Below are 57671 nucleotides of genomic sequence, written 5' to 3'. Positions count from 1 at the left end.
GAAATTTTGTGATTATTGCATCGCTAATTGGTCTGACATGGTCTGATAGTCAATCAGATCCACATGCTCTGCGACTCTATGGTTGCGCATATCAAGTTTAAGGCTAGTCACGCCAGGGATAGCGACATCAATGATTTTGCCGGGCTTACCAAATTGCTCCCCTGGCCCCTTAAAGTGATAGTTACCAATCATCACCACTAATGAGCCCGCGTTATACATATGCTCGATATTAAAATCATATTCGAGCACTCCCTCATGGGCGCGCTCGAAAAAGTCGATAATAAAACGACCACCCGTGTATTTACGATTGGCAGTTTTATCGAAGAAAATACTATCGCGGTTATAGAATTTGCCGAGTGTTTTATAGTCGTGTTCAGTGAGCGCGTTCATATATTTGATGGCTAACTGTTGTTCCGCAGGCATTTCCCCTGAGTTTGCATGTACAGACACAGGAAACAGCGCCGGAATAAACATAAGGCAGACTAAAAGACACAATATTCGCAAACTATTCCCTCTTGGTTTTGAGATCAAAGGCGGGTAACGACAAATGCCATTTGATGGCGCATAGGCGGATCATTAATGCACTGGTCATGGCTAAAAACAGTGCCGTTTTTTCGCCCATACCCAAGGCTAAGCTTACGGTATAACCAATACCGCCGATAATAGAGGCCGTGGCATAGATTTCTGTGCGCAATACCATAGGGATTTGTCGGCACAGTAAGTCTCGAATAATGCCTCCTCCTACGCCCGTGATCAAGCCCATCACGACGGCAATCATGCCACTTAGCCCCATATTGAGGGCTTTTTCTGCACCAATCACAGTGAACAGGGCTAAACCTAAGGCATCAGCTACGGGGAGCGTATACTCCGGCATCTTGCGTGGTCGGCGTACTAACAGCAAACAAGCTAGGACAGTGGCGAGTATGACTATGATGTAGTTCGGGTCGCGGATCCAAAACACGGGTGTGGCGCCAATCAGCGCATCACGGATACTGCCACCACCTACAGCTGTGACCGATGCGAGCACTATCACCCCAAAGGGGTCCATGCGATGACGTCCTGCTGCTAAGGCGCCGGAAAGGGCAAATACTGCTGTGCCACATAAATCGAAGAAGTAAATCCAATGGTTCATTTACTCATCTCTTTGATATGGATATTCAGCGCATCCACAGAAATACGAATTTCAATGACAGATAAAATCAGTGAATAAAGTAGGAGTAACAAGCTGGCACCAAAGATGATGGAGCCAGTCTTGTTAAAACCGATATAAATAAAAATCATACAGAGCACACACAGGGCAAAACTCGATACACCAGCTTCCTGCATGCGGCGAATAATCCTGATCCGCTGACTTAAGTTTTTAATCTGATCCTGATGCACGGGTTTGTCGCCGTTACTTAACTGACGGATCAATGCTGCCAGTGCAAAGAATCGGTTGGTATAAGCAAGTAATAGCAAAGAAATTGCCGGAAATAACAACGCAGGAGTTGTTAATGAGACATGCATGTTTTCGAACAAGATAGTCAGCCTTTAACCTAATGTTAAGATGAGAGGCATCATATCACAGGGTTTGTAGCCAGCGTAAACCCGCCCAAAGGAAGGGAAGAAGCGTGATAAAACTAAACCAAATTGCGCAGGCGCGTGAGGTGAGTTTTACTGCGGGGGTAATACTCTCATGGTGCGGCTGTGGGCCATAGACTATCTTTGCTACATCAATGCGTTGCCCCGAAAACTTCTGCGGTCCGCCTAATTCAATCCGTAAAATATTCGCCACTAAGGACACACTCATCACATAACCCCGTAGGGCGGGATGATTTTTAGAGGTGCGAAACAGCAATGCCAAGGCTTTAGGGCCACCCTGAATCGCAATAGACAGGCTCCATAACCAAGCGGGTATTGCCAGTAGTACCGTTGAGATAATATTCACAGTACTGCAAAAATGCTGATATTTAGGTTGTATAGGTGGCCAGCTGAGCTCGAGTTGTTTAATCATTCTGACCGCCAGCACCATAGGCGCACCCGCGATCGCAAAGAAGAAGATAGTCGAAGCCGTACCGTAAATTGGCGCTGTAGCCAATTTTTCAATCGTCGCTTTGGTTAAGCCCACTTCCGATAGGTTATCCGTATCACGGACAACCCACGGCTGTAATAGCTTTTTTGCGCTGGCATTATCCTCGCGGTTTAATGCTTTAGCGATTTCGTCGGCCACTTGGCTAAAGCCCGCATCACTCAAACACAGATACAGCACTAAAAACTCAAAAAACCATGGGAAGGCTGCGAGCTCGAGCAAAAAAGTAATAATCGCCCAGAAGGGGAATACCAGTAACAACATGGCTAAAAAGCCAGCGGTTGCCTGTTGGCTGGGCGCGCGCCCGGGGCGATTGACTTTGGCTGCGAGTTGTTTGGCTAAGTGACTAAACCAAATCAGTGGCTGCATTTCTCTGGGTAATGGCGCTAAACGCGCCAGTAATAAAGCTAAGAAAAGTACCAAGAAGCATTCAAACAAAGCGCCATCAATTTCGACAAGTTGTTGATAAAAAGAGCTTTTCATCAGGTACTTTCCACAAATATGCTTTTGTTTATTACTGTACTGAGTTTGTATCTAATTGCTCAAGTAGCAACATCACCATCAGCGCTGAATGGTAGCCCGCTTTCACAATATAGGAATCAAAATCGACGGGCGAGTCGTTGTTGGCGTTGTCAGAGAGCGAGCGAATCACCACAAATGGCACGCCAAATTGGTGGCACACTTGAGCAATTGCCGCGCCTTCCATCTCACAGGCCGCCATGGTTGGGAAGTGCTCCAACATGGTCTTGGTACGTACTGGATCGCAAATAAAGCTATCGCCAGTACAGATTAAGCCTTCAATCGCTTTCACTTCGCCTAATTGTGCGATGGCCTTATTGGCGGCTTCGACTAAGTATGGCGCCGGAATAAATGCAGCAGGTTGCTGCGCCATTTGGCCAATTTCGTAACCAAATGCGGTGACATCCACATCGTGGTGGCGCACTTCGGATGAAATCACGATATCGCCAATCGACAGTGAATCGACAAAACCACCCGCAGAACCTGTGTTGATTACCGCATCGGGGGCGTATTTATCAATCAGCAGCGTGGTGGCAATACTAGCGGCGACTTTACCAATACCAGAGCGCGTCACTACAACGTCTTTGCCCGCTAAGGTGCCAGCGATAAATTCAATACCCGCAATCGTTTGCGAAGAGGCGTTTGTCATAGCCGCAATAAGATGGGCAACTTCTGGCTCCATTGCGCCAATAATACCAATTTTCATGGGAGACCCTTTTGATTCAACTGAATGTGTGATGCCACTAAAAGAGTGGGATAACAGAATGGCGGCTAATATACCACAGTTATGCTTTGACGTTATTGTGGGATTGCGATTGCTTGATTGGGATAATGTTAAACGGCGAATGGGTAAAAAAATGCGCACCCTAAGGTGCGCCAAAATTCACAAGCAAATGGTGGACTCGTGGGTACGAGTCCGAGACTCACAGGTACAGCGGTACAACAAAAAACAATTAATCTAAGTAGTTAAGAATACCTTGCGCGGCATCACGTCCTTCGGCAATTGCGGTCACAACCAGATCCGAGCCACGGACCATATCGCCGCCAGCAAATACCTTTGGATTGGTGGTTTGGAATGGGTTATCAGCCTGTTTACTGGCTTTTACTCGGCCCCATTGGTCGAGTTCTATGCCGTAATCGGCAAACCAAGGCGCAGGGCTAGGTTGGAAACCGAAGGCGATAATCACCGCATCGGCGTCGAGTAACTGCTCGCTGCCTTCAATTGCTTCAGCACGTTGACGGCCACTCGCATCGGCTTTACCCATTTGGGTTTCAACGCATTCCACACCCACCACTTTACCGTCCTGGGTTTTAATCGCCACGGGTTGACGATTAAACAGGAAGTTCACTCCCTCTTCACGGGCGTTTTGCACTTCGCGGCGTGAACCTGGCATGTTGGCTTCATCACGGCGATAGGCACAAATCACACTGCTGGCACCTTGGCGCACGGCGGTGCGAACACAGTCCATGGCGGTATCACCACCACCTAAGACCACCACACGTTTACCGGCAAGGTTGAGGTAAGGGGTGTCTGGATTACTGCTGCCCATCAGATGATGAGTATTACCAATCAAGTAGGGCAGGGCTTGGTACACGCCTTGGGCATCTTCGCCCTCAAGGCCTGCTTTCATGGCGGTGTAGGTTCCCATGCCGAGGAAGACGGCATCGTATTCCTCAAGCAGTTGGTTAAAGGCAACGTCCTTACCCACAGTTACGCCTAGCTTGAACTCTATGCCCATGCCTTCTAACACAGTGCGGCGAGTTGCCATCACGGCTTTATCCAGTTTAAAGGCGGGAATACCGTAGGTCAGCAGGCCACCAATCTGGGGATACTTATCAAACACCACAGCCTTAACCCCATTACGGGCAAGAATATCGGCGCAGCCTAAACCTGCAGGGCCTGCGCCGACAATCGCCACTTTTTCTTTACGGGGCGTGACCTTGCTCATATCCGGACGCCAGCCTTGGGCGATGGCGGTATCGGTAATGTATTTCTCCACATTACCAATAGTCACTGCGCCAAAGTCGGCGTTTAGGGTACAAGCCCCTTCACAGAGTCTGTCCTGTGGACAGACGCGGCCGCAGATCTCGGGCAGGGTATTGGTCTCATGGACTAAGTCCGCCGCCTCCATGATTCGGCCCTGTTGCGCCAGTTTCAGCCAGTTGGGAATATAGTTGTGCAGCGGGCATTTCCACTCACAATAAGGGTTACCACAATCGAGACAACGGTCCGCTTGTTCACTCACCTGTGCTTGTGCAAAGGGCTGATAAATCTCAATAAACTGAGTCGAACGCTTTGCCGCAGGGTGTTTAGTTGGATCTTTACGACCCACTTCAATAAATTGAAAATCGTTACTCATCTGCTATTACCCCGCTTTTACTGCCAGTTCCGGGCTCGATTGCTCTAATTTGAGCAGATCTGCAACGGCGATATTTTTCGGTTTCACTAATACAAAGCAATCTAACCAGTTGGCAAAGTCGCTTAAGATCATCTTCGCGTGCTCACTGCCAGTCTCGGCCACATGCTCCTCAATCAAGCCTTTTAAATGTTGCTGATGAATAGGCGATTCGAGCTTTTGGGTGTCTACCAGTTCGCTATTGACGCGGCGATTAAAGCGGCCAAATTGGTCGAAAACATAGGCAAAGCCGCCCGTCATCCCCGCGCCGAAGTTGACCCCGGTTTTACCTAGCACGACCACAATACCGCTGGTCATGTATTCGCAGCCGTTATCGCCTAAGCCTTCAACTACGGCGATGGCGCCCGAGTTACGTACCGCAAAGCGTTCACCCGCTTGGCCCGCGGCGAAGAAGCGTCCGCCAGTCGCACCATACAGACAAGTGTTACCGACAATCGCGCTGCGCTCGCTCTGGAATGGGCTACCCAGCGGTGGATAAATCACAATCTTGCCGCCCGACATGCCTTTACCAACGTAGTCGTTGGCATCACCGCAGAGCTTGAGTTCAAGGCCTGGGCTGTTCCATACCCCAAAGCTTTGGCCGGCACTGCCGTTAAAGCTGAGTTTTATCGGTGCCTTAGTGCCTTTAACACCAAGGGTGGTCGCGATATAGCCCGATAGGCGTGCGCCCACTGAGCGGTCAGTGTTGTTGATACTGTAAGCTGCATCGAAACACTCGCCCTTATCGACTGCACTCTGGCACTCGTTGAGCAAATGTTGGTTGAGTAAGCCTAAATCTGCTGGTGGATTGGTTTCCTGCCAGGTGCGCGAGGTGCTGGCCCTGACCTTCGGCTGATACAGGATCGGCGCTAAATCGAGTCCGCGTTGCTTATCGGTTTGGCCTTCTAAGGTATGTAGCCACTCACTGCGGCCGACTAAGTCTTCGAACTTGCTGACCCCTAGGGTTGCCATCCATTCGCGCACTTCCTCGGCGACAAACTCAAAGTAAGTCATCACTCGCTCTGGTAAGCCGTGGTAGTGGTTATCGCGAAGTTTCTTGTCCTGAGTTGCGACACCGGTAGCGCAGTTGTTCAGGTGGCAAATACGCAGGTACTTACAACCTAAGGCAATCATGGGCACAGTCCCGAAGCCAAAGCTCTCGGCGCCGAGTAAGGCTGCTTTGATGACGTCGGTTCCGGTTTTTAGGCCGCCATCGACCTGCAAGCGGATCTTATGGCGTAGGCCATTTTCCACCAGAGATTGATGCACTTCGGCAAGGCCAAGTTCCCATGGGCTGCCGGCGTATTTCACCGAGGTGATAGGGCTCGCGCCCGTGCCACCATCGTAGCCAGAAATAGTGATCATATCGGCGTAGGCTTTTGCCACTCCAGTGGCGATCGTGCCGACACCTGGCTCAGACACTAACTTCACGGAGATCAGTGCCTTGGTATTGATTTGTTTTAAATCGAAAATCAGCTGGGCTAAGTCTTCGATAGAATAAATATCATGGTGTGGCGGTGGTGAAATTAAGGTTACACCGGGGCGCGCGTGGCGCAGCCCTGCAATTTCTACACTCACCTTATGGCCTGGCAGTTGTCCGCCTTCACCGGGTTTTGCACCCTGGGCAACTTTAATCTGCAACACATCGGCATTGACTAGGTAATGGGCGGTTACGCCAAAACGTGCCGAGGCAATTTGTTTAATCGCCGAGTTACGTTCGGTGTTAAAGCGGCGAGCATCCTCACCACCTTCACCCGAGTTAGAGCGGCCACCTAAACGGTTCATGGCAATGGCTAATGCTTCATGGGCCTCGGGGCTTAAGGCACCGATACTCATGGCCGCACTGTCAAAACGTGGGAACAAGTTACTAGCAGCCTCGACCTTATCCAGTTCAATTGCAGCTTGGTCAGCCTTAATGCCAATCAAATCCCTTAGGGTGGCAACTGGTCGGTTATCGACTAATTCGGCAAACTTCTTATAGGTCGCAAAATTTTTGTCGATTAAGGATGCCTGCAATGTGTTGACCACATCAGGGTTGAAGCAGTGGTACTCACCGCCATCCACGTATTTGAGTAAACCACCCTGTGGCAGTGGCACATGGGCGCGGTAAGCGGCTTTATGCAGCAGCGCTTGATCGTTGGCGATATCCTCAAAGCTTGCACCTTCTATACGGCTCACCACACCTTTAAAGCACAGTTCAATCACATCACTGGCGATACCAATGGCTTCAAACTGCTGGCTACAACGGTAGGAGCCGACGGTGCTGATCCCCATCTTAGACATGATCTTACGTAGACCCTTCTCGATGCCGTAACGGAAGTTGAGCATCAAGGCTGTGGTATCGGTTAAATCATGGCGTTTAGCCAGATCTGAGATTGATTCATACACTAAATAGGGATAAATCGCCGTGGCGCCAAAGCCGAGTAGCACTGCAAAGTGGTGCGGATCTCTAGCTGATGCAGTCTCAACGATGATGTTGGTATCGCAGCGCAGGCTCTTACTCACCAGCATTTGTTGCACCGCGCCCACCGCCATGGCTGCTGGAATCACCTGCGCCGATTTATCAATTGCGCGGTCGGATAAAATCAGCAGCGTAGTGCCACTGCGGGCTAAACGCTCGGCTTCCGAGGTGATGCGGCGGATAGCGTGTTCTAAGCCTTCCTTCGGATCGTAGTTTAAATCGACGATATTAGCGCGATAGTAAGTGCTATCTAATCCGAGTAATTGATTGAAATCACTGAATAATAAGATTGGTGAGTTGAACATCACTCGATAGGCATGGCCAGTAGTTTCGTTGAAGAGGTTTTGTTCGCGGCCAATGCAGGTCGCCAGAGACATCACGTGCTTTTCACGCAATGGATCGATAGGCGGGTTAGTGACTTGAGCGAATTTTTGCCTGAAATAGTCATAGAGCGAGCGTGACTTTTTCGACAATACGGCCATTGGCGTATCATCGCCCATGGAGCCAGTCGCTTCTTCGCCTTGTTTTGCCAGTACCCAAATCACTTGTTCAAGCTCTTCGCGGGTGTAACCAAATTGCTTTTGGTATTGCAGTAGTTGCTCAGGACTTAATTCACTGGCGCCATGTTGCTCTGTCGTTAGCTGCTCGGCAGGAATTAAAGTACGACTGTTTTTCGCCATCCATTCTTTGTAGGGGTGGCGACGCTTAAGATCGTTATCGATTTCGAATGACTGATATAACCGGCCATTTAATGTATCTAACACTAACAGCTCGCCTGGGCCGACACGGCCTTTTTCAATCACTTCATCGGCGGCGTAGTCCCAAATGCCGACTTCTGAGGCAAGGGTTAAGATACGATCTTTGGTGATCACATAACGAGATGGGCGCAGACCGTTACGATCGACCGCGCAAGCGGCGTGGCGACCGTTGGTCATTACGATACCTGCAGGACCATCCCATGGCTCCATATGCATGGAGTTAAAGTCATAGAAGGCTTTTAGCTCGTCATCCATCTCAGGGTTACTTTGCCATGCTGGCGGGATCAGCAAACGCATGGCGCGGTATAAGTCCATCCCGCCAGAGAGCAGCATCTCGAGCATATTGTCGAGGGAGGAGGAGTCAGAACCCGTTTCATTCACAAAGGGTGCCGCCTGCTGTAAGTCAGGCAGCAGCGGCGAATTAAATTTATAGGCACGGGCACGGGCCCATTGGCGGTTACCGGTAATCGTATTGATCTCGCCGTTATGGGCAAGATACCTGAAGGGTTGAGCGAGTGGCCATTTAGGTGACGTATTGGTTGAAAAGCGTTGATGGAATAAACAAATAGAGCTCTTCAAACGGATGTCGGCAAGGTCGGGATAGAATGCGGGCAGGTCGGCTGGCATCATCAAGCCTTTGTAGACGATGACTTGACCTGAAAGACTTGCGACATAAAAGTCTTTATCGTCAGTAATTTGTTGCTCTAAACGGCGGCGAGCCATGTAGAGACGTCGCTCAAGGTCTTTCTCACGCCAACCAATGGGGGCGTTAATCAGCACTTGATAGATTTGCGGTAGGCTCGATTTACCAATCTCACCCAATACCTCAGGATTGATAGGGACTTTACGCCAACCAGCGATACTTAATGTTTCACGCTCCAGTTCGCGTTCGAGGATGAATTTAGCTTGGTCGGCTAATTCCTCATCTTGGCTTAAAAACAACATGCCTACAGCGAATTTGCGGCTCAAGTGCCAGTCATTTTCTGCGGCTACGGCCTCAAAGAATTGCAATGGTAGCTGCATCAATAAACCACAGCCGTCCCCAGTTCGACCATCAGAGGCGATACCGCCACGGTGTTTCATGCGATCAAGGCCATGGATAGCTGTGCGCACGATACGATGACTGGCTTCGCCATCCATTTGTGCAATCAAGCCAAACCCACAATTGTCCCGCTCAAAACTGGGATGATATAAGCTCATACAAAAACCTCCCTTGACCTCAACGAAATTACTACTCGGGAGAAATGTAAAGACTTTCTATAGATATGCACCCGAACCACCCAAATTATCCTGAGATTAACTAAAGGTCAAACCAAAATTTTGCATAAAATATGGGTATTAATTCATGTTTCATACACAAAACACAATTGCTTGACGTTAACGTTAACTGATTAAAGTGTCGTATAACATTATGAATAAAAAGAATTTTAAAAAATGAAAAACTTGTAAGTTACCAAAATGTAACATTGGCGCGGATTGTTTTTGATTTAGAAATAGTGATTTTTATTGCAAATACAGTGTTTGTATAAAAATATGAAATAAGTGAATTGTTATTCTTTTTGGTTGTGAGTGCTATCACAGAATGTAAAGGCCCTGTGAGGGGCGGCTCAGGTTTTTAGCTTGGATATGGTGAATATTATGAGAGTTTGATTTACCGCCAAGAAAAGTGTGGTCGCTTTGTTTATCATGAGTTTTTTCGTCTATCTACACATCATTATTTCTTCTTTCTTGTGATTTTATCTTGGTTATTTTTAATGAAACGACATGAAATATGGCAGGTGAGCTAATGGGGCTCGATGCATACGTAAACACATTTGGTGCTGTTTGTAAGGCTAAATACGGTGAGCGATTACGCAAGCTCACCATAGATGCCAAATTCACTTGTCCTAACCGTGATGGCACGCTTGGACGTGGTGGTTGTACCTTTTGCAACGTGGCGTCCTTTAGTTATCAGCAAACGGAAACGCTCAGCATCAGTGAGCAGCTAGAACAAGGGAAAGCCCGTTATAAAGAGGCGAAACCCAAGCTGAATGCGGATAAGTTTATCGCTTATTTTCAGGCTTATACGAGCACTTATGATGAGTATCAAGTGTTGATGGCTAAATACGATGAGGCGGTCAAAGACAGTGAGATTGTGGGCCTGTGTGTTGGCACTCGTCCTGACTGTGTGCCAGATAATGTGTTAGATTTACTAGCAAGTTACCAGCAAAAAGGCGTTGATGTGTGGTTGGAGCTTGGGCTACAAACCGCCAACGACAAGACGCTACACAAGATTAATCGTGGCCATGATTTTGCCTGTTATTGCGATACCGTTTTGCGGGCGAGAAGCCGCGGTTTAAAGGTGTGTACTCACCTTATCTTAGGTTTACCCGGTGAAACTCGTCTCGATTACATGGCGACCCTTCAGGCCGTGCTGACGCAGGGCGTAGATGGTTTAAAGCTTCATCCATTACATGTGGTTGAGGGTAGTACTATGGCAAAAGCTTGGCGCGCAGGGCGCTTACCTTTGCTCAGTATTGAGGAGTATGCGGCTTGTGTCGGCGAACTGGTTCGGCATACACCGAAAGAGGTGATATTTCATCGGGTGACCGCCTATGCGAAAAAACCGATACTGCTGGCACCCGATTGGTGTGGTTATCGTTGGAATGGCTTAGTGGCGATTGTTGAGGATCTTGCGAGTAAGGGTGGACAAGGGGCGGCATTAGCGCGACCATAATGTCCATATTTGCTGAATGGATTCATTTGGTAATTTTTTATCGCTAATAGTATTTGATATAGTTGATTTTTTGTTAATAAAAACATCTTTTGACCACAAATGCTGCTATAAGTTGCGCTGACAATTTTAGTGGGTATCATGTCATAAATTTGTTTTAAGCATTGGACTACTTAAGGGAGGCCTAGATGGCCACAGTTGAATTAGAGACAATTCTAGATCTCAATACGTTAGAACAGTATTGCAGCGCGATTGGTGCCGGTACTTTGCTAAAGAGCGTGGTGTTATTTGAGCAATTAATGCCTGAATATGTTGGGAATCTAGTAAAGGCTAACGAAGCTGCTGACAAGGACACTTTATGTTCTGAGGCCCACAAATTTAAAGGTGCAGCGGGTTCAGTTGGTTTAAAACGTATTCAGCAAATTGCCCAATTACTGCAGCATGGCGAAGAAGCGCGTTGGGAAGTTGAACATGCAACTTGGGTCGCGCAAATTGTTGAATTTGCGAGTGCCGATCTGCAGCAATTAAAGCAATTCTTACAGGCTAAAGCCTAGTTTGGTTTGCGAGGTGCGGCGTAAAGGTTGCACCTCGATAACTTCTTCCTTCTCGTTTTATCCCCTCTTTTGCTTTTCCCTCCTTTATTCTGAGTCGCCTCAAGCGTTTTACCTTGATTGAAAATCGATTTTGCTCACACTATTGAGTAATTTAGCCGCGTTTTAGTTGATAACTTATGGTAGAGTTGATTAAATTTATTAATTCATAACCGTAGTGGCAATCGATAAAATGAAAAATTTACCTAGCCTTAAGAATCTATATTACTTGGTGAATCTTCATCAAGAGCAGAATTTTAATCGCGCCGCTAAGGTGTGTTTTGTCAGCCAATCGACTCTGTCAAGCGGCATTCAGAATCTTGAAGAACAGCTTGGCCACCAGTTAATTGAACGGGATCACAAGTCTTTTATGTTCACCGCTATTGGTGAGGAAGTGGTGCAACGTTCTCGCAAAATCCTCACGGATGTAGATGATTTAGTTGAATTGGTTAAAAACCAAGGTGAGCCTATGACGGGGGATATCCGCTTAGGTTGTATTCCTACCATTGCTCCATTTTTACTCAGCCGCGTTGTCAAACAGTGCCAACACGCTTATCCCGCGATGAGCCTATTACTCAAAGAGGATACAACAGAGCGCTTACTCGATGCGTTGGGTAAAGGGGAGTTAGATATACTCATTCTTGCTCTACCCGTTGATACCAGTGGCTACCACAGCATGAAGGTAGGTATTGATCCCTTTAAGATGGTTATCCACAAAGATTTAGTGGGGGGAATTCATCAGCCGATCGATTATCAGACATTACCTGATGAGAGTATTTTTCTGTTGCAGAGCGAGCATTGTATTACTGGCCATGCCATTACTGCTTGTCAGTTGGGCGACAGTGCTAAAGTCAATCCTTTTGCTGCCACGAGTCTGCATACCTTAGTACAAATGGTAAATAGCAAACTGGGCACAACGTTCTTACCGCAAATGGCGATTGATGCAGGGATCTTGAATGATACCGATCTGGTGGTCATGACTCCGCCAGGTGAAGCGCCATATCGCGATATCGGTTTAGTATGGCGACAAACAACCAGCCGAATTTTAACTTTCCGTACGCTAGGTTTATTGATCCAAAAATTGTTAGCTAACGAAACCGCATAATCACTGAGTATTTTTGCTTTTGGTGAGTTTTATAAAGGGGAAACACCAAACACTTCAATCGAGTGTTGTTTCCCTTTTAATTTAATCGGGCCCAGATTAGTCAAACGATACTCACTGTTAGGATTATCGAGTCGTCCCGCTAAGGCGCCAGAGATCAACATACGCTGTCCTAAGGGATTACATTGATCCTGCAGTCTCGCTAACGTATTTAGTACATCACTAAAGAAGCTAATTTCTTGTTTTTGAACACCAACAACTGCAGCAACGACTTGCCCACAGTGAGCCGCCGCTTTAAATTTAGGCACAAAACCATAGTGTTCTTCAAAGTAACGTCTCTGCCAATTTAATTGCTGGCTAAATTCAAAATAGATATTCATGCAGCGGTCGTGCACAACACCTTCCTCTAAGGGCCAATGGATTAATACGGCATCACCCATATAGCGGTAGATTTCAGCTTCGTTATTACTCACAGTATCTGAAAGTAAGCTAAAACTATCTTGGATTAGGCGACTAAAGCGATAATCGCCAAGGGATTCAGCGTGAGTTGTTGAGGCGACCATATCTAAGTAAAGAAATAAACGCTGTTCGTATCTTGGCTTATGGTATTTACCTAAACCAATATTGAGTAAAATACGTGGCCCAACTAAAAGCCCCATCTGCTCAACAAAGGCTAAGCTCACTCGTACAACGACTAAATAAACAATTAAGGCTTGGAATGAGGGACTATAGAGAATATGCGCCGTAAGCATTTGTCTAAGGGTCGACATGTGATTTTCAATGGCCCACATATTTAGAAATTGGGTCATATAAGCTAAGGTTGTTGCACCCAATAACAGGAACAATCCTTTAAAAATGACTGAGAAGATATAAGGTAGGCGATTGATAGCGCTAAAATCAGCTATCAGATTGGACATCCAGTGTAAGCTGCCAAAAATAATCCCCATATAGACGGCGAGTGTCGCGAGATCAGCCGAACCTACAGCCCATTGCGGCAGTTCTGGTGATTGGGCATATCGAAAAAACACGAATGCAGCCATGGCTATCGCCCAAGCTAATATCGCAAAAAGAAGTTTTTTCGCTTGTCTACGAGTTCTCACAACGGGTTTTGTATCCGAATACGGCCATATATTTCAGGATGCCGTAGTTTATAGAAAATCATCACTAGAGTGCCAGTGATATTTGTGATCTGGATCAATACAACGCTATATAGCTACAAAAATTTAACCAAACACTTTATTTAATATCATTGCTGTAAAGGCGGTCTTGAGATAAAAACCGCGAGGATTGGTCATTTTGAGGCTGCCATCCTCGGCAATACTTTGAGTCAATGCCTTACTATTAGCGGCTTTAGGGCGTAATTGGAGAACTTCACCGTGCCTAGCGGTGAGATTTTCGACTTTACCAAGAGCAATCAGCTCCATGATTTCTTCCCAATCCTGTTGCAGTAATGCTTGCTCTTGTGGATCGGGCTGCCACAGTATTGGTGTGCCAACTCTGCGTTCACCCACAGGGATATGTCGCTCCCCCTCTACTGGTACCCACAGTACTCGTTGTAACTTGTGACACACTAAGCTGTCTTGCCAAGTTAATCCTTCGATATTGGTCAGCGGTGCAACACACACATAGGTGGTTTCTAGTGGTTTGCCCTGATGATCAATGGGGATAGTTTTTAGCTCTACTCCGAGGTGAAGAAAATCTTGTTCGGGTTTCGAACCTGCTATCGCACCTAATTCCATTTCAATGAGTTGTCCCACCCAACCTTTATCGCGTTTCAGATTGACGGGGACATGAATACCGCGATGGGCAGCAATTTGCGCCAAAGATACGCCGGCCATCATATTAGCGCGTTCGAGCAATTCGCTCAGATTTTGAGGGGGAATAATAGGTTTCATAGGCGAATTTTACTGGAAAATAACTGCTTAGCAACCAAGGTCAAAAAATGAACATTAAAATAAGAATAAACGCATTGCTAACTTTTTGTATTTAACAATATGATTTTTATTGTTTTTATCTGATTTTAGGCAAGTGTCAGTTAAAGTGTTCAAAGTTACTCTCGGCTTTCCCTTGCGTTTCTCACATATTTATCCACAGATATTATGGATAACTCACAATGCGTGTGCCTTTAACTGAATAAAATCTTTGAGTCAATGGTAGTAAGTGGCATTTTTAAATAGGGATGTGGGTAATTTTGGGTGTGCTCTGTGTATAACATTTAAGGATTACTCTAATTAAATAATAGGATTTATTTTAGGTTAAAAAGTGAGCGTTTGTGTATTTGGATAGATATCTTGTAAATTATTAAGGTTTATCCTGATGATTTATAGGTTATTTTTTTAATGTGGTATGCGTTGTGATGTATATTCTATTTGTTGTTTTTTGAACGATATACCTAGTTTACCCTAGTTTCAAACAGAGATATCCACAGAAAATGTGGATATCCCCTTAAATTAATTCGATGAGTTGTTGATAAAGTAGTAAGTTGAAACTATTTATCCAAAGATAAGCTGAAAATAGAGGTTTGCTGAGAGACGGGCTTTGTGAAACAATCGCTTTATTAAAATTTATCCTTATTTGGAGTCCATGTGATTGATAGCGACGGCTTTCGCGCAAATGTGGGCATAATAATTTGTAACAGATATGGCCAAGTCATGTGGGCCAGACGGTTTGGACAACACTCATGGCAGTTTCCTCAGGGCGGTGTAGATGATGGTGAATCGGCCGAAGAGGCTATGTACCGTGAATTGTATGAGGAAGTTGGCTTAAAACCCGAGCATGTCACTATATTAACCTCGACGCGCTCTTGGCTAAGATACCGTTTACCTAAACGCTTAGTGAGACAGGACAGTAAGCCTGTGTGTATTGGCCAAAAGCAAAAGTGGTTTCTGTTACAACTAAAAAGCCAAGATAGTGCGATTAATTTAAGTTCTTCAGGCCACCCTGAGTTTGACGATTGGCGCTGGGTAAGTTATTGGTATCCGGTGCGGCAGGTTGTCTCATTTAAGCGTGATGTTTATCGTAAGGTCATGAAAGAATTTGCGGTAACGGCATTGTCATTCCAAACCCAGGAAATACCGAGGAAGCGGGTAAGACAAAAGACAACGGGCTGATTTTCAAAAGAGGATTGAAAACAGTGTTAAATACGCTCAGGGATATTACCCAAGCTGTGGCTTCTGCCCACAGCTTAGAAACCGCATTAGAAGTCCTAGTTTCATCGACCAAGGCTGCGATGGAAACCCAATGTTGCTCGGTCTATATCCTAGAGCAGCAAGAACTCGTTTTATCCGCAACCGATGGTCTCGAAAAGAGTGCTGTCGGTCGAGTGCGCATGCCTTTAACTCAGGGCTTGGTGGGCTTAGCTGCCGAGCGTGAGGAGGCGGTGAATTTAGCCGATGCACGTTTACATCCGCGCTTTAAGCTCTTTCCCGAGGTTGCAGAAGAAGAATACCGTGCCTTTTTAGCTGTCCCTATTATTTATCAAAAAGCGGTTGTGGGTGTGATTGTGGTGCAGCAAGCTAGTGCACGGCAATTTAGTGAAGGCGAAGAAGCCTTTTTAATGACCTTGGCTGCACAGCTTGCGATGGCGATCCGAGGATTAAAACAAAAGGCGCAGGTCAGTTCACTCCATCAACAGATTTTATTCCAAGGGACATCCGCATCCAGTGGGATCGCTATTGCACACGCGTTAGTGCTCGGTGGGGAGATTTCCCTCGAACAGCCCGATGTGCGCTGCGAGGACATTGTCCTTGAATCCAGCCGTTTAGTCGCGGCAATGGGGCGTTGTAAAGAGGCGATTGGTGCGCTATCTCAGCGTTTCGACCGAGAACAGGATGAGGAGGTCGCCTCAATATTCAATGCCTTACAGTTACTACTTGATGATGCCAGCCTCGGTGGTGAATATACCCGTGAAGTACAGCAGGGCTGGGAGGCTGAATCGGCGGTGAGCCGGGTTTCGTTGCGTTATATTCAGCAGTTTTTGGCGATGGAAGATCCTTATCTCAAGGAGCGGGCCAGTGATATCCGCGATTTGGGGCAAAAGGTGCTAAGGCAATTGATTGAGCCTGAGCGATTAGAGCATGAACCTGATAAACCTGTAATTTTAGTGACGAAAGAAGCCGATGCTACAATGTTGGCTGAATTTCCTCGGCAAAAATTAGCCGGGATTGTGACCGAGCTCGGTGGCGTTAACTCCCATGCGGCGATTTTAGCGCGTGCGCTTGGTGTACCTGCGATTACAGGCGTTGAACAGTTGCTTTCCGCTGATATTGATCAAAAGCTGTTAGTCGTCAATGCCAGCCGTGGGCAGCTTATGGTGTCGCCATCGCCTGCTATTGTTAGCGAATATCGCAGCCTTATCTCAGCGCAAAAAGCGTTGCAGCGCCAATACGCACAGGAGTTAGCGCTGCCTTCTGTGATGCTTGATGGCACGCGAATTAGACTCTATCTCAATGCGGGATTACTCAGTGGTGTCGCCTCGGAAATTGCCGAAGGGGCAGATGGTATTGGGTTATATCGCACTGAAATCCCCTTTATGTTGCAGCAGCGTTTTCCGAGTGAATCCGAGCAGGTAAAGGTTTATCAACAGGTACTCTCAGCGGCTTCGGGTCGCCCTGTCGTGATGAGAACCTTAGACGTTGGCGGCGATAAGCCTTTGCCGTATTTCCCGATTAAAGAAGACAATCCTTTCCTCGGTTGGCGTGGTATTCGACTATCACTGGATCACCCTGAGCTGTTTCTTGTGCAGTTAAGGGCCATGTTACAGGCTGGCGCAGAAGGCAAGCAGTTAAGCATTTTGTTACCCATGGTCAGTAATTTAGATGAAATCGATCAAGCGTTAGCCTACCTAGAGCAGGCTTATGTTGAACTCAAAAATGATGTCAACAGCAATATCGAAATGCCGCGTATTGGCATAATGCTCGAAGTGCCTGCAATGCTATATCAGTTAGATGAAGTGGCAAAGAGAGTGGATTTTGTGTCAGTTGGGAGTAACGATTTAACCCAATATTTACTCGCAGTCGATCGCAATAACCCGAGGGTCAGTTCATTATTTGACAGTTATCATCCGGGGATTTTGCGGGCCTTACATCAGGCAAGAATAGATTGTGAATATCATCATCTTGATATCAGTATCTGTGGTGAGTTGGCTGGCGAGCCCATGGGCGCGATCTTGCTTGTGGCGATGGGATACAACCAATTGAGTATGAACCAAGGCAGTTTAGCGCGAATTAACTATCTGCTGCGCCGAGTCTCTGGTGATGATTTAGCACAGTTACTCGCGCAGGCGTTAAGTCTATCTAACGGTTTCCAAGTGCGTGAGCTGGTTAAAGAATATTTTACTCAGCAAGGATTAGCCACAATTCTTAATTAACTAATCGTGCCTTTTGCTTTAAGCTAAGGCTTCACTTAATCACGCTGTAGGTATTCGTGTGGATAGTTTGTTGTTGGTGTTCTTTATTTGCTTGGCGTTAGGTGCGTTTGTCGGTTTTATGGCAGGATTATTAGGTATCGGCGGCGGCTTGATTGTCGTGCCTGCATTGCTTTATATTTTGCCATCGGTCGGTATTAGCTCTACTCAGCTACCCCATATTGCGATTGCCACTTCGCTAGCCGCCATTATTCTTACCTCTATTTCATCGGCACGTGCCCACCATAAGCGCGGTAATGTGCCTTGGGAATTGTTCAAATCAATGTTACCGGGCCTGATTATAGGCGCGCTGGCTTCAGGTTTTATTGCTGAGCGTATTCCTGCTGATGCTTTACAGAAAGGTTTTGCCATCTTTGTGATTTTAATGACAATTCAAATGGCTTATCCCGTAAAAGCCGAATCAAATCGCCAATTACCTAATTCAGTCGTGCTTTTTGTTGTATCGGCTTTGATTGCGGTTTTGGCCGGTTTGACAGGAATAGGTGGCGGTATACTGATAGTGCCATTTTTGACTTTTTATGGTTTACAGATGCGTCAAGCCGTAGGTTTTTCTGCTGCGATGGGCTTTTTAATCTCTCTTTCTGGCAGTTTCGGCTATATTATTGCGGGCATGAATGCCCCTGAATTGCCCTATGGTACCTTAGGCTATATCTATTTACCGGCGTTATTTGGCTTAATCATAACCTCAATTTTAATGGCTCCGGTTGGTGTGAAGGCTGCAAGCACTTGGCCCACCCCAGTCCTTAAAAAAATATTTGCACTTTTACTCCTTTGTGTCGGTCTCAAATTAATTCTGAGCTGATTTTTAGTTTTTAGCCCTCAATTTGAGGCTGTTGATGGATAAGTTATGGCATTGAATTTTCCCAATATCGATCCTGTGATCGTGAAGTTTGGTCCCTTTGATATTTTTGGACAAACCTTTGAACCTGCGCTGCGTTGGTATGGATTTACTTACTTAGTGGGTTTTGTGGCGGCGATGTGGTTACTCAATCGCCAGGCTGATCGTTCCAATGGTTTATGGACGAGAGAGCAGGTTTCCGATTTACTGTTTTATGGCTTCCTAGGGGTGATATTAGGCGGTCGTATTGGCTATGTGCTCTTCTATCATTTTGATTATTTTCTCGCTAGTCCAATGTATTTATTTAAAATTTCAGAAGGCGGCATGTCCTTTCACGGTGGTTTGATTGGGGTGATTACCGCCATGATTTATATCACTTGGAAGCAAAAGCGTACCTTCTTTGCCGTGGCGGATATGGTGGCGCCCGTGGTGCCTATTGGTCTTGGGGCCGGCCGTATCGGTAACTTTATTAATGGTGAGTTATGGGGCCGCGTGACTGATGTGCCTTGGGCTATGGTGTTCCCAAGCGGTGGACCAGAACCACGCCATCCCTCGCAGCTCTATCAATTTGCTCTTGAAGGTGTTGCATTATTCTTGCTCCTTTATTGGTTCAGTAAACGTACTAAGAAAGTCGGCGCAGTATCGGGTATGTTCTTACTAGGCTACGGTATTTTCCGCGTGATTGTCGAAACGGTAAGGCAACCTGATGCACAGTTAGGCCTCTATTGGGGCTTTATGACAATGGGGCAGATCCTCTCAGTGCCGATGATCCTCTTCGGTTTATATTTAATTCTTCGTCCAGAGGGTAAGCAGTAATGCAGCAGTATTTAGACTTGATGAAACACATTTTAGCCGAAGGTGTGGATAAATCAGACCGTACAGGTACAGGCACTCGCTCGGTGTTTGGCTATCAAATGCGTTTCGATTTGAGTAAGGGGTTTCCTTTAGTCACAACGAAAAAGTGCCATATGCGCTCGATTATCCATGAGCTGTTGTGGTTCCTGAAAGGGGAGACCAATATTGCTTATCTGCGTGACAATAAGGTCAGTATTTGGGATGAATGGGCAGATGAAAACGGCGATTTAGGCCCTGTGTACGGCGCGCAGTGGCGCAGTTGGCCGACCCAAGGTGATGAGGCTATCGATCAAATTTCGCAGGTCATTGCGCAAATTAAATCGCAACCCGACTCGCGCCGTTTGATTGTCTCTGCATGGAACGTGGGCGAGCTGGATAAAATGGCACTGGCGCCATGCCATGCGTTTTTCCAGTTTTATGTCGCCGACGGCAAATTATCCTGCCAGTTGTACCAACGCAGTTGTGATGTATTTTTAGGTTTACCATTCAATATCGCCAGCTATGCGTTGCTGACGATGATGGTCGCACAACAATGTGATTTAGCCTTAGGTGACTTTGTTTGGACGGGTGGCGATACACATTTATACTCCAACCATATGGAGCAAACTGCGTTGCAGTTGACCCGTGAGCCAAGATCTTTACCCACCATGACAATTTTGCGTAAACCTGCCTCTATTTTCGATTATCAATTCGAAGACTTCGAACTGACCCACTACGATCCACATCCACATATCAAAGCGCCTGTTGCCGTTTAATGGCGAATTAATCGACCAACACCTCGGAATAGCCGAGGTGTTTTGTCGAAACTAACGATTATACTTGTTCATTTTCTTCGTCTACACTCAATCTATTATGATTTTTGGGAGTGCAAGATGGAAAAAGCGATTAGAAATTTTTTAAGCCAAGAGTCTGCAGGCGGCATCCTTTTATTGATTGCCGTTGCCTTTGCCATGTTGATGGCCAATTCTCCTCTCGCGGGACTCTATCAAGGTTTTCTCGGTACTGAAGTACAGGTGCGTGTCGGTGCACTCGATCTGCATAAGCCATTGTTGCTGTGGATTAACGACGGTCTAATGGCGCTGTTTTTCTTGCTGATTGGTTTAGAAGTTAAGCGCGAGCTACTCGAAGGCGCATTATCGAGTGTGGCACAGGCTTCTCTGCCAACTTTTGCTGCCATTGGTGGCATGTTAGTGCCTGCGGGAATTTATCTTTTATTTAACTATGGTGATCCTATCACTCAAGCGGGTTGGGCAATTCCTGCAGCGACGGATATTGCTTTTGCTTTGGGGATCATGGCGTTGCTAGGTAGCCGCGTACCCGTTGCTTTAAAGGTCTTTCTGCTGGCATTAGCCATTATCGATGATTTAGGCGTTATTGTGATTATCGCCCTCTTCTACAGTACCGATTTATCAACCATTAGTTTAATCATTGCCAGTGTTGCGATTGTTGGTTTAGTTGCTTTAAACCGTAAAGGGGTGACCTCATTAGCACCCTATGGTGTATTAGGGCTTATCCTGTGGGTTGCAGTGCTCAAGTCAGGTGTTCATGCCACATTAGCGGGTGTCATTATTGCCTTCTGTATTCCTCTTCGGGCAAAAGATGGAAGTTCGCCTTCTGAGCATTTAGAGCATAGTTTACACCCATGGAGCACCTTCCTAATTCTGCCTGTATTTGCCTTTGCTAATGCTGGGGTCGCTTTAGGAAACATGAGCTTAGATACGCTTATTTCCCCTGTGCCAGTGGGGATTGCGTTGGGATTAATGTTAGGTAAACCGATAGGGGTGATGCTGTTTAGCTTTGTTGCTGTCAAGCTTAAGTTGGCACAGTTGCCTGATGGTATCGGTTGGAAACAGATCGCACCCGTGGCGGCGATGTGCGGGATTGGTTTTACCATGTCGATGTTTATTGCTTCGTTGGCATTTGAGCAGGCAGACCCTATGTTCGGCGATTTAGCACGCCTTGGCACCTTGATTGGCTCAATTCTCGCAGCCTTGATCGGGTATTTCTGGTTATCAAAAGTGTTACCAAAAAAAGGAGTATAACTATGATAAATATGAAATTAGTGGGAGTTGCTGCATTGTTAGCATTATCTTCAAGTGCCATGGCTTCGCAAATTGATGCCTGCAACAAAGATGTCGCATCACAAACCTGCCAAAGCTATCTTGAGGGGATAGTTGATGGGGCATTAATGTTTAAACCTGAGGCATTAGGCGCGAGGCTTGAAACCAATGGTTACGAGTCTAGAGCATTAAAATACCGTGGCGGTAAACGTTTCCAAGAAGCAAACCGTACTTATTGTGCTAGTCGAATTCCTGATCGTGACAGTTTAGTCTCTGGGGTGACTGAAGCGGTTAGCACTGGTACTGCCGCAGATTTAGAGCAACTTCAAGGAATCGTTGTTAACTTATTGGATTGCCAGCGTTTAAAATAGCGTTATTGACTCATTATTTGTTAAGCTGGGTCATTGCTACCCGATATGCCACAGCATAGATGCTGTGGCATCCCTAATAGGAAGCTCATTGGCGATGCTCCATCTCAATTACAACCATCTTTACTATTTTTGGATGATTAAGAAAAAGGGCTCTGTGGCAAAAGCTGCAGAAGCCCTTTATTTAGCTCCACAAACGATTACTGGGCAAATCCGCGCCTTAGAAGACAGGCTAAACGGTAGCTTATTTAAACGTGTCGGCAGAAATCTAGAAGCGACAGAGCTCGGAGAGCTCGTCTTTCGTTATGCCGATAGAATGTTTTCTCTCAGTTATGAGATGCTCGATTTACTTAACTATCAAAAAGATGACGCTATTCTATTTGAGGTTGGGATTGCTGATGCTTTATCGAAAGCCTTATCAAGTAGAGTGTTGCTCTCGGTTGTTCCTAATGATGGCTCTATGCACCTTGCCTGTTATGAGGCGACCCATGAAAGCTTAATGTCTCGCTTACGCGAGCATAAACTCGATATGATCCTTTCAGACTGTGCGGGCGAGTCACTTAAATATCCCGAAATTCTATCGAAAAAACTGGGTGAGTGTGGTGTGAGTTTCTTTTCTGCTGAAGCTTACAGTGCGGATTTCCCTGCCTGTTTAGAGCAAGGGCCGCTATTGATCCCCGGCCGTAGAACTTCGCTCGGTCAGCAACTATATCGTTGGTTTGATGAGCAAAATCTTAAGGTGAGTATTTTAGGTGAGTTTGATGATGCGGCCATGATGAAGGCTTTTGGTTACCTTAAGCGCGGTATCTTTGTCATGCCGTCGATTTATCCCCAAGAAGTGATTTCCCATGGCATGCATTTACTCGGTGAGACCTTAGATGTGAAAGAAGAGTACCATGTGATGTTTGCCGAACGGATGATCCAGCATCCTGCTGTTAAACGCCTCCTAGAAACGGATTTTAGTGATTTATTTGCCGGATTAGATACTCAAGTTAAGCAGTATTAAACTTGTGTTTCAACAACGCTTGCATCGACACTCCATGGACTGAACTGGTAGACTAAGGCGAATTTTGTTTTGGGAGAGATTAACTTGGAGTTAATGAACATTGCACGGGTCCGTTGGGCATGTCGCCGCGGAATGCTCGAATTAGACGTTTTGTTCCAGCCCTTCGTTGAGAATGTTTATCAGGATTTGTCTGATGAAGATAAAGTCCTGTTTATTCGTTTGCTCGAGTGTGAAGATCCTGAATTATTTGCATGGTTTATGGGTCATGAAGTTTGCCCTGATCCTGAGCTTGCCCGCATGGTAGTGCAAGTCCGTGGCCGAGCTGCGCCATAGTTTTAGTGTAAAAGCCTCCTTTGACCAACGTCTCTCGTTGGTCGTATTTGTTTGTGTCTGTAGCACTTCTTTACTTCTCTGGCCAGAAACGGATACCGCAGTACTACATGGACTGAGGGCTATACTCGCCGTCTTAATATTGGGATTCTTGTGCTCTCAGTTATGGCAACTGAGGAAATGGCATTGCCGTTTTGAGCTTAATGGTCAAGGAGAAGGCTGGCTATCAACGGGGGAGGCGTTTCACGTATTGCCCAGAACTTGGGTAACGCCGTTTATCTGCTTGGTTTATTATCAATCTGCAAATAAGTTGCATCTCTTACCTCTATGGGCGGATATGTTTAGTGATACAGATTATCGCAACTTGTGCAGGCTATTACTTAAAGTTAAAACTCAGGCGGTGAGCCAACACGAACTACTTTAATCTAAATCTGAATCTGAATCTGAACTATGAGTGATGCGACTTTCACACCGTCTAAATAACAAACGGGCTATATCCTTGTTAAGATTTAGCCCGTTAAAAGCGTTTAAGTTAAGCTATCCGCTTATTTTTCAGGTTGCAAAATGGTCGGTAGCGGAGAAGCTGACTTTTCAGGATGGTCAATATTATAGTGCAGCCCTCGACTTTCTTTACGTTCCATCGCGCAGCGAATAATGAGTTCCGCCACTTGCACTAAGTTACGCAGTTCAAGCAGGTTATTGCTGACTCTGAAGTTGCTGTAATACTCTTGGATTTCCTGCTGCAACATCAAGCAGCGGCGCAGTGCACGCTCTAAGCGTTTATCTGAGCGTACGATACCCACATAGTCCCACATAAACAGGCGCAGTTCGTGCCAGTTGTGGGCGATAACGACTTCTTCATCAGAATTAGAAACTTTACTTTCATCCCATGCGGGGATTGGGCCTGGTAAGGGGATTTTATGCAGTTGACTCTCAATATCTTGGGAGGCTGCCCGCGCAAATACCAAGCACTCAAGCAGCGAGTTACTTGCCAAGCGGTTGGCGCCATGCAGGCCTGTATAAGCGACTTCACCAATGGCATAGAGACCATTGAGATCGGTTTGACCATGTAAGTCTGTCATCACCCCACCACAGGTATAGTGGGCTGCCGGGACGACCGGAATAGCGTCCTTTGTAATATCAATACCGAGTTCTAAGCAGCGACTGTAAATCGTCGGGAAATGCTTCATTACAAAGTCAGCATCTTTATGGCTGATATCCAGATACACGCAATCGGCACCGAGACGTTTCATCTCATAGTCAATAGCGCGGGCAACGATGTCACGGGGAGCTAACTCTGCACGTTCATCAAAGTCTGGCATAAAGCGGCTGCCATCAGGGCGACGCAAATAGGCACCTTCACCGCGCAGTGCTTCGGTGAGTAAAAAGTTACGGGCATCAGCGTGGTATAAGCAGGTTGGATGAAATTGATTGAATTCCATGTTGGCAACGCGGCAACCTGCACGCCATGCCATCGCAATACCATCACCACTAGCCACATCGGGATTTGAAGTATATTGGTAAACCTTAGAACTACCGCCAGTGGCTAAAGCGACAAACTTAGCCTTGATGGTTTCAACTTGCTCGGCATTTCGGTTCCACACATAGGCACCTAACACGCGATTACCGGGGCGATTTAATTTGCGGGTGGTGATAAGGTCGATGGCGTTATAGCGCTCTAAAACTTGAATGTTTGGATGGGCGAGGGCACGTTCTTGCAGTGTGGTCTGCACCTCTTTGCCCGTTGCATCCGCAGCATGTAGAATGCGTCTATGGCTATGGCCGCCTTCGCGGGTAAGGTGATAAGGGGCATCTTTAGCATTGTTCCCCGTGGCTTCTTCTTTATCGAAAGCCACGCCACATTCGATTAGCCATTGCATTGCACTCTTGGCGTTTTCGGCGGTAAAAGTCACCACCTCTTTATCGCACAAACCAGCACCAGCCACTAATGTATCGGCTACATGGGATTCGATAGTATCACTTTCATCGAAGACGGAGGCGATACCGCCCTGCGCGTAGTATGTCGACCCTTCCGAGAGAGGGCCTTTTGAAAGCAGAATTACGTTTGCTTTTTCAGCAAGATGCAAAGCTAGTGTCAGACCTGCGGCACCGCTACCTATGACTAATATGTCAGATTGGTGTTCAACTACTTGTTTCATCGGGTATCATGCTATGACTGAGAGTACCATCTATGGTAAACCAACTGACGAATTATGGGTACTTTCCTTTTAACCTTACTTTTTTTGTATAATTCTTAGAACTTTTTCAAAGCACGCGAGTCTACATAAGTGAATATGATTCGAGCGACTGAGAAATCAGCATTTTAGATTTGGGAGAAGTCGGCTCGGATGAGTGGACAAATAAGTGATCAACAATTAGTTGAGCGCGTACAACGGGGAGATAAAAACGCTTTTAACCTGTTAGTGCTTAAATATCAGAGTAAAGTGATTAGCTTGATTTCGCGCTACGTGCGTAACCAAGCCGACGTTGCTGATGTAGCACAGGAAGCGTTTATTAAAGCTTATCGAGCTTTGCCAAACTTTCGTGGTGAAAGTGCGTTTTATACCTGGTTGTACCGCATAGCCGTTAATACGGCTAAGAATTACCTCGTATCACAGGGGCGCAGAGCGCCTGCAAATGATGTCGATGCCGAGGATGCCGAATATTATGAAGGTAGTGATGCGCTAAAGGAGTTTGCCTCCCCAGAGCGACTAATGTTATCGGATGAAATCAAGAAAGTGGTTTTCGAAACATTAGAAACATTGCCGGAAGAATTACGTATGGCGATTTCATTGCGTGAACTCGATGGGATGAGTTACGAAGATATTGCCATCATCATGGATTGCCCTGTTGGAACGGTAAGATCTCGAATTTTCCGAGCCCGTGAGGCAATCGATAAAAAGCTTCAGCCTTTGCTGGAAGCCTAAATTCTTATTTTAAGAAACCCTTAAATTTAGACAGGTGAACAATGGATAAATTAGGTCAAGAATGGGTATCAGCCGCTGTCGATGGAGAGACAGATGTGCAGACGATGGCAGAACTTGCTGCCGATACGCATTCACATAATAAATGGCGTAACTATCATTTGATAGGTGATGCTATGCGGGGTGAATTACCCCAGACTATGGCGTTAGACCTTAGTGCAAGTATTGCTGCTGCAATTGAGCTTGAGCCTGCCATTGTCTCGCCCCAAGCCAAGGCTCCGATAGGCGTTACTGAACAAGTTACAACGGATAAAAACCGCGTAGTGCCACTATTTAAGCAGTTTGGTCAGTATGCAATTGCCGCTACTGTGGCCATGTTTGCCATCGTCGGCGTACAGAACTTTAACCAAACAGCTGATGATGCCGCGTCGCCATCACCTGTGCTTGTTACTCGTCCTCTGATGGGTAGTGCGTCGCCAGTGAGCTTACAGACGGGGCCTGTTCAACAAAATCAGAGCTACACTAATGACCAAATGAACGAGCAACGTCGCCGAATTAATACGTATATACAGGATCATATGTTACAACAACGATTGAATACGGGTGCCGTTGTAGAAGACAATAGCGAGGTTATTCCCGTTCCTGTCAATCAGTAGTAAGGAGTTAGCTTGCGTCTAATCCTGTTGGCTTTGTTAGCCTTGGTATTTCCTGCGGTGGCGCAGGAAGATATGCCTGCCAAAGTCTGGCTTGAGAAAATGAGCCAGGCTTTAAAAGAGAAAGAATTTAAAGCATCGATTATACAACTTCAGGCCGACCATATTCGGCCTTTGGTTTATCTTCACGGTAAGGTGAATAATCAAGAAGTTGCCTTTCTTGAGTACCTCAACGGTCCTCCCAAAAATGCGGTAAGAGTGGGCAATAGAGTCACCTTTATCGAACATGACCAACCTGCGTACAGTATCATCTCTAATCATATTCAGGGCGTGTGGCCTGCGGCTTTCTCATCAAAAATGAGCGATTTAGAAGTGGGTTATCAATTTGTATTAGGTGGCCGCACTCGCATTGCTGGGCGCCCAGGGCAAATGATCCGCTTGTTGCCTAATGATGAATACCGATATGGTTTCCAAATCTGGTTAGATATGGACACCTATTTGCCACTCAGATATGACATGTTGACTCAAGATAAGCAATTGCTTGAACAACTAATGGTGATTGAATTAATTGAATTTAGCGAGCCACCATCGATTCTACAGGAAGCCTACAAGCAAGAATGGCCTGCTGTGATCGATCAAGCTGAACGTCAAGATGGACAAAATTGGCAGTTTTCTTGGCTCCCCGCTGGATTTAGCGTAGTAGTGCGTGATCATCACCGTTTGATTGGTAGCCACGAGGCGGTTGAATATATTGCCTTGACTGACGGCTTAGCCAATATTTCTATTTATGTTGCTCGGGCTGGAGCAACGCCATTGCCTGAAGAGTTAATTACGCGTAATGGCTTATCTTTAGTGTCAGAAAAAGTCGGTAATGCTGAAGTGGTGGCTGTGGGTAAAGTGCCAACTGAGACCTTAGCCCGTATCGCGAAAAGTTTGATGTTAAAATAGAGCGGTTCATCATGATGGAAGAAGTGGCGCGGGTTGTCGCCTGTGATAATCAAGGTTGGCTCACCGTTGAGGTCGAGCTTAAAAGCACCTGCAAGAGTTGCAGTAGCAGTGAGTCCTGCGGGACGTCTGCTGTTGCACAGGCTTTTTCTGCAAAGACACAGCAATTCTCTATTCAGAGTGAACGTGCCTGTGAGGTTGGTGAACTGCTAAAGCTGGGGCTACCAGAGAGTGTTATCTTGAAAGCGGCTGCCTTGGTTTATTTGACGCCACTCTTCGGCTTATTTGCGGGTGCATTATTAGGGCAGTTTTTTGCTAGTTTGTTAGTAATCAATTCGGATCTCTGTGCGATAGGCTTTGCTGCTTTAGGCGCGTTAGCCGCTTGGTTCTTTGGAAAACGTAAGGCAAAACAGCTTGAAGTAGATTCGCAACCTGTGATTTTAGCTTATTTAGGCACAGGGATCAGTTTAGATAAATTATCTTTTTGATTTCATGTTGTTATTGATTTCAATTAGACAATAAACTTTTGCTGAGGGCGGCATTTTTCGACATAAAGACAACTATGAGTGAATCTGATTGGTATTGAATCCGCAATCAGGTACAATTTCCCACCTTTGAACCGTATCCATTTTTCAGTATTAGTCATAGCAGCATAATGAAACACATTAGAAACTTCTCAATTATTGCCCATATCGACCATGGTAAATCGACGCTGTCAGATCGTCTTATTCAGGTTTGTGGCGGTTTAAGCGACCGTGAAATGGATGCACAAGTTCTTGATTCTATGGATTTAGAACGTGAGCGCGGTATTACCATTAAGGCGCAGAGCGTTACGTTGGAATATACAGCCAAAAATGGCGAAACCTACCAACTCAACTTTATTGACACCCCTGGTCACGTCGACTTTTCCTATGAAGTATCTCGTTCATTAGCCGCCTGTGAAGGTGCGCTGCTTGTGGTGGATGCTGGCCAAGGCGTTGAAGCTCAAACGCTGGCAAACTGTTACACTGCGCTGGATATGAATCTGGACGTGGTACCTATCCTGAACAAAATCGACTTACCTCAGGCTGATCCTGAGCGTGTTGCCGCCGAGATTGAAGACATCGTCGGTATTGATGCGATGAACGCGGTGCGTTGTTCTGCAAAAACCGGTGTGGGTATTGATGATGTATTAGAGGTTATCGTCGAGCAAATTCCACCGCCAGAAGGCAATCCAGATGCGCCGTTGCAAGCCCTCATTATTGACTCGTGGTTTGACAGCTACTTAGGCGTTGTTTCTTTAGTGCGTATTAAACATGGCGTGCTCAAGAAGGGTGATAAGTTCAAGGTGATGTCTACAGGGCAAAACCATACCGCAGATCGTGTCGGTATTTTCACGCCAAAACAAACCGATAAAACCGAGCTAAAAACCGGTGAAGTAGGTTTCGTTATCGCAGGTATTAAAGAAATTCACGGTGCGCCAGTGGGTGATACCTTAACACTAGCTAAAAATGGTGCCGATAAGCCATTACCCGGCTTTAAAAAAGTGAAGCCTCAGGTTTATGCTGGTGTGTTCCCGATTTCTACCGATGAATATGAAAACTTCCGTGATGCACTGAACAAACTCAGCCTGAACGATGCCTCATTGTTCTTTGAGCCTGAAAGTTCATCTGCGTTAGGCTTTGGTTTCCGTATTGGTTATTTAGGCCTGCTCCACATGGAAATCATTCAAGAACGTTTAGAGCGCGAATACGATCTTGACCTGATCACGACCGCACCTACGGTAGTCTATGAAGTGCTGATGACCAGTGGTGAGACTATCTATGTTGATAATCCAGCAGATTTGCCTGCAATTAACAACATCGAAGAGATGCGTGAACCGATTGTTGAAGCCAATATTCTGGTACCAAAAGAATACTTAGGTAACGTAATTACGCTGTGTATCGAAAAACGCGGTACTCAAGTGAATATGGTTTACCACGGTAATCAAGTGGCCGTGACTTACCATCTGCCAATGGCGGAAGTGGTGATGGACTTCTTTGATCGCTTAAAATCAACTAGCCGTGGTTATGCGTCATTAGAGTACAACTTTATCCGCTTCGATCCGGCGGACATGGTGCGCTTAGATATTCTGATCAACGGCGACCGCGTGGATGCGCTGGCGATGATTATTCACCGTTCGAATATTCGTCACCGTGGTTTGGCGTTGGTTGAAAAGATGAAAGAGCTTATCCCGCGGCAGATGTTTGATATCGCGATTCAGGCCGCGGTCGGTAGCCAGATTATTGCCCGTTCTACCGTAAAAGCGTTACGCAAAGACGTAACAGCTAAGTGTTATGGTGGTGACGTTTCCCGTAAGAAGAAACTCTTAAATAAACAAAAAGAGGGTAAAAAACGGATGAAACAAGTGGGTAACGTTGAGGTGCCGCAAGAGGCGTTCTTAGCGGTACTTAAGCTAAACGAGTAACACTCGAGATAACACAATTTAGCTATTATTGCGCCGCAGTTTGCGGCGCTTTACTTAGCTTATCGTATGTTTTGTGGTGTTTTTTTATAAATGCGGTAAGTTAACTAAAGTTCGCGAGTCGAAATACAATAGTCGCTGAGTTTAGATCTTTACATTTCAAGGCAGGAGTTCAATACGTAATGGCAGCCTATTTTTCCATTATTTTAGTGCTAGTCACTCTGATTTCAGGGGTGATCTGGTTAGTCGATGTGCTGGTATTTGCGCCTAAACGCCGTGAAAGCTTAGCCTTGGCCAAGGCTTCTCAGGCCAATTTAACTGAGGAAGCCGAATACAATATTATCCGTGAACCCACTGTGGTTGAGACTGCGCACTCCATCTTCCCGGTGATTGCCTTTGTGCTGATCCTGCGCTCGTTTATTTATGAGCCATTTCAAATTCCATCGGGTTCTATGATGCCAACGCTATTAGTGGGCGATTTTATTCTGGTTGAAAAGTTTAGTTATGGCCTAAAAGATCCCGTATGGCGCACTAAACTTATTGAAACGGGCGAGCCCAAACGTGGTGATGTGATCGTCTTTAAGTACCCAGAGAATCCTCAGGTTGATTACATTAAGCGTGTTGTAGGTTTACCGGGCGATAGGATTATCTACCGCAACAAACAGTTGATGATCCAAAAGGCCTGTGGCGCGGAGCAAACCAATTGCCCTGAGCCAGAACTGGTGGCGCGTACCGAAATCAGCCGTGGTGATTACAGCCAAGATGGTGTGCCTTTACTGCGTTATAAAGAGCAACTCGGTGAAGTGGCACACGATATTTTAATTAATCCAAGCCGTCCTGATATGTTGGGTTATTTCAAGCGTGATGGCAATTTACCCGCGGGTGAATTTCTTGTTCCCGAAGGCCATTACTTTGCGATGGGTGATAACCGCGATAACAGTACCGACAGCCGTTTCTGGGGCTTTGTCCCTGAAGAAAATCTTGTCGGTAAAGCGGTGGCTATCTGGATCAGTTTTGAGTTTGACCGTTCAAAAGCCGACTTCCTGCCAACCTGGGTACCAAGCGGTGTGCGCTTTGAACGTGTAGGTGGAATTCACTAGTATGGAACCGATTAAAAATTTGCCGCGTTTGTGTCGTACATTGGGCTATGAGTTCAAGAATATTGACCTTCTAACCCAAGCGTTGACTCATAGAAGTGCGGCAAATAAGCACAATGAGCGTTTAGAATTTTTAGGTGATTCGATTTTATCGATAGTCATTTCGGATGCCTTATATCATCAGTTTCCTAAGGCGACTGAAGGCGATTTAAGCCGGATGCGCGCCACTTTAGTGCGTGGCGATACGCTGACCTTGATTGCTCAAGCCTTTAAACTTGGGGATTATTTATTCCTCGGTCCTGGCGAATTAAAGAGTGGCGGTTTTCGACGCGAGTCGATTCTGGCCGATGCGGTTGAGGCGATTATTGGTGCGATTTACTTAGATTCGGACCTCGAAGTGTGCCGTGAGCTGTTACTTAAATGGTATGCCGAGCGTTTGGCCGAGATTCAACCCGGTGTGAATCAAAAAGACGCTAAAACCTTACTGCAAGAATATTTACAAGGGTTAAAGAAGCCGCTACCCGATTACCAAGTAATCAACATAGAAGGCGATGCCCACGATCAAACATTCACTGTTGAATGTCGTATAGATGACTTGAGCGAAAGCGTGATTGGCGTTGCGAGCTCACGCCGCAAAGCCGAGCAGATTGCCGCGGCTCAAGTATTGGAGTTACTGAAGAAATGACCAAAAAAACAGACTTGCCAGCTGTCGATGCCGCTAACGCGAGCAATGAGCCGAGCTTAGACGAATTACTGGCAAGGATGAATGCAGCGAGCGCAGCAGCGCCGTCTGTTCACTATGATGTGACCTACTGTGGCATGGTGGCTATTATTGGCCGGCCTAACGTGGGGAAATCGACCCTGCTGAACCGTTTGCTTGGGCAAAAGATCAGTATTACCTCGAAAAAGCCGCAAACGACGCGTCATCGCATCATGGGTATCCATACCGATGGTCCGCGCCAAATCGTGTTTATCGACACACCCGGTCTGCATATTGAAGAGCAGCGTGCGATTAACCGTTTAATGAACCGCGCGGCGGCGAGCTCGCTTGCCGATGTGTCTATGGTGATTTTTGTGGTCGATGGCATGACATGGACCGCCGATGATGAGATGGTGTTAAGCAAACTTCGCCGAGGCGGTGAAGAGCGTAAAACCGTTTTAGCCATCAATAAAGTCGATAATATCAAAGACAAAGAAGCCCTTTTCCCTTATTTGGAAGACGTGGCCAAGAAGTATCCCTTCGATGAGATCCTGCCGATTTCAGCCAGTAAGGGCACCAACGTTAAGCGCATTTTAGAGATGGCGGCAGAGTCTCTGCCCGAGAATCCCTTCTTCTTTCCAGAAGATTATGTGACCGACCGTTCGCAGCGTTTTATGGCCTCTGAAATTGTCCGTGAAAAACTGATGCGCTTTTTAGGCGATGAATTGCCCTACGATGCGACGGTTGAAATCGAGCAGTTTAAGATGATGGAAAATGGGGTTTACCAAATTAACGCCCTGATCCTCGTCGAGCGAGAAGGCCAAAAGCGGATGGTGATTGGTAGCAAAGGCGAACGCATCCGTACCATCGCCACACAAGCGCGCCTTGATATGGAAACTTTGTTTGATAACAAAGTGTTCCTCGAGGTGTGGGTGAAGGTCAAATCCGGTTGGGCCGATGATGAACGCGCCCTGCGAAGCTTAGGTTACGGTGACGATTAATTGTTACTGATGATAGGCCTAGCCTGACCATGAACGAGCGCGCAGATTGATGAAACGGGGTTATGTTTTGCATCATCGCCCCTATCGGGAGTCTAGCGCGCTGGTGAATCTCTTGGTCGACGGGATTGGGCGTGTCGATGCCGTCGCGCGTGTCGGGAGCGGTAAACGCTCCATCAAAAGTATCCTCCAGCCCTTTCAGCCGCTGATTTTTGAATTTAGCGGTAAATCAGAACTCAAAAACATCAGCCAAATTGAAGCGGCCGCGCCAGCCGTGCCCTTATCAGGCTATAGCCTGTATGCGGGCATGTATATCAATGAGTTGCTGATGCGAACCCTGTCGGTTCACCATAATGCCGAGGCGTTATTCCTCATCTACCACCAAGCCTTAGTAGGACTTGCGGCGCAGTTTTGTGAGTCGAAGCTGCGGTACCTTGAACTGGCGCTTTTGCGGGAACTCGGGGCTATGCCATCCCTTATCCGCGATACACAAGGTGAGCCTCTGATCCCTGAACATTACTATCAGCTTGTGCCTGAGCTCGGGTTTCAATTTGTGTTAAACAGCCGAGCAAAGCACACCTATCAAGGTGCGATGTTAACCGCACTTAACGATAATGAGCTGTTGCAAGAGCAGTTTTTAGCAGCTAAACGACTGATGCGGTCTATGCTGCAACCATTGCTCGGAAACAAGCCACTGGTGAGTCGGCAGTTGTTTATGCAAGCGACAGCCTCAAAGATGAATGGGAATAATTAGCCCTAGCTCCTGTTTTTTATAGTCTGTCCCAGTACAATAGGGCGCAAATCAGCGTTAATTCTCGCCTTAACAACATAAAGGAGTTCCCGATGAGCCGTATCTTATTGGGTGTTAATATCGACCATATTGCGACCCTGCGTCAGGCTCGCGGCACCAGTTATCCCGATCCTGTCCATGCGGCGGCGGTTGCCGAGCATGCGGGTGCCGACGGTATCACCATTCATTTACGGGAAGACAGACGCCATATTATCGACCGCGATGTGTATCTGCTGGCAAAAACCTTAAAGACGCGGATGAACTTTGAGTGTGCTGTGACTGAGGAAATGCTCAACATCGCCTGCGAAGTCAAACCAACCTACGTTTGTTTAGTCCCTGAAAAGCGTCAAGAAGTGACGACTGAAGGCGGTTTAGATGTGGCTGGTCAATTAGATAAAATCACTGCTGCGGTAAGCCGCTTAGCCGCCAATGGTATTCAAGTGTCACTGTTTATCGATGCCGATAAGACGCAAATCGATGCCGCAGTCGCCTCTGGCGCCCCACTTATCGAAATCCATACCGGTTGCTATGCCGATGCCAAAACGGCTGATGATGAGGCCAAAGAGCTTGCGCGTATCAGCGAAATGGCAAAATACGCTCACGGCAAAGGGTTGGTGGTGAATGCTGGACACGGGCTGCATTATCACAATGTTAAGCCGATTGCGGCAATCCCTGAGCTGTATGAGCTCAACATCGGCCATGCCATTGTCGCGCGTGCGGCCATTGATGGCTTAGCGACAGCGGTTAAAGATATGAAAGCGCTGATGTTAGAAGGTCGTCGAGGCGAATAATGGCAATCGTTGGGCTTGGCACTGACATAGTTGAAATCGAGCGTATCACGGCTCATGTGGCACGTTCCGGCGATAAGCTGGCTAAACGCGTACTGACAGAGGCTGAGTTCGATATCTATCAACAGCATAGCCAACCGAGCCGCTATTTAGCTAAACGCTTTGCCGCCAAAGAAGCCGCCGCTAAAGCTTTGGGGACGGGGATTGGTCGTGGCGTATCTTTTCAGCATATCCACATTGGCAATACGACTGATGGTGCGCCAACGATTGACTTTACTGAAGGGGCGCTGCAACGTTTAGTTTTGCTCAATGGTGTGGTTGGACACATTTCAATCGCAGATGAAAAATCCTACGCTATTGCGACGGTTATCCTAGAATCTCGCTAGTTTCTAACCCATTAGCACAAAGGGAGCCTTAGCTCCCTTTTTTATTGCGTAAAATGCTTGGCAACATTTTTGTTACTTTTTACTGTTCAGTCTGGCATTTTTGGGCTAGGTTAGGTCAAAAGTTTTATCCATAAACTAATTTGCAGGGACACAGCAAAAGGAGCCCAAGATGAAATCCGCCGTAGAGCAGTTATCAACCTATAAAAGTGTGCATTTAAATCCGCGAAATATTCGAACTCATTTTATTGGTATCCCATTAATTATATGGTCGGCTTTTCTATTATTAGCGACAATCCGAATTCCACTTGGCAGCGCGGGTGATGTGAGTTTAGGTGTGATTTTAGGGGCAGGTGTGCTGGTTTATTATTTTCGTTTGCATGCAAAGTTAGCTATTGGCCTAGCTTTATTTATCGCACCCGTCGTATATACCACTGAGTTAATGGCAGATTCTCCCAACGCCTTCTGGTTGGCTATATCGGTATTTATCGTCGGTTGGGTTTTTCAGCTGATTGGCCATCAATACGAGAAGGCAAAGCCTGCCTTTATTGATGATTTAAACCAACTGTTAATTGGCCCGTTTTTCTTAATGGCCGAAGTGTATTTTATCTTGGGGTTAGAAAAGGCGTTAGATGCCGAGATTACACCTATCGCTATCGAAAAGCGCCGAGCACTCGATAGCAAAAAAGTGTAGTTTGGGTTTTATAGCCTTTTGTCTTGGGATCTGCACGGCTAATCATTTACAACTCAATAAGTAAATCAATTAGCTGTGCATTCATATCTTCCGACTCGAATGTTGCGGTGAGTGAGACATTGCCTTTTCGGTAAAATACTTGTTCGAAATTATCTTCCGACTCTTGGTTTTTTGATAAAAAATCAGATTTAGTGATGGGAATGTTGTAGTTTTTCAACGTTTTCATAAATTCGTCGTTGTTTTGGTTTCTCGTTAGTGACTCTGTAAATCGAATTTTACTGACTTTTCTTGCCTCAATATCATTAATGCCGAGGAGAATATTTTCAGTGGCGATGACCCATTGCTCACTGCGTGAGGAGTCAACCTGATTGGGTATTTTTATAATGTTGGCAAGTTGAGAGGGGCTTAGAATAAATTCATCCTCGTTTTTATCTGAGATGATTTGTTTTATTTTATTGTTGTCAAATTCATTAAAATTTATCGAAGTACGCTTGCCGCTGTTTCCTCGTGGAACAAACGAAAATCCAGTTAACATCTCTGCTGTTTCATGTTTATTGTTTAAACTGAAGGTTTCGAAATACAATATTAGCTTATTGTTTTTTCCATCGAGGCGATAATCGTTGCCTTCTTGTTCTATTTCCTCGAGCGACAGTATTTGCGCTAGCTTATCTTTAAATTGTATCTTGCCATCGATAATCCAGTTATCTTGGTCATAATTATCACTAGGCTCAATCATATTACTACCATGATTATTTAGAATGCTCTGGTTTTTATCGATCCTAACAATCTGGCTGTTTTTTGCATAAATCCATAGCGTTCTGCCGTAAACATACGCTGTTGAACCGTCCAGCATAGACAATTTTACGCTCTCTGGCCCCATCAATTGGTTTATAGATGATTCAGGCTCACCATTACTTAAGCCATAAGCACGATTTAATGTAACATTCGCAGCTGGAGCAAGGTGGTTTTTAGCTTGTTTATATATATTTATATAATCATTTTTAGCTAGTGTGGTTAAATGTATTTCTTTATCTTTAGCTATATTCTCGCCTTTGCTATTGTAAGGGGTTGGAGTGGTAGGGGGAATGTCATTCTGGCATGATTTTATATTTGTTGTAGTGGTTATAAATTTTATTTTATCTATGTATTCATTATTTTTTATTTTTTTTACGCTAATTATCCTTAGGGTGATTCTTTCAATTATAATTGCATCGGCACCTTCTGATAATGCATCTTGTTGAATGCTTTTTAACACTTTTTCAAAGTATCTGCTATAAAATGGAGTTGAGTCAGTGTATTTTATTTCTAATAATTCATTTTTATCTATTTCAACGGTGTAATGGTTGTTTTTTGTACTTATGTTTTTATATTCACAGGTAGGATAGTAATCAAGGACTTGCGGGAGATTATTTGAGGCTAAAGTACTGGAAGAATAAAGTAATGAGCATGAGATTGCTAAGTATTTAAACATTTTTTCATCCTTGATTATTTCTACTTAGGATGATTTTTATCAGAGATTTGAGGCAGTAACAAGTTTTTTAATTGTGCCCATTTGGATGTTTTGTTGTCAGTGGGAATGGACGTGGATTATGAGTACACATCTAAAGTGTGTGACATATCTAAATTGTTGCTCCCTGTGAGGATGTTGTTTACCAAAAAGTTAGACGTAATAGCTTAAATGCACCATCGAGATTAATAGGGGAATCTAGACTGGCTCAATTTTAAGCTATTTTCTAAAGATAAAATCAACCACGCATTTAGCGTAGAGAGGTAATCTAGTTACTTTTGAGACTGATAATACTGCGGAATGATACGCACTGTTTTGACCATATTGTCAGCGACTTCAATGACTTCTAGCGGGTAGCCTGCAAGGCGTAGGCTCGTGTTTTCGGAGGGGATGTCCTCCAAATACTCTAAAATCAGGCCATTGAGGGTTTTAGGACCATCGGTTGGAAAATCCCATTTCATCTCTTTGTTCAAGTCTCGGATGGTGATACTAGCATCAATCAAATAACTGCCATCCTGTTGTTGGTTAATCTCTTCACTCGCGGTTGGTAACATTGAAGTGGTGAAGTCACCGACAATTTCTTCGAGGATATCTTCGAGTGTTACCAGTCCTTGGATGTCACCGTATTCATCCACGACGAGGCCAATACGTTCTTTGTTGTGCTGAAAATTGGCTAATTGCACATTGAGTGGTGTGCCTTCAGGAATAAAGTAGAGCTCTTTGACGGCGCGCAGCAATGAGGATTTACTGAACTGTTCTTTTGATTGCAAGCGTAGCGCATCACGCAGATGAATAAAGCCGACGGCATCGTCAATGGTATCGCGGTAAACCAACACTCGAGTATGTGGGCTTTGGATGACTTGGCGATTGATAAACTTAAAGTCATCGTTGACGTTAATCGCATAGATATCCGAGCGCGGCACCATGATGTCTTCAACGGTGACTTTTTCTAAGTCCAGAATAGATAACAGCATTTCTTGGTGGCGCTGGGGGATGAGGGCGCCAGCCTCATGCACGACGGTGCGCAGTTCTTCTTGGCTGAGGGCCTCGTTAGTTTTGACCGAATGTACCCCAATCAGGCGCAACAAGGAGGAGGTGATGATGTTCATGATGCGCACTAATGGCGAGAGAATCACGAGCAACCAGCGCAGTAAGAAACTGGAGGGGAAGGCGATAGGTTCTGGGTGCAACGCCGCCAAGGTTTTGGGGGTCACTTCAGCAAAGACCAGTACTAACAGGGTTAATACACCAGTGGCAATTGCCATCCCCATGTCGCCGTATAAACGCATGCCTATAATGGTGGCGACCTGCGCCGCTAGGATATTGACGAGGTTGTTGCCGATGAGGATCACACCGATAAGCTTATCTGGACGATCGAGAAGTTGCAGTGCACGCTGCGCCCCTTTGTGACCGTTGGAGGCAAGATGTTTTAATCGATAGCGATTGAGCGTCATCATTGCCGTTTCTGAGGCGGAAAAGTAGGCCGAGAAGAGGATAAGCACCAGCAAAGCAACAAGGAGTGCGCTTGTCGATATAGCGTCCAAAAAATACGTTCCAGTTAGGCTGTAAAGATTATGTAAATACCGAGAATAGCGTTGGGTGTCAAGTCAGCTTAGCGAGTAAGCACCTAAGCTGACTTGAAATTATTAACTAAGAATTAATTCTTTGACAATGCGAGCGCCAAAATAAGCTAAGGATAACAAGGTTGCACCAGTTAAAGTGTAAATGACTGCGGTGCGAATTTTACAGCCAACCCAATACTGCTGCCACAGCATAGCGATATACACGAACCAAGCGATAATTGACAAAATCGCCTTATGGCCTTTGCCATCGGCAAACATGTCATCGAGGAAGATAAAGCCTGTGGCTAGGGATAAGCTCAGTAAAATGACCCCAATAATAACAAGATGATAGAGCTGCTTTTCTACCGTCATCAGTGGTGGAATGCTAGGGCTTAACATGAGTTGTTTCTTTTTGAGCTTGTTTTGGATCATCGCCAGTTGAATCGCGTACAGGGCGGCGATCATCAGGGCGCTGTATGCCATGAGAGAGAGCACAACGTGGGCTAAGACCTCAGGATACAATTCAAAGTGAGTAATAAACTTAGGCGGCAATAACCAGAGCAGGGCTACAGAGAGCACGGAACAGGCATAAACCACGGGCACAACCACAATCACTTTTAGCCTAAACATCATCACGGTAAAGGTGAAGGCGATGATCCAGTTCACTAACGAGATCACATTAGTGAGGCTGAAGTTTTGTCCGTCAGGGGTAAATATCGCTTGTGAGAGGGCGGCTGCGTGTAGAATCACCGCAATCGCTGCGATACCTGCAACGGCTTTACGATTAGGGCCTTCAGGATGGAAGAGCCGGCTTGTCACTAATACCAATGCGATGCAATAAAAAAACATGGCTGAGGCAGAAAAAATGACCATGGGTAATTAACCTATTTGTGTTGTTAAAGGTGCCTTATATCCCCAAACTACTTGAAACTCGTATTTTCAGATTGTTTGAGTTTTAACTGGGCATACAGATCAATATTTTGCCTAGAATAGCATGAGCTATCGGCAAATGGGCAGTGACATAAGTTGCAAAATTTAGCAGATTCTTATTGTTAGGTGTAAATAGTCGCCGTCAAGTCGCAAAATAAGTGTGGTAGCAGATTAAATGCCTAAGTTAACGCAACCGGGGCGTAGCAGTAGCATAATACGCACGCATGGTTATAATACTGCCCATTAATCGAGATCCTTAAAGGTATAGAGCAGGACGATGTTTGAGAATCTAACCGACAGACTGTCACGCACGCTGAAAAATATCAGTGGCCGTGGTCGCTTAACCGAAGAAAACGTTAAGGAAACCCTGCGCGAAGTGCGTATGGCGCTGCTGGAGGCCGATGTTGCCCTGCCTGTGGTGCGTGAATTCGTTAACAATGTAAAAGAACGTGCCGTTGGCCAAGAAGTGGCGAAAAGCCTAAGCCCTGGCCAAGCCTTTATTAAGATTGTTCAAAGTGAACTTGAAAAATCCATGGGCGAGGCAAACCAAGCTCTGGATTTAGCCACTCAGCCGCCAGCCGTGGTGATGATGGCGGGGCTTCAAGGTGCGGGTAAAACAACCAGCGTTGCCAAACTGGGTAAGCTGCTGCGTACGCGCCATAAAAAATCGGTATTAGTCGTCAGTGCTGACGTTTATCGTCCAGCGGCGATTAAACAGCTTGAGACCTTAGCGACCGAAGTCGATGTGGAGTTCTTCCCATCGGACGTGAGCCAAAAGCCAATCGATATCGCTAAGGCGGCCATTGCCCACGCTAAACTTAAATTTATCGATGTAGTAATTCTCGACACCGCGGGTCGTCTGCACGTCGATGAAGCCATGATGGATGAGATCAAGGCACTGCACGCGGCGGTTAAGCCGATTGAGACACTGTTTGTGGTCGATGCCATGACGGGTCAAGACGCGGCAAACACGGCCAAAGCCTTTAACGAAGCGCTGCCGCTCACTGGTGTGATTTTAACTAAGGTTGATGGTGATGCACGCGGCGGTGCGGCATTATCGATTCGCCATATCACAGGCAAGCCAATTAAATTTTTGGGTGTGGGTGAAAAGACCGATGCCTTAGAACCTTTCCATCCAGACCGTATCGCCTCACGTATTCTCGGTATGGGCGACGTATTATCGCTTATCGAAGAAGTGGAGCGTGGCGTCGATAAAGAAAAGGCGATGAAGCTGGCTTCCAAAGTGAAGCAGGGCGGTAGTTTCGATCTCGAAGACTTCCGTGAACAGCTGCAGCAAATGAAAAACATGGGCGGTATGATGAGCATGATTGAAAAGCTGCCCGGTGTTGGTCAGTTGCCGCCGGATGCTTTAGCGCAAATCCAAGATGGTAAAATGACCCGCCAAATGGAAGCCATCATTAACTCAATGACGGCGAAAGAGCGTAAAAACCCTGATTTAATCAAGGGCTCACGTAAGCGTCGTATTGCTGCGGGTTCGGGGACTGAGATTCAAGATGTAAACCGTTTATTGAAACAGTTTACCCAAATGCAAAAAATGATGAAAAAAATGTCGGCTAAGGGCGGCATGCAAAAGATGATGCGTGGAATGCGCGGTATGATGCCTGGCGGAATGAAATTTCCTGGGCGCTAATCTCAACGATTTTCATCAAAGTTGATGTCTTATCAGTTGGTTGATTGTATTTGGAATGAGGCGGGCAATTCTATGGCAGGTTTAATAATCGCCAGATTGGGTTGCATTCGTTGAAAAGTCAGGTAAAATCTTCCGGCTTTCTATCTGGGACTCTTCGCGAACACGGGGTTCCAGTTTTTATTTTTGCTTCAAGCAAATCATTAGAGGATTGAAAACGCATGGTTACCATTCGTTTAGCTCGTGGTGGCGCTAAAAAGCGTCCATTTTACAACATCGTTGTTGCTGACAGCCGTAACGCTCGTGACGGTCGTTTCATTGAGCGTGTTGGTTTCTTCAACCCATTGGCCCGTGGCCAAGAAGAAACTTTACGTTTAGACCTAGCTCGCGTTGAGCACTGGGTTGCGAACGGCGCTGCGACAACTGATCGCGTAGCAAAATTGATTAAAGACGCTAAAGCTGCTGCTTAATAGCGTTAAGGTATAGATTGATGAGCAGTAACCAACAGCCAGTCGTACTGGGGAAATTAGGCTCCTGTCATGGCATTAAGGGTTGGCTGAAAATCACCGCCTATACCGATTCTGTTGAAGGTATCTTTGATTATTCGCCTTGGCTTATTAAAGAAAATGGCGAATGGCGTGAAGTAAAAGTTACTCAGTGGCGTTACCAAGGCAAGGCCGTTGTGGCCGAACTTGAAGGTGTCACCACGCGGGAGCGAGCACAAATGCTCACCAATTGCGAAATTGGTATCCTGCCGCAGCAGATGCAATCATTGCCAGAAGACGAGTTCTATTGGCGTGATCTTATCGGTTGTGAAGTGATTAATACTACCGGCTATAACATGGGGATTGTCGATCAAATCGTGGAAACCGGTTCGAACGATGTCCTACTTGTTAAGGCCAACGCTAAAGATAGTTTCGGCAAAGTGGAACGTATGGTTCCCTTTGTCCCAGGGCAATTCATCTTAAAGGTGGATGTCCAAGGTAAACAGATTTTAGTGGATTGGGATCCTGACTTTTAAGTCGAGGTACAACATATGTGGTTAGGGGTAATTACCCTGTTCCCAGACATGTTTCGTGCCGTAACAGACTTTGGGGTTACGGGTCGTGCCGTGAAAAACGGTCTGCTTGAGTTGCACACGTGGAATCCTCGCGATTTCACCCATGATAGACACAGTACTGTGGATGACAGGCCTTACGGCGGTGGTCCTGGTATGTTGATGATGGTGCAACCTTTACGCGATGCCATTCATGCTGCGAAAGCAGCAGCAGGCGAAGAGGCAAAGGTGATTTACTTGTCACCTCAAGGACGCAAGCTGGATCAGCAAGGCGTTACTGAGTTGGCTAAATCATCCCGGTTGATTTTGGTGTGTGGTCGGTACGAAGGTATTGATGAACGCATCATTCAAACGGAAGTGAATGAAGAATGGTCGGTTGGGGATTACGTGCTTTCGGGCGGCGAATTACCCGCAATGACCTTGATAGATGCAGTATCGAGATTGGTTCCTGGCGTGCTAGGAAAACAAGCTTCGGCGGAGCAAGATTCTTTCTCCGACGGTTTACTGGACTGTCCTCATTACACGCGCCCTGAAAGTCTGGATGGACTCGATGTACCTGCAGTACTGCTAAGTGGCAACCACGAACAAATTAGACTCTGGCGTTTGCAGCAAAGCCTTGGTAGGACTTTTCTAAGACGGCCAGAATTATTTGAAAATCTAGCTCTGACTGACGAACAATCGACTCTTTTAGCGCAGTTCGTTGAAGCAATGGACAAGCATGCTTAGTCGTAGCTCAGTTAATTCTAGAACGGAGTAAGTTATGAACAACATCATTAAAATGCTCAACGATGAGCAAATGAAACAAGACGTACCTGCGTTTGGTGCTGGTGATACAGTAGTAGTTCAGGTTCGTGTTAAAGAAGGTGATAAAGAGCGTTTACAGGCTTTCGAAGGCGTTGTAATTGCTAAACGTAACCGTGGCCTGCACTCTGCATTCACAGTACGTAAAATCTCTAATGGCGAAGGTGTTGAGCGTGCATTCCAAACGCACAGCCCTCTGATCGCTAGCATTGAAGTTAAGCGTCGTGGCCGCGTTCGTCGCGCCAAACTGTACTACTTACGTGATCGTTCAGGTAAATCTGCACGTATCCGTGAAAAGCTGGCTACTAAGTAATAGTACCCGCTACAGAAAACAAGACGTAGTGTTCGCACAGAAAACCGCCCTAGTGGCGGTTTTTTGTTGGCTGACGTTTTTCTTTTTAGCCGTATTGAGTGCGTTTCGGGTTAATACGGCTTTCGACAGAGAGCCACTATGCCCTCAAGCCTTTGCCTTGTCTAAAGCGCGTTGAACTCCCGCTGAATGAACAGATATTTAATACGATTGGTATAAATGCCGAATTTGTTAAATTCTTCCTTGATCTTCTGCCAATTAATAGGCATATTGGTCGCCTATTGTAATGGTGTATCATTACAATATTACATGATGGCCTCGGCTATTTAATTCTTCCCCCAGCGGTTTGAGATCCAGACTCCTGATAACCTGGGGATATGACTTCAGTTTTAGGTGGTAAGCATGCAACAGGATACGATCAATAACGTACACATCAGTTCAGAGAAAGTCCTTATTACACCGCAGGAGCTAAAAGCGACTCTGCCACTCTCTGAGCACGCGTATCGTTATATCCTCAATGCACGCAAAACCGTGGCGGATATTGTCCATAAGCGCGATCACCGCGTGCTTATCGTCACAGGACCTTGTTCTATCCATGATATCGATGCCGCCAAGGAATACGCTTTAAAGCTTAAAAAATTACACGATGAACTCAGAGATGAGTTCTACATCTTAATGCGAGTCTACTTTGAGAAGCCACGTACCACAGTGGGTTGGAAGGGCATGATTAACGACCCCGATATGGATGAATCCTTCGATGTTGAGAAAGGTTTAAAGATGGCGCGCGAGCTGATGATTTGGCTTGCAGAGCTTGAGCTACCCGTTGCCACCGAAGCGCTCGATCCTATCAGTCCGCAATATATTTCGGAGCTAGTGACTTGGTCGGCCATTGGTGCTCGTACTACTGAATCGCAAACCCACAGGGAAATGGCGTCGGGTTTGTCTATGCCCGTTGGCTTTAAAAATGGTACAGATGGAAAGCTGGATGTTGCAATTAATGCCCTTAAATCGGCGGCCAGTAGCCACAGATTTATGGGAATTAACCAACAGGGTCAAGTGGCTCTGTTGCAAACGGCGGGAAACCCCGATGGGCATGTGATCCTGCGCGGCGGCGTAACACCAAACTACGATGCGGCCAGTGTAGCCGAATGTGAAGCGCAGCTACATAAGGCCAAACTCAATGCGCGCCTTATTATCGATTGCAGCCACGGTAATTCCTCTAAGGATTACACCAGGCAAGTCCCTGTGTGTGAAGATGTATTTGCCCAGATCTACAACGGCAATAAGTCCATTATTGGCGTAATGCTAGAAAGTCATTTAAACGAAGGTAATCAAAGTTGTGATAAACCATTAAGCGAATTGGCCTACGGAGTTTCTGTGACAGACTCCTGTATTAATTGGGAAAAAACCGAAAGCGTTTTACGTGCGGGTGCATCGAAGTTATCTTCGGTATTGCCAACGCGTTTTGATATGCTCAAAGTGGCCAATGCTTGAGAGCAAATCTTAAGTGCCTAACGTTTAAACACCTTCCTTTTAGGTGGGTAGTGGACCGATAACATGAACGAAAAAACCACAACTGAATTAGAACACCTTCGCGGCCTTATCGACGGCGTCGACCAGCAATTGCTGCATTTACTGCGTAAACGGCTAGATTTAGTCGCGCAGGTGGGCACAGTTAAGCATGCCGCAGGCCTGCCGATTTATGCGCCGCAACGTGAAGCCGCAATGCTGGCAAAACGCCGCGAAGAAGCCAAAACCATGGATATTGCGCCGCAACTGATTGAAGATATTCTGCGCCGCTTGATGCGTGAGTCCTATCTCAATGAGAAGGATGTTGGCTTTAAGCAAGTGAAAAATGACCTAGGTTCAGTTGTGATTGTGGGAGGGAAAGGCCAGCTTGGTGGACTGTTTCAACAGATGCTGTCGCTCTCGGGTTACCAGGTCAAAGTGCTTGATAAAGACGACTGGCAGCAAGCGGAAACCTTATTTGCTGACGCCGGATTGGTATTGGTAACAGTACCTATTGCTATCACCTGCGACCTTATCCGTGCAAAACTAACCCAATTACCACAGGACTGTATTTTAGCCGACTTAACCTCTATCAAGACTGAACCGATGAATGCCATGTTAGCTGCCCACAAGGGACCCGTTGTTGGCTTTCATCCTATGTTTGGCCCAGATGTCGGCAGTTTAGCTAAGCAGGTTGTGGTGGTGTGTCATGGACGCGAAGCGGATAAATACCAATGGTTACTCGAGCAAATTACGATTTGGGGCGCGCGAATTGTCGAAGCCGAGCCTGAACGCCACGATAATGCGATGCAGTTGGTACAGGCGATGCGCCACTTCTCAACCTTTGTGTATGGCTTAAACCTTTGCAAAGAAGAAGCAGATATTGAAACTCTGCTGCAATTTAGCTCGCCCATCTATCGCTTAGAGCTCGCCATGGTAGGGCGCTTGTTTGCCCAAAGCCCAGAGCTTTATGCCGATATTATTTTTGCCCAACAGGACAGCCAGCATGCGATTGGCGATTATTTGGATAACTATCGCGAGGCATTAGAGCTATTAAAGCGGGGCGATAGGGAAGCGTTTATCAACCAGTTCCAAACGGTTGCTAAGTGGTTTGGTGATTTTGCGCCGCAGTTTCAGCGCGAAAGCCGCATGATGCTGCAATCGGTAAGTGATATGAAAACGAACTAATAATGAATGAGTTACCCATAAAAATGCCCATCTTTGATGGGCATTTTTATGGGTTTTGAGTCACTTTTATTGTGTAAATTAGCAACTGCTTAAGGTGATCGTTCTCTAAGATTTGGCATTCAAGGTAAGAAAACACTGTCGCTTATTTTCGGTTTAGGTAGACTAATTTTAAACATGCATAAATAAAGCATGAATTTAAATTAGGAGTCTATCCATGTTCTGTATTCAGTGTGAGCAAACCATTCGTACCCCCGCTGGCAATGGTTGTAGTTATTCCCAAGGTATGTGTGGCAAATTAGCGGCAACCTCCGATCTGCAAGACTTATTAATCTACATGTTGCAGGGTGTTTCCGTTTATGCGGTAAAAGCGCGCGAGTTAGGCATTGTAGATTCTGAAGTCGATACTTTTGTTCCTAAAGCTTTTTTCTCAACCTTAACCAACGTCAACTTCGATGATGAGCGGATCATTGCTTATGTACAGCAAGCTGCAACACACCGTGAAAATCTAAAAACAGCCTATGAAGCCGCTTGTGAAAAGAGAGGGAAAACGGCAGAGCAGATGCCGCTGGTTGCGCAGTTAGTGTTAGGCACAAGCAAGCTTGAAATGCTGTCTCAAGCACCTATCGCGTCGCTTAATAAAGACAAAAACCACATTCATGAAGATATTTTGGGACTTAGATTACTCTGTTTATACGGCCTTAAAGGTGCGGCCGCTTATATGGAGCATGCGCGTGTACTAGGTAAAACCGATGCTGAGATTGCTGCGGATTTCCATCAAATCATGGCGTTTCTCGGTGAACCGAGTGTTGATGCAGATAAATTATTCTCCACTGCGATGGAAATTGGCCAATTAAACTACCGCATTATGGCTTTGCTTGACGCGGGCGAGACCGAAGCCTTTGGTCATCCTGAACCGACAGTCGTCAACACTAAACCGGTAAAAGGCAAAGCAATTCTGGTTTCTGGCCATGATATGAAGGACTTAGAGCTTATCCTCGAGCAAACGGCGGGTAAAGGCATTCATGTTTATACCCATGGCGAAATGCTGCCCGCACTTGCATACCCAGCCTTTAAAAAATATGCCCATTTAGTAGGTAACTACGGCAGTGCATGGCAGAACCAGCAAAAAGAATTCGCTAATTTCCCTGGCGCTGTGGTGATGACATCTAACTGTATTATTGACCCGAATGTGGGCCAATATAGCGATCGTATCTTTACTCGTAGCATTGTAGGCTGGCCTGGTGTGACCCATGTGACTGGCGATGATTTTTCAGTAGTGATTGAAAAGGCGCTAGCGCTCGATGGCTTCCACTACGATGAAATCCCACACAATATCACCATCGGTTTTGCCCGAAATGCCTTAATGGCTGCCGCCCCAACAGTAGTTGAAAATGTGAAAAACGGTTCTATCAAACACTTCTTCTTAGTCGGAGGTTGTGATGGTGATAAGTCGGAGCGGAGTTATTTCACCGATTTAGCGAAATCGGCGCCAAAGGATTCCGTCATCCTGACCTTAGGTTGTGGTAAGTACAAATTCAACAAGTTGGAATTTGGCGATGTCAACGGTATTCCGCGCTTACTCGATATTGGCCAATGTAACGATGCCTATTCGGCAATCCAGCTAGCTATCGCGCTATCACAAATCTTTGAATGCGATATCAATGAATTACCATTGAATCTCGTGCTTTCATGGTTTGAGCAAAAAGCCATTGTCGTGCTGCTGACGCTATTGTCGCTCGGGGTGAAAAATATCCGTACAGGCCCAACGCCACCGGCATTTTTAACTGCAAACTTAGCCAAGATTTTGGAAGAGAAATTTGGCTTGCGTAATACCACCACAGTGGAAGCCGATCTTAAGACCATGCTAAACGTAGCCTAGGTCGATTGATAGCATAGAATCACTGCGGCTTGACGATAAGGCCGCAGTGTTATGGATACAAAGATTATGAATATCAATACCCTACCCGATATCACTTTATCCTCCACGCCTGCGCGTCAAGACAGTTTCAGTCAGTTAGTGTGTGTGGAACGTTGGAACGAAACCGCTGATGTGGTGAGTTTTCGCTTTCAAGCGGGTGAGCCGATGAAGTTTGATTATAAGCCGGGTCAATTTATGACCTTAGTGCTAGACATCAACGGTGAACAGGCTTGCCGCAGTTATACCTTATCTTCGACGCCGTCCCGACCTTACTCGTTAATGTTGACCATTAAGCGGGTTGAGGGAGGACTCGTATCGAATTATCTGATTGATCATCTACAGCCAGGACAAATGGTACGAGTCCTGCCGCCAACAGGGCAGTTCAATCTGTTTGATATTTCAGCCCAAAAATACCTCTTTTTGAGCGCAGGTTGCGGTATAACACCTATGTATTCGATGTCGCGTTATTTGACCGATACCCAAATGAATGCCGACATCGCTTTTGTACATAGCGCGCGAACTCAAGCCGATATTATTTTTAAAACTTCATTAGAGACCATGGCTACGCGCCATCGAGATTTTAAACTGCGTTATATTGTGGAGAATGTCACCACTGATACGGTTTGGCATACTGAGGAAACATTACACGATATCGGCTGTTTAAGTGCCAATAATCTACGAGATTTAGTGCCTGATTTTGCCGAGCGAACCGTATTTTTGTGCGGGCCAGAGCCTTATATGCAGGCCGTGAAAAAGATTCTGACTGATCTTAACTTTGATATGAGTAAGCTGTATCACGAGAGTTTTGCTACCGCAGTGAAAGAAGCGCAAAGCCGAGTCAAGCAAGCTGAAATGCAATCAACAAATCAAGTTAATGCCAGCGCAAGCTTTATGTTATCTATTGGGGATAAAAAGCGGGCCTTAACGGCAGAGCAAACGTTACTTGAGGGGATTGAAGCTGAAGGTTTACCGATTATTGCGGCTTGCCGATCGGGCGTATGCGGCGCGTGTAAATGCCAAGTGCTCGAAGGGGAGACTGAGTCAACTAGTAGTATGACATTGACGCCAGCTGATATCGAAGCCGGATATGTGTTAGCCTGTTCAACTAAGCTTAAGTCGGATGTAACGCTGTCGTTGGGCTAATATTGAGTTGTTTGAGCCATCCTTAACGGAAATATTTTTGTAACGTAGTTGCGATTATATCGCTGAGAACGTAAGGTTAAAGACAAGGGCGGAGTTCACGCCCAGTCCCATCGTCCGGCTGGAGTCTCTCAATGACAACGACAACCACTTATGCCGCAAAAATTGAAGATCGCAGCTTAGGCCATTTACTTTACGCCTTAATGTACGGCTTTCCGTTGTTACTGCTTCCTGTGCTGCTGAGCTTGTTTATTAACTTGTCTCAGCGACACTCTCAAGGCAATGCGGTACTAGCTTCGCACCTGCGTTGGCAACGCCATTCTAATATGATTTTTTTAGGACTCTTAATATTAGGTTATTGCTTGCCGATTACTTGGCTTAGTCTTTCGATTTATCTCTTTGGTATTATTTGGTTTTGTCATCGGATAATTAAAGGCTGGTTAAGTCTATTGGATGGTTTAGAAGTCTAAAACTTGTGCTAGAGTCTTTTCATCTTAACGAGATAAGAGGCTCTAATGTCTAGTTATCAAATTCTGTGTATTCTCTGTGCGTTAGCCTTAGTCACCTCAGTGGCATCTTCACGTTTACATAAGCTGCAAGAAACCGTTGCCATTACCGCATTGGCGTTGGGCATGAGTCTGTTGCTATTGCTGGGTGGTAAAGCACTTGGCGGTAATGTTTATGGTTACTTTGTGGCAGGGCTGGAGAAACTCGACTTTCAAGCCTTATTGCTCAATGGCATGTTAGGTTTCCTGTTGTTTGCTGGGGCATTACAGATCCGCTTAAAAATCTTAAGGCATCAGAAATGGGAAATCCTCATCCTTGCCTTTGTCAGTACCTTGCTCTCGACTTTTATCGTCGGTGGTTTGCTTTACTACATTGCTCCCATGCTGGGATTGCCCTTGGCCTTAAGCCATTGTTTGCTCTTTGGCGCCTTGATTTCACCCACAGATCCGATTGCCGTTTTAGCCATTTTGAAGAAGATGGGCGCGCCCGAAGATATTGCTATTCAGGTGGAAGGGGAGTCGCTCTTTAACGATGGCATTGGGCTGGTGATTTTTGTGGCCATCTCCCATCTGGCCTTTTCAACTGAGCCGCTGACCTTCACGCAAATCTCGTTATTGTTTGTTCAAGAGGCGCTCAGGGGCATCGTTTATGGCGCAGTGCTGGGCGTATTGTTGCACCATTTCTTTCGCTACTGTGAGGAAGAAACCCAATTAATGCTGGTGACTTTACTGATCCCGACGGCGGGTTATGTTATCGCCGAAGTATTAGGGGTGTCGGGACCGCTGGCGATGGTGAGTGCGGGGATGATTATCGGCAACTACAGTGTGCCTAAATATTTTGTGCGCCATGAGCGGGTAAAACTCTATACTTTTTGGTCGTTGATTGAATCCTTCTTCAATGCGCTGCTGTTCCTCCTGCTGGGATTATTACTCCTGCTCGTCACCTTTAAGGCGCCATTATGGTGGTTTATGCTGCTGGCTATCCCGCTGGTATTAACAGCGTGGGCGGTGAGTGTATTTTTGCCGTATATCGGGTTTAGGTTGGTCAAGTCCTACAATCCCTATGCTGAGTCGATCCTTATTTGGGGTGGCTTGAGGGGCGGGCTGGCATTAGCGATGGCGATGAGTTTACCTGAGGGTGTGATTATCGATTCACAAACTGGTGTCGAGCTGCGAGAGCTTGTACTCGTAATGACCTATGCCGTGGTAGTGTTTTCAATCCTAGTGCAGGGATCGAGTATGACGGGGTTAATTCGCCGCAGTAATGCGGTGGCAACAGATACCAATAGCCAGATTGCGCCTGAGCGAACCTAGCCCTGCTGCGTTTAAGCTTGAGGCCTAAAATCCTAAAAGCCTAAAAGCCCTAAACAAGACAGCCACGATATTCGTGGCTGTATGTGCTTTGGTATCGTTATTCGCGCAAATTAGCGATATAACTTCCTGACGACCTCGACCATCAGCGCCAGTGTGTCATGTGCTTTATCTTCTTCGAGGGAGCAATTCAGCACAAGACCATCGGCTTTGAGCTGTTTAATCCCTTGAGTTTGCAGTAGCAGCGCATCTTCGCTGATGGCATAACAAGGATTAATCACTATAGGGAGATGACTGTTGGCCTTGATTTGGATGAGGCTTGCTAAATCCAAAGTGGGTAAGTTGGCATTGTTATAGGTACGAATGCCCGAGTCACATAGGATAAGCTGTTGGTTACCTTGACTTAAAATCGTCTCCGTTGCCGCCATAAACTCCTCATAACTTGCCATATCGTTACGTTCGAGGAATAGCGGAATCGGCAGGGTGCCTGCCTGAGTCAGCAATGCCTGATTAAACATTTGTTTGCCCGTTAAGAACAACATATCCGCTTGGCCTGTCGCCAACGGCATATCCGTCGCCTGTTCGATAGTAATAACACAAAGCAAATCATACTGATGCAGGGTTTGGCGCAGCTTAGGGATGATGGCTTCGACCGAGGCGAGCGAGTGGCATACGTCTAAAATCACCGCTTGGAAACCCGCTTCTTTTAGCTGTTTCACTCTGCGCTCAAAGGCGGATAAGACGGCAGGTGACGACTCTAGCAGCAGGCTTTTGCTCAGAGTCATCTTGGCAATAGCACCAAGATGGCCTGCGCCAATGGTAAAGGGGCCGCAGTGAATTTCACTCGCCTGCGCCTTATAAGCCTTAGTGTAACGATAGGGAGATGACTTAGTGCTTACTTCACTGAATACTTCGGCTTTAGAGGTATTAGGTTCAATCAACAATTGGCTATTGCTGAGTTGTGTCGGTTTTACGGTTTCGCAAGGGTAACACCCCAATACTTTGATAAACCGCGTGATCCTCTCGAGCTGTTTGAGCCCTTGCTGCATGGCTTCGCTGGAAATATTGGCATCGATATCCAGATAGAACATTTCTTCCCACGGCGTGCCAGGAATAGGGCGTGATTCGAGTTTGCTCATATTCAGTTGATGCGCCTTGAGCACCAATAGGGCTTCAACCAACGCACCCGCCTTTTGGCCTGTGGCCATAATCAGGGTAGTTTTTGCGGGCAATTGCTCCGGTACGGCTACGGCTTTTCGTGCTACAACAATAAAGCGGCTTTGGTTAATCTTTTGATTGGCAAGTCCAGACTCAATTGACTCGAGTTGGTACAGCGCGCCACCTTCTGTGCTACCAATCGCAGCGGCGCTATTGTCGGTAGACTGGTTGACCTTCTCCATGGCTTCGGCGCTACTTGAGCAATATTCCAGTCTTAAGCCTTTGTGCTGGCTAAGATAGCGGCTGCACTGACTGATGGGCTGCGGGTGAGCATAAACAGTTTTGATATCGCTCAGTTTGCTGCCCGGTTTGCCCAATAGACAATGGCTTACTTCGATAGTCGTCTCGCCCACGATGGAAAGACTGGTATGTTGCAGTACGTCATACACTTCGTTGATTGAGCCGGACGAAGTATTTTCTATCGGCAAAAAGCCATAGTCGGCGTGACCTGACTCAACGGCTTGGACTATCTCATCGAAACTTTGGCAGCCTAAGTCGAGCATCTCAACCTGACGACGTTGGCAATAGCGAGATGCGGCGAGGTAAGAGTAGGAGCCGCGGGCGCCAAGGTAGGCGATACAGTATTGTTGTTTTTGCGTTTCAGGGTTCGCGCGGCCGTGAAGATAAGCCTGTTGATTCAGTACCGAGTCTTCAATAATGCTTTGATACAGCGAGATAACATAATGCGCATCTAAGCCTTTTTCTCGCCCTGCCGTCACTAATCTTGCCAGCAGTTCTTTTTCCCTTTGGGTGTCGCGAATGGGTCTCACATCCACTTCTTTACTGCGGGCCACTTCAAGACTTAAGCGGCGACGTTCGGCGAGTAACGAGAGAAGCTCATTGTCGAGCTGGGTTATTTGCTCTCGAGTGTGATTTAAAGGCTGTGGTTTTTGCATTCTGACCTCATTTGCCGCCGGATTCTCAAGCGTTTAAGACGAAAAAGCCTCCCAGTGGGAGGCTTTGGATTTTTACTTTCGTTTTTACACAGTAAATCCGCCTCCTAGAGTGGGGGTGTAAAAAAGAAAGTAAAAAAACGCTAAGGTATTTGTTTTCATAGGGACTAAAACTAAAGGGCGAGGGCGTGGCTGTCAATCAAAAAATATTCAATAGCAGTATTCTTTCACATCTAGGTTGTTGTTAACTCTTCTCACGAAATCAAATTGAATGAACAGATAGTTAATCGCATTAGTCTCAGTGGCATTTCGCTTTCTTTGCGGCATAAAAAAGGCGAAGAAATGTTTCTTCGCCCTTTGGTCTTGTTAGGGATTATTCGCCTAATTCGACGCCAGCACGGTTGATCAGGAACTGAGTCAAAATCGGTACTGGGCGGCCGGTTGAACCTTTATTGGCACCGCTGTTCCACGCCGTACCTGCGACATCTAGGTGAGCCCAGTTGTACTTTTTCGCGAAACGCGAGAGGAAACAAGCCGCAGTAATCGCGCCCGCTGGACGACCACCTAAGTTGGTCATATCGGCAAATGGGCTATCGAGCATATCTTGGTACTCATCCCACAGTGGCATGCGCCATGCGCGGTCACCACTTTGCTCACCTGCATTGAGTAGCTCGTGCGCAAGTGGATTGTGTGATGAGAACAGGCCAGAAGCATGTTTACCTAAGGCAATCACGCAGGCGCCAGTGAGTGTTGCTGTGTCGATCACCAGTTCAGGGTCGAAACGCTCAACATAGGTCAACACATCACACAGTACCAAACGGCCTTCGGCGTCGGTGTTCAGTACTTCAACGGTTTGCCCTGACATGGTGGTTAAAATGTCACCTGGGCGGTAAGCGTTGCCCGATGGCATGTTTTCACAGCCTGCGAGAATACCGACGACGTTGATCGGTAGCTTCATCTCACAAATGGCTTTCATGGTGCCGATCACACCAGCAGCGCCACCCATGTCGTATTTCATTTCATCCATGGCTTCGCCCGGTTTTAATGAAATACCGCCTGAATCGAAAGTCAAGCCTTTACCAATCAATACGATAGGTTTTTCCGTGCTGTCGACGGCACCTTTGTATTCCATCACTGTCATAATGGATTCATTGGCGCTGGCGCGGCCTACGGCAAGGTAAGAGTTCATGCCGAGTTTCGCCATTTGCTCTTCACCTACAGTTGATACATGTAGGTTTTCGTGAACTTCGGCCAATTGGCGAGCTTGAGAAGCTAAATAGGCTGGATTGCAGATGTTTGGCGGCATGTTAGCCACATCGCGGCATAAATGCATACCGGCAGAAACGGCCATGCCGTGCTCAATCGCGCGTTCACCTAAGGTCAATTCGCGACGTGTTGGCACATTAAATACTAATTTACGCAGCGGACGACGGGTCTCACCTTTACGGGTTTTGAGCGCATCAAAGCTGTATAAACTGCTATTGGTGGTTTCGACCGCTTGGCGAACTTTCCAATAGGTATCGCGACCTTTAACGTGTAACTCGGTTAAGAAGCATACGGCTTCCATTGAACCTGTTTCATTTAAGGTGTTGATGGTTTTAGTGATGATCTGCTTGTACTGGCGCTCGTCTAGTTCTCGTTCTTTGCCGCAACCGACTAACAGCACTCGTTCACTCAATACATTAGGAACGTGGTGCAGTAATAACATCTGCCCAGGCTTACCTTCTAAATCGCCGCGACGCAGTAGATTACTGATATACCCTTCGCTAATCTTGTCTAATTGCTCGGCGATACCGGATAGACGGCGGGGTTCATAAACACCGACAACGATGCAGGCTGAGCGTTGTTTTTCGGGGCTACCGCTCTTTACGCTAAACTCCATGAGCACTCCTAGATTCTTAAAGACAAATTTTTATATTTATTGGATAATGTCTGCTTGTCCCGAAAAGGGCCTAAGTTATTACTCCAAAGGTGATTTATTCTCGGCACTTGAGTCACGTTTTTGTGAAAAAGCCGTGACATTTAATGTAAGCCAGGAACCCCTGAAGTTGGTCAGAAAACTACCAAAAGTAAACAGTTTACATGAAAGTTAGTCTGTTACCAGCAAAAAGATAAGTTTAGAGACCGGATCCTACCTGTGATTGTATTTAGATACCTTATTCGAGAAGTTTTAAAGGCGCAAATTGCGGTACTTTTTGTACTGTTAACTATTTTTATTAGCCAGCATTTCGTGCGCATATTAGCCGACGCCTCAGACGGTGAATTTCCCGCTTCTCTCATCGCCACCTTGATAGGCCTTAATTTACCCTATCTGGTTGTTCTGGTTTTACCTTTAAGCTTATTCCTTGGGATATTAATGGCCCATGGTCGCATGTATGCCGAGAATGAAATGGTCATTCTGCACGGTGTTGGTGTGAGTGAATGGTATGTTACCCGAGTTACTTTGATTCTCGCCGTTATTAACATGTTGTTTACTGGATATTTATCCCTTTATGTTGCGCCTTGGGCGGAGGAGCAACAAAACCAAGTGCTGGAGAAAGCACAATCTGAAGCAGGCCTTGCCGCGCTCGTGCAAGGGCGTTTTCAGGCCAGCCCCAATGGCCGTGCGGTACTGTTTGTCGAACGCATTGGCAAGGATAATGAGCTTGAAAAAGTATTTGTGGCCCAACTCCCCGATCCAAATGACGAAATTGGCTTGACTAACGTCGTTGTTGCCAAGGGGGGGCGCGTTAATGAAGATCAAAATGGCTCACAGCAGTTACAACTCAATGATGGGGTGCGTTATCAGGGCAGCCCACAACAAAAAGACTACCAAATGATTGAATTTGGTGGCTATAAGATGCAAATCAAAGAACAACAGGTTGATGAACGTCGCCGTAAACTTTCAGCTTTACCGCTGGCAGACTTGATGAAAGTAGAAGGTTCTGAAGCCGTTGCTGAGTTTCATTGGCGTCTAGCAATTCCGTTGGCGATTCCTATTATGACCTTAATTGCAGTACCTTTGGCTCGGGTCAATGTGCGACAAGGCAAGTTCGCCAAAATGCTCCCCGCTGTTCTCTTGTACCTAGGTTATTTTGGTCTGATGGTTGCGGGTCGTAAAGCGCTGCAAGATGGCGTTATTCCTCAGTATTTAGGCATGTGGTGGATCCATTTGTCGGCACTGATAATGGGGATTTTACTGCTCGGTAAAGACAGGCCCCTATTTGCCCGTTTATCAGCGGCAATGGCGCGTAAAAAGGTGGCTGCATGAAGATTTTAGACCTTTATATCGCCCGAGTTTTATTAAGCACCTCGGCGTTATGTTTACTGGTGCTGACAGGTTTGTCGGGCATTATTAAGTGGGTAGACCAACTGCGCTTAGTGGGCCGCGGCACTTACACTATGATGGACGCGGGGATTTATGTGCTATTCCTTGTGCCCCGCGATATTGAAATGTTTTTTCCGATGGCCGTGCTGTTAGGTGCCTTGATCGGTATGGGGATGTTAGCCTCTAATTCGGAGCTTGTCGTCATGCAAGCATCGGGCATGTCGCGTTTGCAGATCACGCTATCGGCGATGAAAACTGCCGTGCCGCTGATGCTGATGGTAATGGCATTGGGTGAGTGGGGCGCCCCAATTGCGGAGCAAAAGGCTAATGAACTTCAGGCCATCAAGCTCTCCGGTGGCAGTTTGATTAAATCTCACCGAGGTATTTGGGCAAAGGATGGTGATTTGTTCGTGAATATTGGTGAAGTTGCGGATATCGATAAGCTCAATAATATCACTTTATATAAGTTTAACAGTGAGTTAAAGCTCACCAATGTCGTGCATGCTAAAAGTGCATTGTTCAGTAAAGACAGCTGGCATCTCTCGGATGTTAAGCGTACCGATTTAAGCTATGACGAAGTGAAACTTGAGCATTTAGATGAAGATATTTGGCGCTCAAGTTTAACGCCTGACAAGCTCAGTGTGGTATCTGTTAAGCCTGAGGCTTTATCGATACGCGGCTTAATGGGATACTTAGAGTATCTTAATAGCAATAGCCAAGACCCAAGTCGTTACGAATTAGCCCTTTGGCGCAAGGTGATGCAGCCTGTTACCGTAGGGGTGATGATGCTGGTGGCGTTATCCTTTGTATTTGGACCGTTGCGGACAGTGACTATGGGGGCGCGGGTGTTACTCGGTGTGGTTGCTGGATTTAGTTTTTATATCAGTAATGAGATATTTGGCCCCATGAGTATTGTTTATGAACTACCTGCGTATGTCGGGGCGATGGCGCCAAGTCTACTA

54 protein-coding genes and 1 other annotated feature (1 of these 55 only partly in view) are annotated in these 57671 nt (G+C 46.2%); of the genes, 39 read left to right on the top strand and 15 right to left on the bottom strand.

Annotated features, from left to right (window positions below; translation table 11 throughout):
- Window positions 1–12: 12 nt before the first annotated feature.
- From FJD32_RS16365 to gltB, 7 genes are all read right to left on the bottom strand, one after another.
- On the bottom strand, window positions 13–504 hold the full coding sequence (locus FJD32_RS16365) for a nuclear transport factor 2 family protein (RefSeq protein ID WP_037415527.1): 492 nt from the start codon (window positions 502–504) through the stop codon (window positions 13–15).
- A gap of 1 nt (window position 505) precedes the next feature.
- Window positions 506–1132, bottom strand: coding sequence for a trimeric intracellular cation channel family protein (locus tag FJD32_RS16360; protein ID WP_037427599.1), 627 nt, complete (start codon window positions 1130–1132; stop codon window positions 506–508).
- Window positions 1129–1506 (bottom strand): DUF2721 domain-containing protein, encoded by a 378-nt coding sequence (locus FJD32_RS16355; RefSeq protein ID WP_037415657.1) that lies wholly within the window; start codon window positions 1504–1506, stop codon window positions 1129–1131. Before FJD32_RS16355 ends, FJD32_RS16360 begins: the two co-directional genes overlap by 4 nt.
- Window positions 1507–1561: 55 nt before the next feature.
- Window positions 1562–2551 carry a cobalamin biosynthesis protein gene (locus tag FJD32_RS16350; protein WP_055646707.1) on the bottom strand — a complete coding sequence of 330 codons (990 nt, stop codon included), beginning with the start codon at window positions 2549–2551 and terminating at the stop codon, window positions 1562–1564.
- Window positions 2552–2582: 31 nt separating this feature from the next.
- Window positions 2583–3293 (bottom strand): 5'-methylthioadenosine/adenosylhomocysteine nucleosidase, encoded by a 711-nt coding sequence (locus FJD32_RS16345; protein WP_055646706.1) that lies wholly within the window; start codon window positions 3291–3293, stop codon window positions 2583–2585.
- 247 nt (window positions 3294–3540) lie between these two features.
- A complete protein-coding gene (locus tag FJD32_RS16340; RefSeq protein ID WP_047537757.1) occupies window positions 3541–4947 on the bottom strand; it encodes an FAD-dependent oxidoreductase in 1407 nt (468 codons plus the stop codon).
- Between the two features lie 6 nt (window positions 4948–4953).
- On the bottom strand, window positions 4954–9402 hold the full coding sequence (gene gltB, locus FJD32_RS16335; protein ID WP_088585907.1) for a glutamate synthase large subunit: 4449 nt from the start codon (window positions 9400–9402) through the stop codon (window positions 4954–4956).
- A gap of 586 nt (window positions 9403–9988) precedes the next feature.
- On the opposite strand from gltB, the gene FJD32_RS16330 reads away from it, so the two are divergent.
- From FJD32_RS16330 to oxyR, 3 genes are all read left to right on the top strand, one after another.
- Window positions 9989–10918, top strand: coding sequence for a TIGR01212 family radical SAM protein (locus FJD32_RS16330; RefSeq protein ID WP_069455411.1), 930 nt, complete (start codon window positions 9989–9991; stop codon window positions 10916–10918).
- A gap of 185 nt (window positions 10919–11103) precedes the next feature.
- Entirely contained in the window at window positions 11104–11469 is a 366-nt protein-coding gene (locus FJD32_RS16325; RefSeq protein ID WP_037415552.1) for an Hpt domain-containing protein, read from the top strand.
- A gap of 229 nt (window positions 11470–11698) precedes the next feature.
- Complete coding sequence (oxyR, locus tag FJD32_RS16320) at window positions 11699–12610, top strand: hydrogen peroxide-inducible genes transcriptional activator OxyR (RefSeq protein WP_050991326.1); 912 nt, start codon at window positions 11699–11701, stop codon at window positions 12608–12610.
- Window positions 12611–12639: 29 nt separating this feature from the next.
- On the opposite strand, the gene FJD32_RS16315 is transcribed toward oxyR, so the two are convergent.
- Both FJD32_RS16315 and mutH read right to left on the bottom strand, forming a co-directional pair.
- Complete coding sequence (locus FJD32_RS16315) at window positions 12640–13707, bottom strand: adenylate/guanylate cyclase domain-containing protein (protein ID WP_037415556.1); 1068 nt, start codon at window positions 13705–13707, stop codon at window positions 12640–12642.
- Window positions 13708–13830: 123 nt separating this feature from the next.
- Entirely contained in the window at window positions 13831–14502 is a 672-nt protein-coding gene (mutH, locus tag FJD32_RS16310) for a DNA mismatch repair endonuclease MutH (protein ID WP_037427588.1), read from the bottom strand.
- 690 nt (window positions 14503–15192) lie between these two features.
- On the opposite strand from mutH, the gene rppH reads away from it, so the two are divergent.
- From rppH to FJD32_RS25115, 10 genes are all read left to right on the top strand, one after another.
- Window positions 15193–15717, top strand: a complete 525-nt coding sequence (gene rppH / locus FJD32_RS16305) for an RNA pyrophosphohydrolase (protein ID WP_037415562.1) — start codon at window positions 15193–15195, stop codon at window positions 15715–15717.
- A 23-nt stretch (window positions 15718–15740) separates the two neighbouring features.
- Entirely contained in the window at window positions 15741–17975 is a 2235-nt protein-coding gene (gene ptsP / locus FJD32_RS16300; RefSeq protein WP_055646703.1) for a phosphoenolpyruvate--protein phosphotransferase, read from the top strand.
- A gap of 58 nt (window positions 17976–18033) precedes the next feature.
- Entirely contained in the window at window positions 18034–18834 is an 801-nt protein-coding gene (locus FJD32_RS16295; protein WP_037415568.1) for a sulfite exporter TauE/SafE family protein, read from the top strand.
- A gap of 45 nt (window positions 18835–18879) precedes the next feature.
- On the top strand, window positions 18880–19686 hold the full coding sequence (gene lgt / locus FJD32_RS16290; RefSeq protein WP_037415571.1) for a prolipoprotein diacylglyceryl transferase: 807 nt from the start codon (window positions 18880–18882) through the stop codon (window positions 19684–19686).
- A complete protein-coding gene (gene thyA / locus FJD32_RS16285; RefSeq protein WP_055646702.1) occupies window positions 19686–20480 on the top strand; it encodes a thymidylate synthase in 795 nt (264 codons plus the stop codon). The genes lgt and thyA overlap by 1 nt, the downstream gene beginning before the upstream one ends.
- A gap of 117 nt (window positions 20481–20597) precedes the next feature.
- A complete protein-coding gene (nhaA, locus tag FJD32_RS16280) occupies window positions 20598–21767 on the top strand; it encodes a Na+/H+ antiporter NhaA (protein ID WP_055646701.1) in 1170 nt (389 codons plus the stop codon).
- A 2-nt stretch (window positions 21768–21769) separates the two neighbouring features.
- Window positions 21770–22156, top strand: coding sequence for a hypothetical protein (locus tag FJD32_RS16275; RefSeq protein WP_037415577.1), 387 nt, complete (start codon window positions 21770–21772; stop codon window positions 22154–22156).
- Window positions 22157–22250: 94 nt separating this feature from the next.
- On the top strand, window positions 22251–23159 hold the full coding sequence (gene nhaR / locus FJD32_RS16270) for a transcriptional activator NhaR (protein ID WP_037415659.1): 909 nt from the start codon (window positions 22251–22253) through the stop codon (window positions 23157–23159).
- 84 nt (window positions 23160–23243) lie between these two features.
- Window positions 23244–23492: a succinate dehydrogenase assembly factor 2 gene (locus tag FJD32_RS16265; RefSeq protein ID WP_088586970.1), complete on the top strand. Its 249-nt coding sequence runs from the start codon at window positions 23244–23246 to the stop codon at window positions 23490–23492.
- A complete protein-coding gene (locus FJD32_RS25115; RefSeq protein ID WP_082389595.1) occupies window positions 23473–23913 on the top strand; it encodes a protein YgfX in 441 nt (146 codons plus the stop codon). The genes FJD32_RS16265 and FJD32_RS25115 overlap by 20 nt, the downstream gene beginning before the upstream one ends.
- 121 nt (window positions 23914–24034) lie before the next feature.
- Here the strand turns inward: FJD32_RS25115 and nadB are convergent, their stop codons facing one another.
- Complete coding sequence (gene nadB / locus FJD32_RS16260) at window positions 24035–25648, bottom strand: L-aspartate oxidase (RefSeq protein ID WP_037415581.1); 1614 nt, start codon at window positions 25646–25648, stop codon at window positions 24035–24037.
- A 189-nt stretch (window positions 25649–25837) separates the two neighbouring features.
- On the opposite strand from nadB, the gene rpoE reads away from it, so the two are divergent.
- The 12 genes from rpoE to FJD32_RS16200 all read left to right on the top strand — a co-directional run bounded on the left by rpoE (window position 25838) and on the right by FJD32_RS16200 (window position 35904).
- Window positions 25838–26416, top strand: coding sequence for an RNA polymerase sigma factor RpoE (gene rpoE / locus FJD32_RS16255; protein ID WP_037415584.1), 579 nt, complete (start codon window positions 25838–25840; stop codon window positions 26414–26416).
- A 41-nt stretch (window positions 26417–26457) separates the two neighbouring features.
- Window positions 26458–27069 (top strand): RseA family anti-sigma factor, encoded by a 612-nt coding sequence (locus FJD32_RS16250; RefSeq protein WP_055646699.1) that lies wholly within the window; start codon window positions 26458–26460, stop codon window positions 27067–27069.
- Between the two features lie 12 nt (window positions 27070–27081).
- On the top strand, window positions 27082–28014 hold the full coding sequence (locus FJD32_RS16245; protein ID WP_037427579.1) for a MucB/RseB C-terminal domain-containing protein: 933 nt from the start codon (window positions 27082–27084) through the stop codon (window positions 28012–28014).
- Window positions 28015–28025: 11 nt separating this feature from the next.
- Window positions 28026–28499, top strand: a complete 474-nt coding sequence (locus FJD32_RS16240; protein WP_055646698.1) for a SoxR reducing system RseC family protein — start codon at window positions 28026–28028, stop codon at window positions 28497–28499.
- A gap of 167 nt (window positions 28500–28666) precedes the next feature.
- On the top strand, window positions 28667–30457 hold the full coding sequence (gene lepA / locus FJD32_RS16235; RefSeq protein ID WP_037415595.1) for a translation elongation factor 4: 1791 nt from the start codon (window positions 28667–28669) through the stop codon (window positions 30455–30457).
- 179 nt (window positions 30458–30636) lie between these two features.
- Window positions 30637–31554, top strand: a complete 918-nt coding sequence (gene lepB, locus FJD32_RS16230; protein ID WP_088585905.1) for a signal peptidase I — start codon at window positions 30637–30639, stop codon at window positions 31552–31554.
- Between the two features lies 1 nt (window position 31555).
- Window positions 31556–32236 (top strand): ribonuclease III, encoded by a 681-nt coding sequence (rnc, locus tag FJD32_RS16225; RefSeq protein WP_088585904.1) that lies wholly within the window; start codon window positions 31556–31558, stop codon window positions 32234–32236.
- On the top strand, window positions 32233–33252 hold the full coding sequence (gene era / locus FJD32_RS16220; RefSeq protein WP_088585903.1) for a GTPase Era: 1020 nt from the start codon (window positions 32233–32235) through the stop codon (window positions 33250–33252). Before rnc ends, era begins: the two co-directional genes overlap by 4 nt.
- 49 nt (window positions 33253–33301) lie before the next feature.
- Window positions 33302–34003: a DNA repair protein RecO gene (gene recO / locus FJD32_RS16215; protein WP_088585902.1), complete on the top strand. Its 702-nt coding sequence runs from the start codon at window positions 33302–33304 to the stop codon at window positions 34001–34003.
- Window positions 34004–34092: 89 nt separating this feature from the next.
- Window positions 34093–34830 (top strand): pyridoxine 5'-phosphate synthase, encoded by a 738-nt coding sequence (gene pdxJ, locus FJD32_RS16210; protein WP_088585901.1) that lies wholly within the window; start codon window positions 34093–34095, stop codon window positions 34828–34830.
- Window positions 34830–35213: a holo-ACP synthase gene (gene acpS / locus FJD32_RS16205; RefSeq protein ID WP_088585900.1), complete on the top strand. Its 384-nt coding sequence runs from the start codon at window positions 34830–34832 to the stop codon at window positions 35211–35213. The genes pdxJ and acpS overlap by 1 nt, the downstream gene beginning before the upstream one ends.
- A 169-nt stretch (window positions 35214–35382) precedes the next feature.
- Window positions 35383–35904 (top strand): Mpo1-like protein, encoded by a 522-nt coding sequence (locus FJD32_RS16200; protein WP_088585899.1) that lies wholly within the window; start codon window positions 35383–35385, stop codon window positions 35902–35904.
- A 46-nt stretch (window positions 35905–35950) separates the two neighbouring features.
- Here FJD32_RS16200 and FJD32_RS16195 read toward each other — a convergent pair whose 3' ends face one another.
- From FJD32_RS16195 to ccsA, 3 genes are all read right to left on the bottom strand, one after another.
- Complete coding sequence (locus FJD32_RS16195; protein WP_088585898.1) at window positions 35951–37375, bottom strand: hypothetical protein; 1425 nt, start codon at window positions 37373–37375, stop codon at window positions 35951–35953.
- 308 nt (window positions 37376–37683) lie between these two features.
- Entirely contained in the window at window positions 37684–38955 is a 1272-nt protein-coding gene (locus FJD32_RS16190) for a CNNM domain-containing protein (RefSeq protein WP_088585897.1), read from the bottom strand.
- Between the two features lie 102 nt (window positions 38956–39057).
- On the bottom strand, window positions 39058–39846 hold the full coding sequence (gene ccsA, locus FJD32_RS16185) for a cytochrome c biogenesis protein CcsA (protein ID WP_037415626.1): 789 nt from the start codon (window positions 39844–39846) through the stop codon (window positions 39058–39060).
- Window positions 39847–40180: 334 nt separating this feature from the next.
- Here ccsA and ffh point away from each other — a divergent pair, with 334 nt between their 5' ends.
- From ffh to FJD32_RS16130, 12 genes are all read left to right on the top strand, one after another.
- Window positions 40181–41554 carry a signal recognition particle protein gene (gene ffh, locus FJD32_RS16180; protein ID WP_037415628.1) on the top strand — a complete coding sequence of 458 codons (1374 nt, stop codon included), beginning with the start codon at window positions 40181–40183 and terminating at the stop codon, window positions 41552–41554.
- Between the two features lie 218 nt (window positions 41555–41772).
- Window positions 41773–42021 (top strand): 30S ribosomal protein S16, encoded by a 249-nt coding sequence (rpsP, locus tag FJD32_RS16175; protein WP_011071566.1) that lies wholly within the window; start codon window positions 41773–41775, stop codon window positions 42019–42021.
- A 20-nt stretch (window positions 42022–42041) separates the two neighbouring features.
- A complete protein-coding gene (gene rimM / locus FJD32_RS16170) occupies window positions 42042–42572 on the top strand; it encodes a ribosome maturation factor RimM (protein WP_037415631.1) in 531 nt (176 codons plus the stop codon).
- 15 nt (window positions 42573–42587) lie between these two features.
- Window positions 42588–43334, top strand: a complete 747-nt coding sequence (gene trmD, locus FJD32_RS16165) for a tRNA (guanosine(37)-N1)-methyltransferase TrmD (RefSeq protein ID WP_088585896.1) — start codon at window positions 42588–42590, stop codon at window positions 43332–43334.
- A gap of 34 nt (window positions 43335–43368) precedes the next feature.
- Window positions 43369–43722, top strand: coding sequence for a 50S ribosomal protein L19 (gene rplS, locus FJD32_RS16160; protein WP_006080791.1), 354 nt, complete (start codon window positions 43369–43371; stop codon window positions 43720–43722).
- Window positions 43723–43820: 98 nt separating this feature from the next.
- Window positions 43821–44006 carry a hypothetical protein gene (locus tag FJD32_RS25110; protein ID WP_088585895.1) on the top strand — a complete coding sequence of 62 codons (186 nt, stop codon included), beginning with the start codon at window positions 43821–43823 and terminating at the stop codon, window positions 44004–44006.
- A gap of 115 nt (window positions 44007–44121) precedes the next feature.
- Window positions 44122–45213: a 3-deoxy-7-phosphoheptulonate synthase gene (locus FJD32_RS16155; RefSeq protein ID WP_088585894.1), complete on the top strand. Its 1092-nt coding sequence runs from the start codon at window positions 44122–44124 to the stop codon at window positions 45211–45213.
- A gap of 63 nt (window positions 45214–45276) precedes the next feature.
- A complete protein-coding gene (gene tyrA, locus FJD32_RS16150; RefSeq protein WP_088585893.1) occupies window positions 45277–46416 on the top strand; it encodes a bifunctional chorismate mutase/prephenate dehydrogenase in 1140 nt (379 codons plus the stop codon).
- Between the two features lie 214 nt (window positions 46417–46630).
- A complete protein-coding gene (hcp, locus tag FJD32_RS16145) occupies window positions 46631–48295 on the top strand; it encodes a hydroxylamine reductase (RefSeq protein WP_088585892.1) in 1665 nt (554 codons plus the stop codon).
- A gap of 51 nt (window positions 48296–48346) precedes the next feature.
- Window positions 48347–49477, top strand: coding sequence for a hybrid-cluster NAD(P)-dependent oxidoreductase (locus tag FJD32_RS16140; protein WP_088585891.1), 1131 nt, complete (start codon window positions 48347–48349; stop codon window positions 49475–49477).
- A gap of 131 nt (window positions 49478–49608) precedes the next feature.
- Complete coding sequence (locus tag FJD32_RS16135) at window positions 49609–49944, top strand: hypothetical protein (RefSeq protein WP_088585890.1); 336 nt, start codon at window positions 49609–49611, stop codon at window positions 49942–49944.
- 45 nt (window positions 49945–49989) lie between these two features.
- A complete protein-coding gene (locus FJD32_RS16130; RefSeq protein WP_088585889.1) occupies window positions 49990–51294 on the top strand; it encodes a sodium:proton antiporter in 1305 nt (434 codons plus the stop codon).
- A gap of 110 nt (window positions 51295–51404) precedes the next feature.
- On the opposite strand, the gene FJD32_RS16125 is transcribed toward FJD32_RS16130, so the two are convergent.
- Together FJD32_RS16125 and pepA are read right to left on the bottom strand one after the other, a co-directional pair.
- Window positions 51405–53405, bottom strand: coding sequence for a chorismate mutase (locus FJD32_RS16125; protein WP_088585888.1), 2001 nt, complete (start codon window positions 53403–53405; stop codon window positions 51405–51407).
- A 37-nt stretch (window positions 53406–53442) separates the two neighbouring features.
- Window positions 53443–53556 (bottom strand) — a sequence feature (Phe leader region).
- 219 nt (window positions 53557–53775) lie between these two features.
- The gene (pepA, locus tag FJD32_RS16120; protein ID WP_047538030.1) at window positions 53776–55284 is read right to left on the bottom strand and encodes a leucyl aminopeptidase; all 1509 of its coding nucleotides are present in this window, start codon (window positions 55282–55284) and stop codon (window positions 53776–53778) included.
- A gap of 255 nt (window positions 55285–55539) precedes the next feature.
- Here pepA and lptF point away from each other — a divergent pair, with 255 nt between their 5' ends.
- Window positions 55540–56652 carry an LPS export ABC transporter permease LptF gene (gene lptF / locus FJD32_RS16115; RefSeq protein ID WP_037415652.1) on the top strand — a complete coding sequence of 371 codons (1113 nt, stop codon included), beginning with the start codon at window positions 55540–55542 and terminating at the stop codon, window positions 56650–56652.
- Window positions 56649–57671, top strand: the 5' portion of a protein-coding gene (gene lptG / locus FJD32_RS16110) for an LPS export ABC transporter permease LptG (RefSeq protein ID WP_037425424.1). It continues 36 nt past the right edge of the window; the window shows 1023 of its 1059 coding nt (coding positions 1–1023); its start codon is at window positions 56649–56651; the stop codon falls past the right edge of the window. The genes lptF and lptG overlap by 4 nt, the downstream gene beginning before the upstream one ends.

Origin of the sequence: Shewanella sp. LC6, from assembly GCF_006385735.2 — a bacterium.
In the GTDB taxonomy this organism is placed as follows: domain Bacteria; phylum Pseudomonadota; class Gammaproteobacteria; order Enterobacterales; family Shewanellaceae; genus Shewanella; species Shewanella xiamenensis.
Note: the sequence above shows the minus strand (reverse complement) of the source record. Positions and strands in the feature narration are given on the sequence as shown.

Bases quoted from the DNA above. Each gene is read 5' to 3' on its own strand.
- FJD32_RS16355 (WP_037415657.1), bottom strand. From the start codon at position 1,506: ATGCATGTCTCATTAACAACTCCTGCGTTGTTATTTCCGGCAATTTCT.
- FJD32_RS16155 (WP_088585894.1), top strand. From the start codon at position 44,122: ATGCAACAGGATACGATCAATAACGTACACATCAGTTCAGAGAAAGTC.
- FJD32_RS16130 (WP_088585889.1), top strand. From the start codon at position 49,990: ATGTCTAGTTATCAAATTCTGTGTATTCTCTGTGCGTTAGCCTTAGTC.
- recO (WP_088585902.1), top strand. From the start codon at position 33,302: ATGAAACGGGGTTATGTTTTGCATCATCGCCCCTATCGGGAGTCTAGC.
- era (WP_088585903.1), top strand. From the start codon at position 32,233: ATGACCAAAAAAACAGACTTGCCAGCTGTCGATGCCGCTAACGCGAGC.
- mutH (WP_037427588.1), bottom strand. From the start codon at position 14,502: ATGAAACCTATTATTCCCCCTCAAAATCTGAGCGAATTGCTCGAACGC.
- FJD32_RS16360 (WP_037427599.1), bottom strand. From the start codon at position 1,132: ATGAACCATTGGATTTACTTCTTCGATTTATGTGGCACAGCAGTATTT.
- FJD32_RS16200 (WP_088585899.1), top strand. From the start codon at position 35,383: ATGAAATCCGCCGTAGAGCAGTTATCAACCTATAAAAGTGTGCATTTA.
- FJD32_RS16240 (WP_055646698.1), top strand. From the start codon at position 28,026: ATGATGGAAGAAGTGGCGCGGGTTGTCGCCTGTGATAATCAAGGTTGG.
- lgt (WP_037415571.1), top strand. From the start codon at position 18,880: ATGGCATTGAATTTTCCCAATATCGATCCTGTGATCGTGAAGTTTGGT.
- pepA (WP_047538030.1), bottom strand. From the start codon at position 55,284: ATGGAGTTTAGCGTAAAGAGCGGTAGCCCCGAAAAACAACGCTCAGCC.
- gltB (WP_088585907.1), bottom strand. From the start codon at position 9,402: ATGAGCTTATATCATCCCAGTTTTGAGCGGGACAATTGTGGGTTTGGC.
- lepB (WP_088585905.1), top strand. From the start codon at position 30,637: ATGGCAGCCTATTTTTCCATTATTTTAGTGCTAGTCACTCTGATTTCA.
- nhaA (WP_055646701.1), top strand. From the start codon at position 20,598: ATGGAAAAAGCGATTAGAAATTTTTTAAGCCAAGAGTCTGCAGGCGGC.
- nadB (WP_037415581.1), bottom strand. From the start codon at position 25,648: ATGAAACAAGTAGTTGAACACCAATCTGACATATTAGTCATAGGTAGC.
- rpoE (WP_037415584.1), top strand. From the start codon at position 25,838: ATGAGTGGACAAATAAGTGATCAACAATTAGTTGAGCGCGTACAACGG.
- FJD32_RS16340 (WP_047537757.1), bottom strand. From the start codon at position 4,947: ATGAGTAACGATTTTCAATTTATTGAAGTGGGTCGTAAAGATCCAACT.
- ccsA (WP_037415626.1), bottom strand. From the start codon at position 39,846: ATGGTCATTTTTTCTGCCTCAGCCATGTTTTTTTATTGCATCGCATTG.
- FJD32_RS16350 (WP_055646707.1), bottom strand. From the start codon at position 2,551: ATGAAAAGCTCTTTTTATCAACAACTTGTCGAAATTGATGGCGCTTTG.
- FJD32_RS16330 (WP_069455411.1), top strand. From the start codon at position 9,989: ATGGGGCTCGATGCATACGTAAACACATTTGGTGCTGTTTGTAAGGCT.
- acpS (WP_088585900.1), top strand. From the start codon at position 34,830: ATGGCAATCGTTGGGCTTGGCACTGACATAGTTGAAATCGAGCGTATC.
- rnc (WP_088585904.1), top strand. From the start codon at position 31,556: ATGGAACCGATTAAAAATTTGCCGCGTTTGTGTCGTACATTGGGCTAT.
- tyrA (WP_088585893.1), top strand. From the start codon at position 45,277: ATGAACGAAAAAACCACAACTGAATTAGAACACCTTCGCGGCCTTATC.
- rplS (WP_006080791.1), top strand. From the start codon at position 43,369: ATGAACAACATCATTAAAATGCTCAACGATGAGCAAATGAAACAAGAC.
- pdxJ (WP_088585901.1), top strand. From the start codon at position 34,093: ATGAGCCGTATCTTATTGGGTGTTAATATCGACCATATTGCGACCCTG.
- FJD32_RS16345 (WP_055646706.1), bottom strand. From the start codon at position 3,293: ATGAAAATTGGTATTATTGGCGCAATGGAGCCAGAAGTTGCCCATCTT.
- lepA (WP_037415595.1), top strand. From the start codon at position 28,667: ATGAAACACATTAGAAACTTCTCAATTATTGCCCATATCGACCATGGT.
- FJD32_RS16135 (WP_088585890.1), top strand. From the start codon at position 49,609: ATGACAACGACAACCACTTATGCCGCAAAAATTGAAGATCGCAGCTTA.
- FJD32_RS16195 (WP_088585898.1), bottom strand. From the start codon at position 37,375: ATGTTTAAATACTTAGCAATCTCATGCTCATTACTTTATTCTTCCAGT.
- thyA (WP_055646702.1), top strand. From the start codon at position 19,686: ATGCAGCAGTATTTAGACTTGATGAAACACATTTTAGCCGAAGGTGTG.
- rimM (WP_037415631.1), top strand. From the start codon at position 42,042: ATGAGCAGTAACCAACAGCCAGTCGTACTGGGGAAATTAGGCTCCTGT.
- hcp (WP_088585892.1), top strand. From the start codon at position 46,631: ATGTTCTGTATTCAGTGTGAGCAAACCATTCGTACCCCCGCTGGCAAT.
- FJD32_RS16250 (WP_055646699.1), top strand. From the start codon at position 26,458: ATGGATAAATTAGGTCAAGAATGGGTATCAGCCGCTGTCGATGGAGAG.
- trmD (WP_088585896.1), top strand. From the start codon at position 42,588: ATGTGGTTAGGGGTAATTACCCTGTTCCCAGACATGTTTCGTGCCGTA.
- FJD32_RS16140 (WP_088585891.1), top strand. From the start codon at position 48,347: ATGGATACAAAGATTATGAATATCAATACCCTACCCGATATCACTTTA.
- rpsP (WP_011071566.1), top strand. From the start codon at position 41,773: ATGGTTACCATTCGTTTAGCTCGTGGTGGCGCTAAAAAGCGTCCATTT.
- nhaR (WP_037415659.1), top strand. From the start codon at position 22,251: ATGCTCCATCTCAATTACAACCATCTTTACTATTTTTGGATGATTAAG.
- FJD32_RS16325 (WP_037415552.1), top strand. From the start codon at position 11,104: ATGGCCACAGTTGAATTAGAGACAATTCTAGATCTCAATACGTTAGAA.
- oxyR (WP_050991326.1), top strand. From the start codon at position 11,699: ATGAAAAATTTACCTAGCCTTAAGAATCTATATTACTTGGTGAATCTT.
- FJD32_RS16125 (WP_088585888.1), bottom strand. From the start codon at position 53,405: ATGCAAAAACCACAGCCTTTAAATCACACTCGAGAGCAAATAACCCAG.
- FJD32_RS16275 (WP_037415577.1), top strand. From the start codon at position 21,770: ATGATAAATATGAAATTAGTGGGAGTTGCTGCATTGTTAGCATTATCT.
- ffh (WP_037415628.1), top strand. From the start codon at position 40,181: ATGTTTGAGAATCTAACCGACAGACTGTCACGCACGCTGAAAAATATC.